The 46450-nt window shown below is 66.1% G+C and carries 38 protein-coding genes; 27 read left to right on the forward strand and 11 right to left on the reverse strand.

What is annotated here, in order from left to right; translation table 11 throughout:
- Nucleotides 1-193 precede the first annotated feature (193 nt).
- The 17 genes from BRW65_RS27305 to BRW65_RS27385 all read left to right on the forward strand — a co-directional run bounded on the left by BRW65_RS27305 (nt 194) and on the right by BRW65_RS27385 (nt 20750).
- Nucleotides 194-1330, forward strand: a complete 1137-nt coding sequence (locus BRW65_RS27305; protein ID WP_065500817.1) for a C40 family peptidase — start codon at nt 194-196, stop codon at nt 1328-1330.
- A gap of 22 nt (nt 1331-1352) precedes the next feature.
- Nucleotides 1353-2000 (forward strand): hypothetical protein, encoded by a 648-nt coding sequence (locus tag BRW65_RS27310; RefSeq protein ID WP_139273264.1) that lies wholly within the window; start codon nt 1353-1355, stop codon nt 1998-2000.
- The gene (locus BRW65_RS27315; protein ID WP_073880072.1) at nt 2000-4750 is read left to right on the forward strand and encodes an FtsK/SpoIIIE domain-containing protein; all 2751 of its coding nucleotides are present in this window, start codon (nt 2000-2002) and stop codon (nt 4748-4750) included. Before BRW65_RS27310 ends, BRW65_RS27315 begins: the two co-directional genes overlap by 1 nt.
- Before the next feature lie 17 nt (nt 4751-4767).
- Nucleotides 4768-5178, forward strand: a complete 411-nt coding sequence (locus tag BRW65_RS27320) for a hypothetical protein (RefSeq protein ID WP_073880074.1) — start codon at nt 4768-4770, stop codon at nt 5176-5178.
- Nucleotides 5178-5372 carry a hypothetical protein gene (locus BRW65_RS27325; protein ID WP_036456404.1) on the forward strand — a complete coding sequence of 65 codons (195 nt, stop codon included), beginning with the start codon at nt 5178-5180 and terminating at the stop codon, nt 5370-5372. Before BRW65_RS27320 ends, BRW65_RS27325 begins: the two co-directional genes overlap by 1 nt.
- Nucleotides 5372-6256: a hypothetical protein gene (locus BRW65_RS27330; protein WP_065501445.1), complete on the forward strand. Its 885-nt coding sequence runs from the start codon at nt 5372-5374 to the stop codon at nt 6254-6256. The genes BRW65_RS27325 and BRW65_RS27330 overlap by 1 nt, the downstream gene beginning before the upstream one ends.
- A 21-nt stretch (nt 6257-6277) precedes the next feature.
- On the forward strand, nt 6278-8179 hold the full coding sequence (locus BRW65_RS27335) for a bacterial transcriptional activator domain-containing protein (protein ID WP_065501443.1): 1902 nt from the start codon (nt 6278-6280) through the stop codon (nt 8177-8179).
- 7 nt (nt 8180-8186) lie between these two features.
- On the forward strand, nt 8187-8420 hold the full coding sequence (locus tag BRW65_RS27340; protein WP_065501441.1) for a hypothetical protein: 234 nt from the start codon (nt 8187-8189) through the stop codon (nt 8418-8420).
- Between the two features lie 13 nt (nt 8421-8433).
- Nucleotides 8434-10044, forward strand: a complete 1611-nt coding sequence (locus BRW65_RS27345) for a PPE domain-containing protein (protein ID WP_065501439.1) — start codon at nt 8434-8436, stop codon at nt 10042-10044.
- Between the two features lie 171 nt (nt 10045-10215).
- The gene (locus BRW65_RS27350) at nt 10216-10524 is read left to right on the forward strand and encodes a YbaB/EbfC family nucleoid-associated protein (protein ID WP_065501437.1); all 309 of its coding nucleotides are present in this window, start codon (nt 10216-10218) and stop codon (nt 10522-10524) included.
- Nucleotides 10521-12452, forward strand: a complete 1932-nt coding sequence (eccA, locus tag BRW65_RS27355; protein ID WP_083212104.1) for a type VII secretion AAA-ATPase EccA — start codon at nt 10521-10523, stop codon at nt 12450-12452. The genes BRW65_RS27350 and eccA overlap by 4 nt, the downstream gene beginning before the upstream one ends.
- Nucleotides 12452-13975 (forward strand): type VII secretion protein EccB, encoded by a 1524-nt coding sequence (gene eccB / locus BRW65_RS27360; protein WP_073880100.1) that lies wholly within the window; start codon nt 12452-12454, stop codon nt 13973-13975. Before eccA ends, eccB begins: the two co-directional genes overlap by 1 nt.
- Nucleotides 13976-13990: 15 nt before the next feature.
- Complete coding sequence (gene eccCa, locus BRW65_RS27365; RefSeq protein WP_065501434.1) at nt 13991-18154, forward strand: type VII secretion protein EccCa; 4164 nt, start codon at nt 13991-13993, stop codon at nt 18152-18154.
- Between the two features lie 200 nt (nt 18155-18354).
- Nucleotides 18355-18672: a PE family protein gene (locus BRW65_RS27370; protein ID WP_036456391.1), complete on the forward strand. Its 318-nt coding sequence runs from the start codon at nt 18355-18357 to the stop codon at nt 18670-18672.
- Nucleotides 18673-18701: 29 nt separating this feature from the next.
- Nucleotides 18702-20021: a PPE family protein gene (locus tag BRW65_RS27375; protein WP_065501432.1), complete on the forward strand. Its 1320-nt coding sequence runs from the start codon at nt 18702-18704 to the stop codon at nt 20019-20021.
- Nucleotides 20022-20115: 94 nt separating this feature from the next.
- On the forward strand, nt 20116-20406 hold the full coding sequence (locus BRW65_RS27380; protein WP_036456387.1) for a WXG100 family type VII secretion target: 291 nt from the start codon (nt 20116-20118) through the stop codon (nt 20404-20406).
- Between the two features lie 56 nt (nt 20407-20462).
- The gene (locus BRW65_RS27385; RefSeq protein WP_036456385.1) at nt 20463-20750 is read left to right on the forward strand and encodes a WXG100 family type VII secretion target; all 288 of its coding nucleotides are present in this window, start codon (nt 20463-20465) and stop codon (nt 20748-20750) included.
- Between the two features lie 146 nt (nt 20751-20896).
- On the opposite strand, the gene BRW65_RS32535 is transcribed toward BRW65_RS27385, so the two are convergent.
- The 10 genes from BRW65_RS32535 to BRW65_RS27430 all read right to left on the reverse strand — a co-directional run bounded on the left by BRW65_RS32535 (nt 20897) and on the right by BRW65_RS27430 (nt 31112).
- Entirely contained in the window at nt 20897-21175 is a 279-nt protein-coding gene (locus BRW65_RS32535) for an alpha/beta hydrolase (RefSeq protein ID WP_242657608.1), read from the reverse strand.
- Nucleotides 21176-21272: 97 nt separating this feature from the next.
- Nucleotides 21273-21800: an alpha/beta fold hydrolase gene (locus BRW65_RS32540; protein WP_242657607.1), complete on the reverse strand. Its 528-nt coding sequence runs from the start codon at nt 21798-21800 to the stop codon at nt 21273-21275.
- 96 nt (nt 21801-21896) lie between these two features.
- Nucleotides 21897-23384 (reverse strand): hypothetical protein, encoded by a 1488-nt coding sequence (locus BRW65_RS31925; protein ID WP_073880076.1) that lies wholly within the window; start codon nt 23382-23384, stop codon nt 21897-21899.
- Complete coding sequence (locus BRW65_RS27400; protein WP_244168239.1) at nt 23381-24046, reverse strand: hypothetical protein; 666 nt, start codon at nt 24044-24046, stop codon at nt 23381-23383. Before BRW65_RS27400 ends, BRW65_RS31925 begins: the two co-directional genes overlap by 4 nt.
- A gap of 12 nt (nt 24047-24058) precedes the next feature.
- Nucleotides 24059-25669, reverse strand: coding sequence for a hypothetical protein (locus tag BRW65_RS27405; RefSeq protein WP_242657605.1), 1611 nt, complete (start codon nt 25667-25669; stop codon nt 24059-24061).
- A complete protein-coding gene (gene mycP, locus BRW65_RS27410; RefSeq protein WP_065501479.1) occupies nt 25650-27029 on the reverse strand; it encodes a type VII secretion-associated serine protease mycosin in 1380 nt (459 codons plus the stop codon). Before mycP ends, BRW65_RS27405 begins: the two co-directional genes overlap by 20 nt.
- Nucleotides 27029-28444: a type VII secretion integral membrane protein EccD gene (gene eccD / locus BRW65_RS27415; protein WP_065501426.1), complete on the reverse strand. Its 1416-nt coding sequence runs from the start codon at nt 28442-28444 to the stop codon at nt 27029-27031. Before eccD ends, mycP begins: the two co-directional genes overlap by 1 nt.
- A 3-nt stretch (nt 28445-28447) precedes the next feature.
- Nucleotides 28448-30025 (reverse strand): MinD/ParA family ATP-binding protein, encoded by a 1578-nt coding sequence (locus BRW65_RS32545; protein ID WP_073880078.1) that lies wholly within the window; start codon nt 30023-30025, stop codon nt 28448-28450.
- Nucleotides 30026-30058: 33 nt separating this feature from the next.
- On the reverse strand, nt 30059-30907 hold the full coding sequence (locus BRW65_RS27425) for an ESX secretion-associated protein EspG (RefSeq protein ID WP_242657604.1): 849 nt from the start codon (nt 30905-30907) through the stop codon (nt 30059-30061).
- Nucleotides 30882-31112, reverse strand: coding sequence for a hypothetical protein (locus BRW65_RS27430; RefSeq protein WP_065501424.1), 231 nt, complete (start codon nt 31110-31112; stop codon nt 30882-30884). The genes BRW65_RS27425 and BRW65_RS27430 overlap by 26 nt, the downstream gene beginning before the upstream one ends.
- A gap of 577 nt (nt 31113-31689) precedes the next feature.
- On the opposite strand from BRW65_RS27430, the gene BRW65_RS27435 reads away from it, so the two are divergent.
- From BRW65_RS27435 to BRW65_RS27450, 4 genes are all read left to right on the forward strand, one after another.
- Nucleotides 31690-33330: a ParB/RepB/Spo0J family partition protein gene (locus BRW65_RS27435; RefSeq protein ID WP_073880104.1), complete on the forward strand. Its 1641-nt coding sequence runs from the start codon at nt 31690-31692 to the stop codon at nt 33328-33330.
- Between the two features lie 78 nt (nt 33331-33408).
- Complete coding sequence (locus BRW65_RS27440; protein WP_065501420.1) at nt 33409-34287, forward strand: ParA family protein; 879 nt, start codon at nt 33409-33411, stop codon at nt 34285-34287.
- 4 nt (nt 34288-34291) lie between these two features.
- Entirely contained in the window at nt 34292-34525 is a 234-nt protein-coding gene (locus BRW65_RS27445) for a hypothetical protein (RefSeq protein ID WP_242657603.1), read from the forward strand.
- 759 nt (nt 34526-35284) lie between these two features.
- Complete coding sequence (locus BRW65_RS27450; RefSeq protein ID WP_073880080.1) at nt 35285-36217, forward strand: ParA family protein; 933 nt, start codon at nt 35285-35287, stop codon at nt 36215-36217.
- A gap of 769 nt (nt 36218-36986) precedes the next feature.
- On the opposite strand, the gene BRW65_RS32060 is transcribed toward BRW65_RS27450, so the two are convergent.
- Complete coding sequence (locus BRW65_RS32060) at nt 36987-37640, reverse strand: hypothetical protein (protein WP_208611938.1); 654 nt, start codon at nt 37638-37640, stop codon at nt 36987-36989.
- Between the two features lie 769 nt (nt 37641-38409).
- Between BRW65_RS32060 and BRW65_RS27475 the strand changes: the two genes are divergently transcribed.
- From BRW65_RS27475 to BRW65_RS27500, 6 genes are all read left to right on the forward strand, one after another.
- Nucleotides 38410-38799 carry a hypothetical protein gene (locus BRW65_RS27475; RefSeq protein WP_244168240.1) on the forward strand — a complete coding sequence of 130 codons (390 nt, stop codon included), beginning with the start codon at nt 38410-38412 and terminating at the stop codon, nt 38797-38799.
- Between the two features lie 737 nt (nt 38800-39536).
- On the forward strand, nt 39537-39929 hold the full coding sequence (locus BRW65_RS27480; protein ID WP_073880088.1) for a Fis family transcriptional regulator: 393 nt from the start codon (nt 39537-39539) through the stop codon (nt 39927-39929).
- Nucleotides 39930-40318: 389 nt separating this feature from the next.
- Nucleotides 40319-43138: a hypothetical protein gene (locus BRW65_RS27485; RefSeq protein WP_432206461.1), complete on the forward strand. Its 2820-nt coding sequence runs from the start codon at nt 40319-40321 to the stop codon at nt 43136-43138.
- The gene (locus BRW65_RS27490) at nt 43138-43857 is read left to right on the forward strand and encodes a hypothetical protein (protein WP_073880092.1); all 720 of its coding nucleotides are present in this window, start codon (nt 43138-43140) and stop codon (nt 43855-43857) included. The genes BRW65_RS27485 and BRW65_RS27490 overlap by 1 nt, the downstream gene beginning before the upstream one ends.
- Before the next feature lie 65 nt (nt 43858-43922).
- Nucleotides 43923-44534 (forward strand): hypothetical protein, encoded by a 612-nt coding sequence (locus BRW65_RS27495; protein WP_244168241.1) that lies wholly within the window; start codon nt 43923-43925, stop codon nt 44532-44534.
- A 1004-nt stretch (nt 44535-45538) separates the two neighbouring features.
- On the forward strand, nt 45539-46348 hold the full coding sequence (locus BRW65_RS27500; RefSeq protein ID WP_244168242.1) for a hypothetical protein: 810 nt from the start codon (nt 45539-45541) through the stop codon (nt 46346-46348).
- Nucleotides 46349-46450: the final 102 nt, after the last annotated feature.

Below are 46450 nucleotides of genomic sequence, written 5' to 3' on the forward strand. Positions count from 1 at the left end.
CCCCGGACCCGCCGGCGATCACCACCGCGCGCCGCAGCCGGCCGAACCGGCGGTCGTGGTCAGCGACGCCAGTCGAGTCCAGGACCGGCTGGCCGAAGCGGTCCGGATCTACCGCGCCAGCCGCGGCGGGGGCATGGGCGGCCGCGAGGGCCGACACGCGTTGTCTGAGGCTGCCTGACTAGGGCGGGCGCTGATGGAGCCGATGGAATGGGTGGCGATCGCCCGCACGGTATGGGCGCATCGCCGCAAGGTGTACGCCGCGCTGGCGTTGCTGGCCCCGTTCGCGTTGACCGCGCTGCTGGTGATATTCGTGGTGTTCCTCGGCGGCGGGGCGCCGCCGGCCACTGCGGGGCTGACCCCGCAGTGCCAGCACCAGCTGCAGTCCCAGGGCATCAGCCCCGACACCGGGGTGTCCTTTGGGCCCGGGCCGATCAACAACGGCAAAGCTGTCATCGCCGCCGGCCTACAGATGAAGGTGCCCGAGAAGGGCATCATCATCGGCTTGGCCGTGGGCATGGAGGAATCCGGGCTGCGCAACCTGGCCAACTCCAATGTGCCTGAATCCCTGGGGATTCCCCACGAGGGCGTGGGACACGACCACAAGTCGGTCGGCATCATGCAGCAACAGCCATGGTGGGGCAGCCTGCGAGACCTGATGACCCCCGGCGTCGCGGCGCAAAAGTTCTTCGCCAAGCTGCTCAAAGTCGGGGGCTGGCAGAACATGGCCCCCACCGTGGCCGCCCAAACAGTCCAAGGATCGGCCTATCCCGACGCCTACGCCGCATTCGTTACCCAGGCAACGGCGTTCTACCGCCAGCACTTACACGAGGTGATGGCCAGCTCTGGTCATCCCACCCCACCAGAATCCACCAAAGACGACAGCGGCCGCGACATCTGCGGTGTGGTGCGCGATCCGCACGCCGGCGCTCCGAGCAACCTTGGGCCCGGCACCGCGGCCGGGGTGGCCGCCGCGCGCGCCGCAGAAGCCCAGATCGGACTGCCCTATGTGTGGGGCGGCGGGAACATCAACGGCCCCACCGGAGGCGGATTCGACTGCTCAGGTCTGGTGCTCTACGCCATCTACCAAGCCTCTGGGCATCGAATTGTGTTGCCCCACTTGACCTACGACATGGTCCACTACGGCAGCATCGTCCCGCGTACCGCCGTGCAGCCAGGGGATCTGGTGTTTTTGAACCCCGACTCCCGCGGGCCCGGCCACGTGGCCATGGTGGTCAACCCCACCACGATCGTGGAAGCCCAAGACTTCGGGATCCCGGTGAAGCTCTCCCCGTTTCCCTCCCGCTTCGTCGTCATCAAACGCGTCCTGTGACCAAGAAAGAAGGCAGGCTGACATGAGCATGAGCACACAGCAGCGATCACTGCGAGCCCGATGGTGGCGCCTGCGGTGGCGGGTGCGCCGTGTCCCGCTGCGTATCCGCCTGGGCGTGATCGCTGGCATCGTGGCCGTGGCGGGACTGTGCTGGCAGTACAGCACCCACCACGGTGACGCCGACGCCAGCGAGCGCCACCAGCAGCGGCCAGCCGCCAGCGCCACACCCGCGCCGGCGCCGGCGGCCCCGCCTCCTGATTACGGCGACAATCCTGAGGTGGGCCAGCTACCGGCACCCACCGTGGCGCCCCAGCTGGCCTCCATCGACGCCGCGCGGGCCCTCGCCGCTCGGTTCGCCACCAATTTCGCCTCCCCCAACGACAATCACGACGACTGGTTGGCCCGCATCAGCCCCGATGTGTCCCAGCAGCTGATCGAGCAATACCGGCTCACCGACATCCGCAACGTCCCCCAGGCCGCAGTGAGCTCGCTGGACGGGCCCCTCGACGAGCTGCCCGGCGCCGTGGCGTTTCGCGCCACCTACAACGACGGGACCCAGATCGAGATCCGTCTGGCCCTGGCAGCAGACGGCTGGAAGGTCGCCAACGTCGTACCGGTCAACTCCGACACCGCGCCGGCGCCGGCCTCCCCCTCCCCGGGGGTGCGGTGATGGCGGCGAACAAGACAGCCGGCGCCAAGGCCGACACCAGGACGGCGCCGCCGCGGCCCTACGCCATCAATAACGCCGAGCTCAAACGCCCCCACATCGCCGGCGAATCCGCAGCCGAGCAGAAGCAGGCCGCCCAGGGGTGGAGATGGATCATCCTGTCCGGGCTGGGTGTGGTCGCGCTCCTGACCTACACCAAGGTGTGGCCAGCAGCCCACCACCTGCTCTATTCACCCTCACCGGTACGCGACTACCTGCTGCCCCCCTCGGCCAACCCGATCTATGTCGTCGCCGGAGTGGGCGTGGGCTGGTTTTGGATCCTGTTCATCGCCGCCCCGGCGATCGCCGCCGGCGCGGCCGCACTGTGGTGGGCCATGCTGGCGTGGTCCAACCACCGCGCCCGCACCGGCCATCTGGGCCACCTGCGTGCCGGACAGGCCTGGACCGGTGAGCAGTACCCCACCGTGCCGCTGATTCTGGGAGGAGCTGGTGTCACGCTGGCCCTGGCCGGGGCCCTGTTGCGCTGGGCCGGAATCGCGGCGAGCACCCTGCCTGGTCGGCTGTTGGTCGTTGCGCTGCTGGCCGCGACCGGCTACGGGTTCACCCAATTCGCCTGGTGGGCTTACCTGCGCGGCACCATCACCCGCCAAATCAACAAGATCACCTACCTGGCGTCGTTCACGCTGGGCTGGACCGATGACCTGCGCGCCGGCCGCGTCAAAGTCATCCGCTGCGCCTACCCGCGCCGGCAAAAGGCGTTCCCCAAGGTGATCAAGCTGCTCTACAGTCAGCATCCCCGGGCGGTCGGCGACGACCTCCTCGCCGAAGTCGCCGCGGTGCTGCGCGAGGTCACCGGCCACACCTACACCATCGAGCATGAGGCGTTGACCCGCACACTGACCGCCACCCACACCGTCACCGTCGATGACCACGACGCCGTCGACGACGCCGAAACGGTGCTCGCTCCGCTGGTCGCCTCCTGGTTTGACGCGGCAGCCCACATCGCCTCGGTGACCGTGGACACCCCAGCGCCGGCGATCGACGAGGCCGGTAACCCCGTCGACGGGCAGGCCGCACCCAACCCGCCCGACGATGTCGATGAGGAGCTCGCGCGGCGGGCGGCCGCCACCGGCAACGACGCCATCGCCGCGCGGATCCGCGAGTTCACCGTTGGCTTCGCCTACAACCTCAAGGTCAGCTCGGCATATCGGCGCGGAGTCATCGAAGGCATGGTCTCTGATGCGCTCGGAGGATCCTGGGAAGCCGAATGGAGCATGGCCTCGCGGCGGGTGCGATTCGTGCGCAGCCCCGGTTTGCCCACCCTGGTCGACCCGCCGCTGGCCTTCCCCACGGTCACCCGCGCAACGATCCGCGCTCTGTACAAGCACACGGTCATCCCGTTCGGCGTCGACGCCTACGGCAACACCATCAGCTGGGACTTCAAACAGTCCCCGCACATGCTCATCGCCGGCCAGACCTCCTCGGGCAAGACGTCGGCGCTGATGACCGTGGCCACCCAGTGCGCGCGGCGAGGTTTCAACGTGGTCGAAATCGACCCGAAGGGCTTCGACTCACCCGGGATGCGGGATTGGCCGAACGTGTCGCTGGTGACCGCCGGTACCGACGAAGACGGCTTGGTCGGACACACCGCCGCGCTGCGGTTCATCGCCGACACCATGCGCGATCGGCTCTCGCAGGTCAAGATCAATCCCAACCGCGCTGATGACTTCGACCCCATCATCGTGATCACCGACGAGTTCTCCAACCTGGTGGTGGCGTTGGCGGAGTTCTACGCGACGTATAAGACCAGCAAGGAAAAAGGGGCGCCGCCGACCACCAAAGACGTCGGGATCCTGCTGCGGACCGCGCGGGCAGTGGCCATCCATATGGCGATCGGCATCCAGCGTCCCGACACGATGTTCATCTCCGGTGAGGCGCGCGACAACACCGCATTGCGGGTGGCGATGGGCCGCCTGCGGTCCAAGGATGCGGCGATCATGATGTTCAACGACGCGGTCGCTGGCACCCGCATCCAACCGGGCATCAAAGGCCGCGGGACCGTGCAGCTACCCGACGGCCGGTTCCGGGAGATGCAAGCGTTCTACACGCCGAAAATCCCCGCCACCGAGGAGCAGTGGGCGGCGTTGTCCGACCACGAACGCTCGATCCTCACCGAGTTGCGCAACGTCGACAGCTTTTGGCCGCGCCGGGTTGTCGACAGTGCGCTGCGCGGCTATGACCCCGAGGACGACGACCAGTCGCTGTCGTTCGCCGACATCCGCCAATCACCGATCGTGCTCGCCTCTGATCGCCCCGATCTGGACCCCCTCAGTGACCAATACGTGCGACCGTTGACCGCGGTCCGGCAGGCCACCATGGACGACGAGCATCCCGAGCTCGCGGAGGTGCACCACGGCCACGATGGGCAGGGCGCCACCGCGGCGGCGGCCGCGTCATTCGGTGCGCCCGTTGACGGTTTTGACGACGACTATTTGCCGACCATCGAGGACGAATACGACGCCGCGATCCCGGTCGCGGCCAACGAGGTGGCCCACGGTGATCTGGTGGACGTTTCCGTTGACGGTGTCGCAGACTGGAAGTACGTTCACGCCGAGCCTTACCTCACCGAAGATGCTGATGGTCTTGACCGGCTCGTGATCCCCTTTCGGGACCTCGAAGACGGTCACAACGCCGCCGACATCGAGGTCGATCCCTACGAGGTGATGCAGGCTCGCAAACTCCATATGCATTAGCGACAACGGAGGTGGGAATGGCGCCCAGGAAAAAGACCGGCAGGGCCGCCGCGGAGGCCGCGTATGCCAACCTGCTCAAAGACAACACCGCCTTAGTCGGTGATGTCGGAGAAACCTGGGATGCCTACGTGGCCCAGCTCCATGACGCCGCCGCGGCACGGGAGCGCTATGAAGACGCGCGCACCGCAGCGGTTAAAGGTGGTGCGGTCACCAACGATCAGCTCGACCAGATGGGCTACAAGAAGACCGCCAAGCTGCCCACCCCGCCGCCCAGAACCCCCGCCACACCCGCCTCGGAGATCTCGGCGGCGTCCAAGCCCGACGCCACCGCGGGGCGGCCCGAGCCACTTTCTGATCCACAGACCAACGGTGTATCAGCCGAGCCGGCTTTGGCCTCGGTGGGCGCCGCCAACCGAGGGGAGTACTGATGAGTGCGATCGACGCGCTGGTCCAAGAGTCTCAGGACCAGCACCGCCGCTACTACGAGCTGTTCGGCCACAACCCGGTGCGTGGAGATGGGCTGCGTGAGGTCGGTGAACTGAGCCGGCAATGCGCCGAGCAGGCCCGCGAAATCCGTCAACAGGTGTTGGATTCGAACTTCTCCACGGCGGTCCTCGGCTAATGGGACACCCGCACGGTGGGCCGTTTGCCCAGACAACGGGTCGTGATCACGTACCCCTGGACGGGTTCAACGGCACCGCTACCGGCGCCGGTGGTGCTGCGGATGGCAGCGCCGACGTCAACGTCAACGGCGGCAACGCGATCGCGGGTAACTCCGCTGCCGAGGCCGCCGAGATCGCGGCAGTCCCCAATCCGCAATCGCCCGAAGGCCAACGCCAGATCTTGGCGATCATCGAGAAATACCAGTCCAAAAGCGCTGGCACAGTAGAAGAATCCGCGGCCACACAGCAGGCCAACGGAGAGGACGCCGCCAACGGTGGTCACCACCACCATGGAGACGACGACGATAAGGACGACTCCAAAGGCGGCAGCGGCCTGATGGACATCTTGAGCCAATTGCTCGGCTCAGGCGGTTCCGGGCTGCAGGGGATGAACCCGCTCGGACAGGGCATGAGCCCATTCGGGCAAGGAATGGGCGGTGCTGGCGCCAACCCCTTCGGCGACCCTTACGGTGCCCAGCAGGCCGGCGCGGCCAGCCCGGCCGCCAACCCCTTCGCCGACCCGCTGGCCTCGCCGGGCGCGCCGGCGGCCACCACCGTGGGAGCCACCTCAGACCCCTTCGCCAGCTCCCCCTCCGGCGCCACCAACGCGACCCCGGCGGGCAGCAACCCCAACGCGGCCACCAACCCGTTCACCAACGCAGACAACCCCGGCGGCCAAGGCGGTGGAGCCGGCGGTGCGGGGGCTGTTCCGGCGACCGGCGGCGCAACCAAGCCCGGCGCGAGCGCGACGAACACCTCGGGTGTTGATCTGGACGCATTCTCCGGCGGTGACGGCGGCGCGGTTCCCGCTGACCCAGCCGCCAGCGGTACGGGCAGCAAGTAGGCCGGGCAGAACACACAGGTCATGGTGTCCACCGCCGTCAGCAGCGTCCCGGTCACCTCATGGTGGTACGGGCAAAGCCGAGCGCGTGACGTGGCGCGGCGCCTGGAATCGCTGGCGGGGCTCTCCCCGGCGCCGGGGCCCGCCGGGGTGATCACCGCCCGCCGCGACGAACTGACGGTGACGTTCGTCGAAGGGCTCAAGGCCCCCCTGCCCCAGCCGTGGCAGCCCGCCGGACGAGAAGCCCGAATCGGTTGGGAAGCCATCGATCCCGGGCTTCCGCCCGACCCCGACCATCCGGTCTACCTGGTGGTGTTCGGCACCACCGATGACGGTGGGCTGGTGGGGTTGAACCTGGCCGCATTTCCCCGCATTCGCGTCGAAGGCGATCCCAACACCGCTGCTGGCCTGATCCGACGTTGGGTGCTCGAACTGGTGGCCACCCATCCCGCCATCAGCGTCGGGGTCACCGACGATGTGTGGAAAGGACCATGGACCACCCGGGTGCAACCGGTGGCGCCCGGGCGTGTTCCCGGCGTCGACGTGCTGGTGTGTGGACCCGGGCTGACCTATGCCGAACGCGCCCAGATCGTGGCCGCCTCGACCAGCCCGATCCTGATTGACCTCGGTCAAGACGCGGCGATGGCGAGCACATGGGTGATCAGCTGTGGTCCCGATCGGCTCGGGCAGATCAGTCGCGGCCCCTCATCGCGGCCGATGGCGGCCACGCTGATCGTTCCCAGCGCCGAAGTCGTTGACCGCTGCGCCGAACTGCTCACCGACCAGCCTGAGCAGCCGATCGCCACCCCCGAGGCGCTGGAAGCCGAGCACAGCCTCGACGCCGGCGCAGCGCACTGGGATGACGCGGCCGTCGACGTCCCCGGCCCTGGATCCACTTTCCTCGATCACGACAGCTTGGCCGCGGAGGCTGCAGGCCTCGAGGACAGCGAGCCCGGGCCCGCGCCCGGTGCCAAGGACCCGATCGACTTCTTCGCACCCATGAGCGCACCCTCGGCGCCGGCGGCCTCTCTCGGCGCCGAGCACCCTGATGACAGCGACGCGGCGCAGGCCACCGCGTGGGCGACACCGGCAGACGAGCACCCCTCCCCCAGCCCGCCCCTACGCGCCGCACAGGCCGCTGGGGCGGCTCCGGCCCGCCCGGTCGCCGAGACCGCGGAAACCCGGCCACAGACCGATAGGCCAACGCCGGTCATCGCGCCGATATGGAACCGCATCCTGGGCCAGGTCGTTCTCCAACCGCCGCACAGCACCCAAGACCCCGGGCCCCGTGAAAAGCGGCTCAACGAACTCACCGTGTTCCTCCAGCACCGCCCCTGGGCCAGCGCCACTGACATCATCGGCTGCGTCTACGGTGGGGCCGCCTCAGAAAAGACGGTCACCCAACAGCTCTCTCTGCTGCGCGCACGTCTGGGTGTCGTGCGCCCCGGCGGACCCAAAGCGTTGCCGCCCATGAGCGATGGTGGCTACCACCTCGACAACGCGGTGCGCTCAGACTGGATGGAATTCGAGCGACTGGTCGAAATCCTCGTCGAGACCACCCCCACCGCGAACCTGATCGCAGCAATGGATCTGGTCACCGGGCCGCCGCTGAGCAGGATCCCGCCCAAAGAATGGGCCTGGACCTCAGACTTGCGCGAAGAGTTACGGGACCGAGTGCCCGCGGCTGCGGTGGCCTTGGCGCGCCGGCACCACGAAGCCAAGCGGTTCGGCGCCGCGGTGGAAATCGCGCGCAAAGGCTTGTGGTATGACAACGTTCGACAGGACCTGTGGCAAGTCGCGCTGTCGGCGGCCCTTGACGGCCACGAAAAGGACGCATTCCGCGCGCTGCGTGGACAGTTCCTCGCCACCGTCACCGGCCCCGATAGGGATCCGGCGGTCTACGACCTCACTCGACAGGCAGGATAGGGACCCCATGCATTCCATCACTGTGACGCAATTCCAGGACGACGACGACGAGGTCATCACCACCGCCGAGACCGACCCGGCCGCCTTGTCGGTGTCGGTGTGCACCACCGGCGCGATCGTCGACGTCGACGCCGCCGTCACTACGCTGCGTCCACTGGGCATCGAGGGATTCACCGAATTGTTCCTCACCTGCGCGCAGGCGGCGTTCGCCCACCGCTACGACCCGCTGTTGCCCGAGTAGCGGAAGGGCCATCATGGGCTTGGATATCGACACCAGCGGACTGCGCCACGCCGGCGAACTGGTTCACGCCGCCGGTGAGGCCTTGCACCAGCAGTTGGATGCCGACGTGCCGCCCTGCGGGGACGATGAAGTGTCCAAGGCGCTGATGGACAACCTCAACGCCTGGCAACGCTGGCTGGTGCAGCACATCAAAGCCGGTGCCCAGCAAGCGTTTGGCGCCGCAGCCGGTATTCACAGCACAGCCAGCGGGTTCGACACCCAAGACACTGCGGCCGCGGCGGCCTACGGCGGGGCAGGCGGTCACGCACCAGCGGCCACGCCCGCCGCCGCCCACAGCGGGCCAGGCGCCGCGGGCGCAGCGCCTGCCGGGCCGCCGGTCACCTCGCCCGTGCCTGACATCAGCGGCCGCGACGGTGAGAAGCTCGCCTTGGCGCTGCACTCCGGCGCCGGCCCCACACCGGCGCTGGCCAAGGCCGCGCAGTGGGAAGGCGTGGCTACCCAAGCAGTGACCGCCCATACCGCGCTCACCGGGGCCCGAACCCAACTTCTCGCCTCAGGTCACGCCGCGATGAGCGCACCGCTGTTGACCCGGCTGGACCGGGCCATCGGCTGGACGCAACAGGTCGCCACGCACGCCAGCGCACTAGCCAACGGCTACAGCACCGCCGCCGGCGCTCACACCACCGCGACCACAGCAGTCGGCCACCCCACCGTGTGGCGCACGACCAAAACGAACTTGGCCGAGGCGCGCGCGGACCCGTTCGGGGCGCCTCGAGCGCAGGCCTACCAAACCCAGTTGACCGGGATGCAGCACACCGCCCGAGTCACCTTGACCGGCTATACCACCACAGGCAAAGCGGCCGGCACACCGCCGAGCACACTTCCCCCCGGTCCTGGATTGGCCCCCAACACGCCAACCGCTCCCGGCTCACCCACGCCGAACACCGGTGACAAACCCGGCGAAACCGATCAGCAAGACGATCCCCCAGCGCCGAAGTCGGGTGATGGCAGCCCGCAGACGTCCAAATCGTCGGCGTCCGGGGAAGGATCGGGTTTCCAAGACATGCTGGGCTCCCTAATGGGCGCGCTCGGCCCGCTGATGCAGTCGTTTGGCCAAGGCAACCCCTTACAGTCGCTGGGCCAACTCGGTCAGCAACTCAGCCAGCAGGCCGGCAATCTGGCCAAGGCCACCAAACCACCGATCAAGCCCGCCGCGCTGACGCATGCGCACCCGGCAGGAGGCGGAGCCCACAAGGGTGGAGGCGGTGGCAGCCCGATCAAACCTGCCGCCCTCGGCGGAGTCCACTCGGCCGGGCTGACCGGAACCCCGGCCTCCTCGCCGCCTACCGGGCCGAGCAAGCCGGCGGCCAGCCCCGCCGCCGCGAGCTCGAGCGGGTCAGGCGGCATGGGCATGATGCCGATGGGACGCCACGGTGAGGGCACGGAGTCCAAGAAGGTGCACAGCTACGAGCAGCCGATACCCGAGGTCGACTCCGAAGGGCGGCCCGGAGTTGTCGGCGCTGCCGAAAAGGCCGAGCCCGTGGTCAAACCCGACGCGCACAACGCCGTCAGGGCGCGTATCGCTGCCCGCAAGAAGGAAACCTCGACCCGCGACGACGCCTAGCGGTGGCTGACCTTGCGCCCCGGCTGTCGCACTTTTGTGCCACGCTGATGGCATGACCGATCGGCCGGTGCGCCCCCCGCACACCACAGCGCGACCCCCTCAGGGACAGCACCCGCGCCGGCACACCCGCTGCGATCCCACCAGCCCACCAGTGTTAGGCGACATCGTCTGATGGACATTCCCCTGCACCCCGCCGTGTCCGCCGAAATGGCGCGCGGCCGGCAATTCCTCGAACGAATCCGAGCGGCACGCCGAAACCTCGAACAACTACGGGTCACGGTGAGCTGCCCCGACGGCGACAACACGCTTGTCTTCGACGGCGACGGCATGATCGTCGAGGCGTCGTTCGCCGAGGACCTGTTTGACCGCTACCCCGGCGACAAGCTCAGTGAACTGCTGCTGGCCATGTCAGAGGAAGGATTTTCCCAAGTGTCACAACACGTCAGCGCCCAAGTCGCCGCGGTCGTGGAGCAGCGATGACAAGCAGCGACGCGCTGGACCTCTTCCTGAGCAGCTGTGCAGCACTGGGCGCCGAAGTATACGGACGCCGGCAGGTGCCCGATAAGCGCGCCGCGCGCAGCGGATTCGAGCGCCTGACCGTGCAGTACCCCGATCAGTGCGACGGATGGCTGGGCCTAGCGGCCAGCGGCGACGTCAGCCGCGCGGTCCTGGAAAACGCCTACCGCGCCCTAGACACCTGCGGTGAGTTGATCACCGCCGGTGACGTGGCTGCTGACGCAATCGATTTCGCCTTCGATACCGGCCTGTACATCCAGCTGCACGCGCGCGGCGCCGACGGCGTCATCATGGCGTGTGCGGCCGCGCGTGCCGCCGCCGGCGACTACGCCGGCGCCCGCGATCTGCTGGACGACCGGTTGCTTGCGGCTGTGCCCGGGCCTGCCGGCTGGGTGTTGGCGGTGGTGTACTTCCGGGCCAAACGCTGGCATGACGTACGCCGGGTCCTGGCGCCGCTGGCCGCGCAGGTACGCAACGATCCGTTCCTGCACCAAGCAGTACAGGTGGCCCTCGGCTTGTCCGGCGCCTATCTGGGCCTGTGGGAGCAGGGATTTGACCAATTGAGCAGCCAAGGGCAGGGGCCGATCGAGGCTGCCAGCGCTGAAGCGCTGCTCGGGGCCGGATTGTGCGCTCGAGCGCTGGGCCGCGCTGAGGCTGCCACCGCGCTGCTCAACGAGGCCTACGCCGTGGTGGGGATCTCCGAACATGTGCGATCGACGATCGCCACGGCGCTTAGCGATCCCGCTTTCGGCATCCACCCGACCACCGCCGCGCGCATCGACGCCCGCAACGACTACTGGGATCCCGACACCGAGCCCGGCGAACGCGACTTCGCTCGCCAGCTCGGAGCGGCTCGCCGCGAGGAGCTCAAGGGCGAAGCCGCCGCTGAACTCGCCGACTTCGTCGGCATGGTCGACGTCAAAGAGCAAATCGCGCGGCTGGAATCGAGCGTGCGCGCTGACAAGCAACGCGAAACCCTCGGGCTGCCGGTGCGCAACAAGTCGCTGCACTTGGTGCTCAAAGGGCCGCCCGGCACCGGGAAGACGACGATCGCCCGGGTGATCGCCAAGCTGCTGTGTGCCGCCGATGTGCTGCCGTCTGACACCTTCGTCGAAGCCAGCCGCTCGGACCTGGTCGACCGGGTCATCGGCGGCTCGGAAGCCAAGATCAAAGCGATCATCGACCGCATCGTCGACGACGGCGGCGGGGTGCTGTTCATCGACGAGGCCTATGCGCTCACCGAATCAGATTCCGAGCGGGACTACGGCCGGGTGGTGATCGCAGAACTGTTGCGCGCCATGACCAACCACGCCGGCAAGCTGATGGTGATCGCTGCCGGCTACGCCGACAAGATGCAGGAATTCCTCGACTCCAACGAGGGGCTGCGGTCACGATTCACCCGCGCCATCACGTTGCCGTCCTACACCGTCGATGAGCTAGTGGAGATCACGGTGCGCAAAGCCGCCAAAGGCGGCAGCATCATCTCCGATACCGAGCCGCTGCGGGCCGCCTACGCCGAGCTCGCTGGTGCCACCGCCGTGGACACCAGCGGGCGGCGCCGTCCGGCGATGGACGTGTTGGGCAACGCCCGCTTCAGCGAGAACCTGATCCAATTCGCTGAAGAGCAGCGTGACCACCGCCTCGACGTCACCGGCAAACTCGGCCCCGGTGCCACCGCCGAGGAGTTGCAGACCATCACCGCCGAGGACGTGCGCACCGCTGTGGCGCGCGAACTCGATCGAGCCGACAAAGAACAGAACATCAAGCTATCGCGGCACGACCGCGATCAAGGACCGCTCGTGGGGGCGGCACCGCAGCACGGCGAGCCGGTGAGTTCAGCTGAACCCGACTTGTGGCGCCGCGGCAGCACACCGGCCGGCGGAGGTGCGTGATGACCGCACCGGTTACCCCACGTCCACGGCGGGGGTTTAAGTCCCGCAGCGTCGAGTTAGGACCCACCTCGGCGCGCAAGCGGCCATGGGGATTCGTTACCCGACACCAGGTTTCGGGCTGGCGATTCCTGATTCGACGGATCAGCAACGGCGTCGCGCTGCGCGACACCCGGATGCTCACCGATCCGCTACGCCGGCAGGGCCGCGCCCTGAGCGTGGGCACCCTGATCGCGGCCGTGCTGGTGGCAGGGGCGTTGGTGCTGTCGATCCTCAAACCTGCCGGCGTCACCGGCACCAAGCACGTGCTGGCTGAACGGTCCACCAACGCGCTGTACGTGGTGGTCAACGACGAACTACATCCGGTGCTCAACCTGGCCAGCGCCCGCCTGATCTCGGGCCATCCAGATAACCCGACCGTGGTGAAATCCAGCGAAATCGACAAGTTCCCCTTGGGCAACACGTTGGGCATTCCCAATGCGCCCTCACGCATGGTGCAGTCCGATGCCCGCGACGCGCGCTGGATGGTCTGCGACGCTATCGGCGGCGCGCAAAGTGGCACAACGGTGATCTTCGGCGATCCGGTTGCCGGTTCAGGCCACGCGTCTGCACTGCCGGCGTCCTCGGCGGTGTTGGCCACCACCGACGGCGGCCAGACCGCCTGGCTGATCTGGGGCGGCAAACGCAGTCAAATCGATCTGCACAACGCCGCGGTCACCGCGGCGGTAGGAATCAATGCCGACACGCCCGCACCGCGGACCATCAACCGTTCACTGCTGAATCTAATTCCCGAATCGGCTCCGCTGGTGGTGCCGTTCGTGGCCAACGCCGGGGATCCGCCCCGATTTGTGTGGCCGGTCGCCGGCCAGACGCCGCCGCCGGTGGCCTCGGTGGTGATCGACCACGACACCAACAACCAGATTCGCTACTACGTCGTGACCGCAGAAGGGCTACAGTCCATCTCCCCGGTGGTGGCGGCGATCCTGCGAGCCAACGACGCCTATGGCCTTGTCGAGCCGCCCGCCCTGACACCAGACCAGGTCGCCAAAGCGCCCAAAGCTACACCGATTTCGGTCGACGATTACCCGGCGGCGGCGCTGCGGATCATGGATCCTGAGACCGACCCGGTGACCTGCGGACAGTGGGTGAAACTGGCCGGCGCGCCCACGTCCAGCCTGACGCTGTTGTCCGGACAGAGCCTTCCCGTTGCCGCCGACGCCAAGCCAGTGGAGCTCACTGGGGCCGGGCCCACCACCGCCGCGCGGGTCGTGTTACCCCGGGGCAATGGCTACTACGTGCAGGTCACCGGGCAGCAACCACAAGCGAAGACCAAAGAGTCGCTGTTTTGGGTCTCTGATCTCGGTGTGCGCTACGGGTTAGAAGACCCACCAGCTGGCCGGTCAACGACGTCCACGGCAGAAGTGCTGGGCTTGAGTTCGCCGCCGCTGCCGGTCCCCTGGTCGGTGCTGAGTCTATTTGCCCCCGGCCCCACCCTGTCCAAAGCCGATGCGCTGGTTGCGCACTGATAAGGGAGATCCCTGATGCGAGAACGATTCCCCCATCGGCGCCGCGTGGCCGGTCCCCAGCACAAGGCTAAGGATTTCACCCTCAACCCCCCGCCGGAGCTGCCCCGCACCGTCGAGGTCGGCGCACTGAAAAAGGCGCTGCCATGGGTTTTCGGCGCGTCGATGGTCGTCATGGTGGTCTTCATGTTCATGACCGGGTACCGGCAGATGCAGCCGATGTACCTGTTCTTTGTGGCCATGATGGTGATCGCGCTGTTTCAGTCCATGCAGGCCCAAGGCGGCAACAGCGAACTGTCTACTCCCGAAGTCAATTCCGAACGGGCGGAATATTTGCGCTGGCTGTCGGGCAAGGGCGAAGAAATCCGGGACGTCGCTGCTGCGCAGAAAGCTAGCGCCGAGTGGTCACATCCAGACCCGGAGGTGCTTGAAGCGGTTCTTGGATCACCTCGAATGTGGGAACGTGGCGCTACTGACCCAGATTATCTGCATGTGCGCGTCGGCCGTGACGAGGTGCGGTTACAGAGCAAAATCAAGGTCAAACCCGTTGAGTCCGAACTGGATTTAGAACCGGTCACGTACACGGCGTTGCAGCACCTTAGGGCTGTGCAGCAATCAATCCCGCACTGCCCTAAGGCGATTGACCTGGCTGGATTCGGCATGATCGCCATCTACGGCGACCAGGTGCTCTTTCGGGCGATCCTGCGGGCCTGGATCGCGCAACTGGTGTGCTGGCACACCCCCAACGACATCGCTTTGGCGGTGGCCTCACCGCAACTGGAATCGCAGTGGAACTGGGCGAAGTGGTTGCCGCACACCGAAAGCCAGGACATCGATGGCGCCGGGCCAGCACGGTTGCTGGGTATCTCGTTGCGTGAGGTCGAGACCATGCTGGCCCCGCTGATCAAGGATCGCGACAAAGTGGTCGACGACAAAGGAAATACCGACTCCGCGGCGGTGAGCAAATCGCACAAACACGTGGTGGTCGTGGTCGATGACCCCAGCGCCGGCCACGATGGGGTGCGGCGCATCGCCGCACGCGACGGCGTCACGGTGATCACCTATCGCGCGGCCGCTGGCCCTGACCGCGATTACGCGCCCCACTCACGCGAGCTGCTGCTGCGGGTGGCCCGTGACGCCCACACCCCCGACGCCGCCGTGCGAATGGACACGTGGCAGAGCTTTCGCTGGCAGACCTTTTGCGCTGAACCAGACGTGCTCGATGCGCACGTCTCGCGGCATGTGGCGCGGCAAATGTCGAAGTGGGACGCCGCGCCCACGAGTCGGCAAAATGCCGAATCAGCTGCCGCGCAGAATCTTCTGGCGTTACTGGGTATCTCCAATGCCGCCAAACTGGACGTCGAGGCCCTGTGGGCGCCGCGGATGCTGCCCGTGGGAACCGGAGAGCCGGTGGATCTGTCACCGATGTTGCGGGTGCCGCTGGGATTGCAGCCCAGCGGGGCACCGCAGATGCTCGACCTCAAAGATGAAGCCGACGGCGGCAATGGGCCGCACGGGCTGATGATCGGCATGACCGGTTCAGGCAAGTCCACGCTGCTGAAAACGTTGGTGTTCACGCTTTTTGCCCACCACTCCCCCGATGTCGTGCAGGCGATCCTCGTCGACTTCAAAGACGGTGCTGGATTCGACGGCTTCGCCGGTTATCCGCATGCGGTCGCGGTCATCACCAACCTCGAGGAAAAGAGATCCCACGTCGAGCGGTTCGGCGAGACGTGCCTGGGGTTGCTCGACCAGCGGGGTGTGGCGTTTGCTCACGCCGGTCGCCAGATCAGGGGCGCTGCGTTTGAGTCGCTGCGCGAATACAACGAGGCACGGGCCACTGCCGCCGGCAAAGATCTCCCACCGATCCCGTTCCTGTTCGTGATCATCGACGAATTCTCGTTGCTGCTGCGGGACCATCCGGAGATGGCCAAGGTGTTCGACACTGTGTGCCGCAAAGGCCGCTCGCAAGGGATCTTCTTTCTGTTCGCCAGCCAGACCCTCGACCAGGGCCACATTAAGGACATCGACAAGAACACCAATTACCGCATCGGGTTGAAGGTCGCCAGCGAATCCATCTCGAGGCAAGTGATCGGCAACGGCGACGCCTACCACATCCCCGACGGCAAAAACGTCAAAGGCACAGGCTATTTCGTGCGCGCGCCCGGTGCTGAGCCGATGAAGTACCGCGGATTCATGCTGCCTGCCCGCTACGAGCCGCCGACCACGATCAGCCGCAAGGTCATCAACGCCAAGCCCCGCGCGCGGGTGTTCACCGCCGGTCGTGTCGAGCCTGACCCCGACACAGTGATCGAAGAGGAAATCGCCGGCGAATCAGTCATCGAGGGCCCGCCGCGGTCGCTGGTATTGACCGTCGGGCCGCAGTTGGCTGCCGCCTATGGCAAGCCCTCACCGCAGCTGTGGTCGCCGCCGCTGGATGAGCCGATCCCGCTCGATGCCATGCTCACCCAGGCCGGCGCCGCGGACACGGCGGCACCCGCAGCGGCCCCATGGTGGCCGCTGGGCAAAATCGATCGACCGCGCCAATTGAGCCACAGCCTACTTAGTTACAGCGTCGATGACGGCAATGTGTCGATCCTGGGCATGCGCAAAGAGGAAGCGTCGATGGCGGTGCAGACCTTCATTCTGGCCGCGGCCGCCCGCTATTCCCCGCGTGACGTGGGCTTCTACGTCATGAGTTATGGCGGGCCGGCGGTGGGGACGCTCAACGGCCTGCCCCACATCGGCGCGATCGGCGGCAACGAGCGCGATGAACTGAACTTGCGGATCTTCGGAGACCTCGAGGCGGTGATCGCGCGCCGGCGCCGTATCTTCGATCAGTTCAACATCGGCTCGCTCGCTGAGTTCCGGCGGCGGCGAAGCCAAGGCGATGAGCCAGGACTCGAGGACGGCTACCCCACTGACTTGTTCTTGGTGGTCGACGGCTGGGACAACTTCCTCGACGACAACACCTCGCTTCTGAATCCCAAGAACCCGCACGTCAAGAGTGTGGAACGGCTGGCCACCGCCGGCCGGGGTATGCATGTGCTGATTTCGGCGGCCAGTTGGTTGAAGTTCGGCAACGAGGTGCAAAACCACATCAACACCCGGTTCGAGCTGAAACTCTCGCAAGCTTCCGACTCCCAAATCAAGCCGCAGAAGACGGACGAGATGATCCGCCCGCAAGACCGCATCCCCAAGCACGATCTGGGTCGCGGCATCAACGGTGTCGGCGATGTCATCCGCTTCGCGGTCGGTCGCCTCGACGGTCAGCCCAGCATGGACAACTTGGACGAGAAGGTGCGCGAAACGGTGGCCACCGTGGCACAGCACTACGCGGGAGACACCCCGGTGCCGAGCCCGCAATTGCTGCCGGCGATGGTCAGAGCTGCCGGGTTGAGTCAAGATCGGCTCGACGGAGAGCGGTTCGCCTTGGGCCTGCGTGGCCGCGACCTGCAGCCGTTGGTGCATGACTTCGCCCGAAACCCCCTCGTGGGCGTCTATGGCGACGACGAGAAGGGTAAGACGACGTTCCTCACCCACTTGCTGCGCAGCGTGGTCGCGCGCCGCTCGGGTCCCGAGCAAGCGATTGTGTGCGTGTTCGACAGAGGTCTTGGGCTCAGCGCCGAGACGGCACGGCTCATCGAGGGCGAGGACTACTACGAGACCGACTTCGCTTCCATGGCGCAACGTCTTGAGCAGATGGCGCACGTCCTTGACGGCAGAACACCGCCGAAGGATCTGCCCTGGGAAGAAAAGCGGACCTGGAAATTGCAAGGGGCGCTGATCTACTTGTTCGTCGACGACCTCGATGCCATTCCCGCCCAGCAGCAGATCTATGACCACGTCCCTGCCGGCGGTGTCCCGGCGAGCGGATCGGGTCGGATGGTGCAGACGTGGCAGCCGATGCTGCGCCATTTCGCCTCTGCCAGCGAGGTGGGCTTGCGGGTGATCATGACCCACCGGGCGCAAGGAGCTGCTGCTGCGGAAATGTCGCCCAATACCGTGTCGGGTCAGCTGGCCAACCAAAACGCCGTCCGCATCATGCTGGGCTCCACGGCGAGTAATGACAAGGTCGGTGGAATGAAATTCCAGGACCTCGATCCCGGCCGCGGTTATGTGTTGGCCAGTGGCGGTCAGAACGAGGGATACGCCCAGTTGGCGGTCCCTGACCAAATGTAACCGGAATGTTAAATGTGCACGATAGCGGTGTTAGCGTGTTAGTGCGCCTGCTGCAATTACAGCAGGTGTCATGTGTCGGCGGTACCGGGCATCTAACCGGGCCGTCACGGGGGCCGAATTGTCGGTGGCCGCAGCGAGGCGGGGCAGCGACAATTACTACAAAACATCGCGAATAGTGAAACCAGAGGGGATGTTGTTTCATGCAAGTTGATGTCACACCCGAAGCGTTAGCAGCCGCTTCAGCTCAGGTAGCTGCATTGACCGCTCGTCTCTTGGGTACCAACGCCGCGCACGCCGTGGCCACGGGTGCCATCCTGCCGCCTGGCGCAGACGCGGTGTCGGTGAAGACGGCCGCCTCCCTGGTCGCTGAGGGCGTGTCGCACCAGGCGATGGCCGGCATGGGCAACACCCAGCTCGCCGCCTCTTCGGAAGGCGTCGGCGAATCCGGTATCGGCTACACCCTGGTCGACGGCATTCAGGCCGGCGCATACGGGGCCAGCGCCGGCATCAGCGTCTAGCTGTCGATCATCTGGCAGAACGTGCACCCATGTCCTTCGACACAGTATTAGCCCAGATTTGGGTGGCGGCGCCGCCCGAAGTCCACTCGGCGCTGCTCAACGCTGGCGCCACCGCGGCGGGAATCACTGCCGCGGGAACGTCGTGGACGCATCTGAGTGCCGAATACATGGCGGCGCTGGCCGAACTCGAAGGGATCATCGCGGCTGTCGAATCCCAGTATCAAGGCGAGGCAGCCACCCAGTTCGTGGCCGCTCATCAGCCGATGCTGTTGTGGCTGGCCGACGTCGCCGCCAAGGCGGCGTTCACGGCCGGATCCCACGGTGAGATCGCGGCGGCCTACGAAGGCGCTGTCGGCGCGATGCCGACCATGGGGGAGCTGTTCGAAAACCATTTCGTTCACGGCGTGCTGATCGGTACCAACTTCATGGGCGTCAATACCATCCCCATCGGGCTTAACGAAGCCGATTACCAGCGCATGTGGCAGCTGGCCGCCGATGTCATGAGCACCTGGGATGGCGCTTCCAGCGCCGCCGCGACCTCCATCCCTCCCACCCCGATGTCACCGGTCACCCTGAGCGTCGGTACGGGGGAAGCGGGTTTGGCGACCGCGGTCTCAGCGGGATTCCATACTGCCGGGTACGGCACCATTGGTGGCGGTGCGGCAACCGGTTCCGATATCTCGAGTGACAAGCTGCTCGCGGGCAAAGCCGCGAGCAGTCCGGCTTCAGTCACTGACAAACTGCCGCCGGCGCAGAACCAAGCGCAAGCGGCCGGCAACCAAGACGGCACCGCCGAGCAAGGGCTGACCCAGAACATGGCGGGCAGCTTCTTGCAGCAAGCCGCATCCATCGGCCCGCAGGCCGCCCAGGGGCTCACTCAGGGCCCCGGCCAGCTGCTGACCTCAGCGCCCCAGCAACTCTTGTCGGCGCCCCAGCAGCTCAGCAGCATGCTGGGCCAACTCACCGGAGGGGGCAGCTCCCTGGGACAGCAGGGGGTGCCGGTCGGCTTCGCCGGCACCGGGGCCATCGGCGGATTCAACCCCGCCGGCATGACCAGCCTGGCCGGCGGTGCATTCGGCAGCGGGCCCAGCAAGCCTTTGATGCCCTCCACCTGGGGTGCGGCGCCGAGCACCACCTCGTCGCTGGCCAACAGCGCGCGTGCCATCACCCCCGTCGCTACCGGACTTCCCGGCGCCGCCGGCTCCAGTGGGAGCGGCGCTGGCGGCGGCATGATGGGCGGCGGCGCCCACAACACCCGGGCCCGCGGTCAACGGGTCAACACCTACGCCGACGACGCTGTCGACGAGGACGCCGACAGCGAAAAGGAGGCGTACGCAATGACCCGCTAGGACGCCTTCACCCACACTGCGGATCGCATCGACTAATCCACAAGCCAATCCAGCACCGAAAATCACCATCGGTCCCCAAGAAAGGACACCGACAATGGGACTTCTTGACACCAACGTTCCAGCCATGGTCTCGGCCGGCCACAGCTTCGGTCAGAACGTGGCCATCTACAAGAGCACCCTCGCCGCCGCTGAGCAATCCGCCCAGGCCGCCCAGGCCTTCCACAAGGGCGACTCGGCGATGGCCTTCCAGGCGGCTCACGCCCGCTTCGTCGAAACCGCCAACAAGGTCAACGCGCTGCTGGCCATCGCCGAGCAGAACGTGCACGAAGGCGCGACGACCTACACCACCGCCGACACCAACGCGGCCGGCGAATACGTCATGTAGCAGCCCGGGGGCAACCCCGGCTACACACCCACTAGACGAAGCGAAAGGTACAGCTCATGAGCCAAATCACTTACCAGTACCCGGCGATGCTCGCGCACGTCGGCGAGATGCGGGGCCACAACGCCGCGCTGCGCTCGATCGGTTCCACCATCGGCACCGAGCAGGCCGCCTTGGCCGCCAACTGGCAAGGCGACACCGGTCAGACCGCCAACCAGTGGCTGAGCCAGTGGAACCAGGCGCAAGAGGAGCTCGCTCAGCGCCACAACAACCTGGTCGAGATCCACGAGCAGAACACCATGAACATGATGAACTACGACCAGAACGAAGCCGCCAAGTGGGTTTAACCCGGCGCAACTAGCTCCAACACAGACAGGTGGGGCGGTCACCCGAGACGGTGACCGCCCCACCTGCGCATTGGGCGACAGGGTCTTTCGACGCTGTCTGAGCTTCCGCCCCGTCCTGTCTCGCTTTGCGAGAGAAACGACGTCGATCAGATCTTGTCCCAGGCGGTGGTGAGGGCCGCCAGGCGGTCGAGGGCGGCAACCACGTAATCAGAAATCGCACCTCCCGAGGAGTGACCGGCGCCCGGCACGATGTGCAGTTGCGCGCCCGGCCATTTCTGTGCCAGTTTCCAGGCGACGTCGGGTGGGCAGCTCAGGTCGAGGCGGCCGTGGATCAGAACTGCCGGAAGGTGCTTGATTCGGCTGACACCGGCAAGAAGCTCTCCCTCGGCTCGCCACGCCGTGTGTCGCCAATAGTGAGTGACCAAGCGCGCGAAGCACATTCGGAACCGCTGATCGTCATATCGCGGTATTGGCCGAGGCTCGGGTCCAAGGTTGACGTGGCTTTCCTCCCAGTCACACCAGTCACGGGCAGCCTTGTTCCGCACCTGCGCGTCGGGGCTGGCCAGCAGCCGGGGCGTATTGGTCCACCAGGGAACCGTTGCGCTCGTTGTCGGGTACGCCGTCACGGAACCGCATCCATTCAGCGGGAAACAGCCGACCCACGTCGTGAGTAATCCATGCGACATCACTCGGGCTGGTCGTCGTGACCGCAGTGAGGACCAGTCCAGTGATGCTGCCCGGGAACGCTTGGGCGTAGGCCAAGGCCAAGGTGGTGCCCCACGACCAGCCAACCAGCAACCACTGGGGCACGTCGAGATGTAAGCGCAGCAGCTCCATGTCGGCGATGAGGTGGTCGGTGGTATTGGCGCTGAGCTCCACGGCCGGATCGCCGGCGTGCGGTGTACTTCTGCCGCAGCCACGTTGATCGAACGCCACAATGCGGTAGCGCTCAGGGTCGAAAGGCCGGCGCATCCCGGGCACACAGCCCGACCCGGGTCCGCCGTGGATGGTCAGTGCAGTGACGCCCTCGGGGTTCCGCAGGACTCCCAATAGATTTGGTTACCGTCTCCCACGTCGAGCATGCCCGACTCATACGGCTCGATCGGCGGGTACAACGCGCCCATCGCCTCACCGTATCCACAACGGTTAGCCGGCGTCTCGCCACGGGTGCTCATCCAACATGGCAGCGACCACCTCAACGATCTCGGCATCCCGACTGTCCCCACGGCCGGCCAACCGCTCAACAGCGGCGGCGATGCGCTGCAGGAAGGCGCCGTAGACGCTGGCGGCAGCGGTGGCGTAGCTATCGGCGGCCTGCACCTGCGGTGAGCCCGTGTACCGCCCCGGCAGACCACGCAATTGCTGAGCCAAATCCCAGGCTTGCTGCTGGACTGTGTGCACCAAGATGCGCACCCGCTCGATGTCCCACGGCTGACGCGTTTGCTGTTCGACCACACCGGCTTCGAGCAGATAGTCGATCTCGCGGACCGCGGCCAACGCGTCTTCGATCGTGCCCGTGTGCGCCCGCAGCTCCGCTGTCGGGATGGGGACGCTCAAGGCAATCCCCAGCTGGCCCGGTTCTGCGAGGACAGCGGCCTGGGCGTCGGCTCGTGCCCTCCCGACTCGTTCGTCGGCGTCGAGATGGGCTGCCGCGATCTGTCGCTCGGCATGCTCGTGTGCGGCGGCCACCCGCGCCGCCGCCTCCGCGCCGATGCGCTCAACTTCTGCCTGGGCCTGAGTAGTCGCAGCCTCGGCGTCGGCGAGTGCCTTCGCGATCCGTTCGTCGGCGGTCTGGCGGGCCGCGGCGACCTGTCCCTTGGCCTGGCCGTGTGCTGCGGCCAGCTCGGCGGCGTGGTCGGCGTGGGCGCGTTCGAGTTGGCCGCGTAGTTCCTCGAGGGCTTGTTGGGCGGCCGCGCGTTCCTCGGCGCGTTCGGTGGCGCGTTGTTGGGCGCGTGCTTCTGCGGCGCGGGTGCGTTCGTGTGCTGCGGCCAATTCGCTGGCGTGGTCGGCGTGTGCTTGTTCGAGTTGGCCGCGTAGTTCCTCGAGGGCTTGTTGGGCGGCCGCGCGTTCCTCGGCGCGTTCGGTGGCGCGTTGTTGGGCGCGTGCTTCTGCGGCGCGGGTGCGTTCGTGTGCTGCGGCCAATTCGCTGGCGTGGTCGGCGTGTGCTTGTTCGAGGTCAGTGCGCAACTGCTGCAAGACCTTCTGTTCGGCCAGCCGTTGATCGGTGCGCTCTGCGTCTTTGCGCGCGGCCTCAGCCTGGATTGCGCGCACGCGTTGGCGGGAATCCTCAGCCACACGTGCGGACTGCTCGGCCTCGTCTCGAGCCATCTGCGCGGCCGCGTCAGCGTCCTGCTTGTCTTGCTCAGCTTGGCGGGCCTGGCGCTCGGCCGCGACGCGCAGCTGGTCTGCCTGGACGAGCCGCATCAGCGGGGAGAGGCGCTTTGGGCCGGAGCCGAATCTGTTGCGGTGGTCGACGAGCTCCCGTTCGCTCATCGCCGCGACCCTGGCGACCTCTTCAGACGCGGGTATCCCGAGCTGGTCAGCGGCGGCCACTGCAGCCATCGCAGCACGCTTGGTTAATGCGGCCCACTCCTCGATATCGAGGTCCTCGATGTGCTGCTGCAACGTGGTCATCGGCGGCGCCTCCTGCCGCCGGTGGGGACTTGTTGGCGTGCAGTGCTGGGCTTGTCAGCTACTGCAACCCCGGCTACGGGATGATCCGGCTCCGAGCCGGGTGGTTCATCAGCGTCAGCGACGACTGCGGGGGTCGCAGCCGGCGCCGACGCTGCTGCGGGTGACGCTGCCTCGGTGGTTGCTGCCAGTGTGCTGCCCTGTTGGGCCAGCACCCGGGAGAACTGCTTGAGCTGTACCGCCGCGGCTGCCGCCAAGGTGGCGTCGTCGAGCTGGCGCGCCTCCTCGAGCAGGCCCTGCAGAACCGTCAGCGCCAGCTCCGGCCCGAACCCCACTGTGGCATCCGCGGCGGCGGCCGGTTCCATGCTGCCTTTGTCCACCACCCACGCCAAGCGTTCGCGGCACTCCTTGACCGCCGCTGCGTGCCGCTCGGCGTCGCGGAGCTCCTTGTGGTGACGTTCCCGTTGTTCGGTCCGCAGGCGGAACCTCTTACCGGCCTGGAGCAGCGCCACCACCGCGATCAGGGCCACGATGAGGGCGGCCAATACTGCTGCCGCACCGCCGAACCCACCCGAGACCAGAAAGTCGCGCGCCGGCGGTAACGCCGGCATCCGCTCGGGCAGCCCGACCCCATCGGCGATGAAAGTCCCTGGCGTACACGACATGACAAACCTCGCTTACTCGTTGGACGCGGGAACAAGGCGCGTGCTCAGCCACTGACGGCCATGCGCGGTAGTGATGTAGAACAGGTCCGGGTGCCGGCCGTCCTGGGTAATGACGATCGTCGTCGCTGGGGCCTGAGCAGACTGAGGTCGGCGCAGTGTCACCGTGATCGCACCGGTGGGCGCATCGCTGCTGGCGTCGCTGACGACAATCGCCTCAGGTGGTGGTGTGGTAGGGCGTATCGAGAATTGTTGCGGTGCAGCGTGATTGGCCAGGGCAGTCCACTGGCGAGGATCGGAGGTGTACAGGGCAACCGGCTGGCCTGATAACGCCAGGCGGGCGATGATACCGATGTGGAACTGTCGGGTGCCGGTCACCGTGATCCGCACCGGCTCCGGTGAGGCCAGCCCCAGATATACCGGCTGGCGTGCGCGGTTGTAGCCGATCGGAACACCGATCGCCGCCGTCGGCCACCGCAGCGCCGCCAGTGTCGAGGGCACCACCTCGGTCGCGGGCAGCTCGACGTCGGCGCCCGCATCGATGCCGGTGGCTGCCAAGGCCGGCCCGATGTGTCGATGCAATCCGTGAAACCCCGCAAGGCCGGGCAGCTGCCGGGGCGGCCGCGTCGCGGTCAGCGTGCCGACTACGGCTTCGGCGGTGGCTGGTTGGCGGCCACGCGAACGTATGGTGACCGCCACCCAGGTGGCCTTGGTGTGCAGGTTAGTGAGGGTTTCCAAGACGTCGGGCAGCGCTGAGGGATCCACCGCGTACACGGCGCGGAAGCCATCGGAATACTCCGTCCCAGTCCATGTTTCCCTGCGCACACTTGCCGACGGCGGCACGAACCGAGGAAGTTCTTCCTCGTCGCTGAGGCTGGCCAGCCAGCCCCGTTCCCGCAGTTCGGCGATGAGCCGGCGCGCCACGGTATCGGCCAGGGCAGCACGATGCGGTTGTGACGGTGAGGCGTCGTCGTCGGAGTTGGCGCCGGTAGGACTTCCCAGGGTGGTGCGGCGGGCGGTCAACGCGCCCACATTGTCCTCGGCACGCAACGTGTAGCTCAGCCAGGTGTCGCGATGCTGGCTGTTGCGCCCGCCGACCAGCGGCGCCGAGTCGCTGCGCAGTCCACTGGCCGGTGGGGTGCGAGTGACCGAGCAGACAGTCAGCGTGTCGGCGCGCACCCCATAGCGATCGAGCCAAGCGGTGATGAACTCCCAGGGAAGCTGGTCGCTGTGGTCGCCAGGGGCGGTCAGTGTGTGCGGATGAGTGCGCAGGTGGATGACGATACGGGCCTGCAGCGCGGCCTCGCGCGTCGACGATGGCCGCGGCGCCTCGGGCGCGCTGCGCCTGCGGTGGCCGCTGCGCTGGGCGCGTTGACGGCGGTTATGCCACGCCATCGGAGTCCAGCGGGCCACCGTCGTCGACACGTGCTGGCCGTGCCAGGACCCCACAAATGCGACGATCACCAGCGCCGCCGCGGCGTAATGCCACCACTGGGGCGGTCGCCCTGCCGGCAGCAGCGTTGCCCACCCGAGCAGCAGCAGCGAGGCCAGCGTTGTCAGGCGCCGCCAGCTGGGCCACGCTGGGGAGAAACGGGACGATTCGCGGCTAGCGGGTACTGCGACCACGGCGCATTCCAATCACGGTTACAGCGATGGCGGCGGCGGCGATCGCCGCGAGGCCCGCACCGAAGGCGATCAGGCGGGGCAGTCGATTGTCCGGTGGTGGTGGTGCCGGCGGAGCGACCCGCACGATCGGCATTTGCGCCGGCAGGGCTTCACCTTGAGGGATGTCCCACGTGAGCGCGGCTACCGGGTCGATAACCCCCGCACCCACGAGGTTGGACGGTGCACGAGCGGCGTTGTGCGCCGAGGAGACCAGGCGGTTGACCACCTGACGGGAGGTGAGGTTGGGGAATTTGGAGCGGACCAGGGCTGCGGCGCCGGAAACATATGCTGCCGCGAAACTAGTCCCGTTGATGGCGACCAACGGCTCTTTGTTGGATGGCAGACCGTTGATGATGCCCGAGTTAGGGCCGTTGCCGAGCGAGACGACCTGCTCACCGGGGGCAGCGACACCCACCCATGGGCCGGCCATGGTGAAGTTCGACGGTTGCCCTTCAGGGGTCAGAGAAGCCACCGATAAGACGTAGGGCTGCCAGAACGATGGGGTGGAGATAGTGGTGGCGCCGGCCCAGTTTCGGGGATCGTCGGGGCGATTGGGATCGGTGAGCGGATTGCTGGTGCAGCTGCTCTCACCGGTGTTTCCGGCTGCGGCCACCACGACGATGTCCTTATCGATCGCGGCGTAGCGCAGGGCCGCGCCCAGCGCCGCTTGGTCGACCTGCTTGTAGACGGGGAAGCAGTCGATCAGTGAGAGGTTGATGACTCGCACGCCGGGGATATCGGCGGCGTGGCGTACCGCCCGGGCCAAGGTGGCGACGTCCCCGGCGGTCTTTGCTTGCTGGGCGTCTTGTCCCGAAGGCGTCTTGGGTGCCCACTGTGCCGAGGTTTGGCGGATGGAGACGATCGCGGCCTCGGGTGCCACGCCGGCGAATCCGTCGGGGCCTTGCTGGGCTGCGATCAGCCCAGCGACCGCGGTCCCGTGACCATCGCAGTCGAACAATCCGCCGGCCGGTGGGTCGATGTAATCGCCGCCCGGGGCGAGGTTGGGCAGGCGCGGCTGTGGCGTAACACCGGAATCGATCACGGCGACCACCACTCCCCTGCCGCGTGAGGTTTTCCACGCTTCGGGCAGATTCAGCATGGCCTGGCTGGGAGGCACAGCGGCCGGGTCGAACCCCGGCATTGCCCCATAGACCTGGCATTGCCCGTTCTGGCGCATTTCTTGACCCGGAGCGGGCGGACCATCAGGGGGCAGCGCAGCTGGGTCGACGACGGGATATGCCAGCGCGGAGGCCTGGGGCACGGGGCTGCACACCACCAGCAGTGTGACGGTCGCGGCGATCGAGGCCAGTCGGCGGATCATCACAGGATTCCTCGGTTGCGGATGAGGCTGATCAGACCGATGAGCCACAACATGGCCGGCGGAATCGTGATCAGCAGGGCGTTTTCGAACAGGTCCAACCATCGGCGCTGCGGGATGGAAAGCTCGCGCGGTTTGACGGCTGCAGCGCCGAGCAGCACGAGCGTCAAAGCCACCACGGCGCCGGCCGCGTACAGGCCAGAGACCAGGTGACCGGCTGCGGTGAACGACACCGCCAACGCGACGACGGTTAGAAACGGGGCTGCCAGGAACCACAATGCGGGGATAGCTGAATCCCAGATCCGCATACGCAGCACGGTGACGGTGGTGGTGACCACCACCAGCCACCACGCCAACAGCGGCGGCGCGTCCGGCAACCACACCACCAACACCGAGCCGACCACCGACAGAATCACCGAGGCCGCGATCAGACCGCTCTGGTAGGAGTTGCACGTCGCCGTCTTACGGGGCAGATCTTCCAGTTCGGCCAGCGATGACGCCGCGGGCGTGGGCTCGCCTGGTGCCGGCACATTCGGAAGCGGGAAGCGCGCCCACATCGCTGACACCGTCGGGGCATTGCTGGCCAACAACAACGACACCGCCAGCACTCCGCACCCCAGGGACAAATACGGCAAATGCCACAGGATGCGGGCGCCGGCGGCGGCCGCGATCGTTGCCGCCACGGCGACGACCGCGGTGTGAGTGGCCACCCAACTATTGGTGACGGCCAGCAGCAGCAACGACCATGCGACCAGGAAAGCCGCTGCGAGGAAGACCCGCGGCGCCGCAGCATCCCCAGGCACTACCGCGGCGCCGGCCAGCGCCAGCGGCGCAGTGGCCACTAGACCCAGGCGTGCAGCGGCGGCTTGCAGGCCGCGCCGATACAGCCAGAATGTGGCGGCGATGAAGACGACGGCGAGCGCACCCAACACTGCGGCCGACCACACCCGGTAGCCGCGGTGCCAGCCATAAATCGCCAGGCCGCACGCTAGGGTCGCCGCGATGACCACTACCACCTGGGCGGCGGTGCGCAACATGGCGTGCTCGAAGGGCTTGAACTGGCTGGCCGAATGGATCGCCGAGGCGTCAGCTATGTCTTCGACCACTGGTGGCGCCGTCGGGCCAGGCGGCAGCTTGCACAAGATGAGCTGTTCGCCGTCGTCGATGTTCAGCGTGGCCAGGGTGGCGTCCAAACTGAACGGTGTTCCCCCGAGTGGGGCCAGCGAGTACGGGCGCAACCCGTCGTCGTTGACGGCATCGGCTGGCACGTCGTCGTCATCGCGACCCGTGGCCAGTGTTGCGCGGATCCGCGGAATCAGTTCCCTAATGGCCAGTGTGGTCGGCAGGGCCAAGTCCACCGCGGCGTCTTCACCGATGATGGCGACGCGGACTTGGCCGGTCGCAGCGGCCGGATCCATCGGTCAGAAACCCCCAGTTTCAGTCGTGCGGTGCTGATGCGGCCCACGGGCGGGATAGTGCTGAGCGATCGCGCCGGCCAACGCCATTAGGGCCTTTCGGGCTCGCGATTTGAGTTCAACGAAGGTGACATCGCGCCCCTCGGCGAGGTGGACATCGTAGGGGATCCTGACCACGCTCACACCCGGGATCTTGGCGGTGAACTCCTGTTCGGCGTCATCGAGGTCCACCAGCGGCTTGTTCTTGAACGTCGAGTTCAACGCGATCACCGTGCGGGGCAACAGGCGCGCGAAACCGTGCGCCTGCAGCCACTGGATGGTGGTCCAGGCGCCGTTAAGGCCGTCTGGGGCTTGAGAGGACACCACGACCAGGCTGTCGACGTGATTGGCGATGGTGGAAAACAGCGGTGATGTGATCGCCGTGCCGCAATCGAGCAGGATGACGTTGTAGTGCTTCTTCAGGATCTTCATCGTCGCTTCGAAGTCCTGCGTGTTCAACGTGTAGGAGGAGCGCGGATTATTCTGGGCGCCAAGCATTTCGAGGCGGTCTTTGTTCTGCACGGTGAAGGTTGCGACTGTTGGATAACTGCTGGCGTCCTGCAGCGACGACAACGCCTCGATGTTGGCGTCGGCGCCGCCTTTTTGCTCGAACCGCGACGAGAGGTTGCCGAGGTCGGTGTCGACGTCCACGGCGATCACCCGGTCCCCACGCTCGCGGGCGATCGCGCTGCCCGCGGCGACGGTCATGGTCGTCTTGCCCACGCCACCCTTGGCGCTGACAAACGCCACCACGTAGACGTCGAGCAGCGGTGCGGTGATACTGCGGATGAGCTTGTCGTGCTCTTCTTGCTTGGCGCTGGGCCCGGGCGTGATGAGCCCGAAGGTCATTTGCGACACCAGCTTTCGCCAGCCCTTGCCTACCGGTCGGCGCCGCGAGGTGACGAACTGTTGGCCTTCGTCAAGCGCGCCGTAGCCGCTGGGCGCGAACGCTCCCGGTGAGATTGGCTGGTCGCCGAACAGGGGCTGGTGCGGGTCAGCGGCCGGCGGCTGCGAGGGCGGGGTCGAAGGCCAGCCCGCCGGCAGGTGCTGCTCATGCGGCTGCGGCGTGTCACTGAAAAAGCCGTCGAGGCCTTGCTCGTGCTGCGGGGGCTGGCCGCGGTGCGCGGCGATTTGGTCGAGTGAGATCTCGGCGGTCTTGTCGCTGGATGCCTCGTCGCCGGGCTGCCAAGCTGGATCCGGCTGGCGCGGTTCGGTATTGGGGCGCGCCGGGTCAGGCAGCTTGAACGTTGGCGCCCCGTGCGGGGCTGCATGTTGTGGCCGCGACGGCGGCGGGGCTGGCGCGCGGGTCGGTGGAGGTGGCAGTGGCTGATGCGGCGCCTCGGCGCCCGGAGTAGACCCCTGGTGAGGGGGCGGTGCCGCCGGCCACCGCACACGCTGGCCTGGCCCGGTGTCCGGTCCGTTGCTGGGCTGCCTGCCGTCCTCCTGGGGGGCGGCCCCAGAAGGATAGGGGTAGCGCTGGTCTGAGGTGGGCTGCTCGTGGTGGGGTGTGTCGTCTTGGGGGAAGGAATCAGAAGGTGTGCTCATCGCTTCGGTTTCTACTTTCGGGTTGGTAGAGGGTCAGATACTGAAGTTTTCGTCGGGGAACCACGATCCCGAGGGGAGGCGCTCGGTCAGGTCGCGCACCGCCATGGCGATCGAAAACGGTTCAGCGGGAGCGAAAATGGACACCCCGCCGGCACGTGGCTGCCCAGGCGTGGGGCTGACGAGGATCTGCCCGACCTCAGTGCTGATGATGTTGACACTGACATCGGTGTGATGGTGAGCGCCGTTGGTGGCCTCATGGGCGGTCAGTTCGACGGTGATGCGATCGCCAGCACGGGCCACTTCCATGATCTCGGCTTCTCGTTCGGGGATGCCCAGCTCGATGAGGGCTTCCATCAAGTCAGCGCCACGGGCGACGCGGTCGTCGAGCGCTTTGCCGGTGTCCATCGGCAGTGAGAACTCCTCGAAGCGAGCCGGCGGCTGATCGGGGGGCAATCCCGCGGTGATGATCGGCACGATCGCTTCGCTGTGGGTCACCTGCATCGGCGTGAGCGTCACCATCTGCGCGTAGCGCAGCGCGACCACGGCATCTGGCGGTGAGGTGCGCGCCAGCACCCCCCGCAGAATCTGTTCGGGGTCGATCATGGTGCGCCATTCCAGCCACTGGCGCGGCTGACATACGGTCTTAACCGACTGCGCGACAGAGGGTTTGATGTCCCCGTCTGCGTCAATGACGCCGGCCTCAGCCAGCTCCGCAAGGCAGCGCTGGTTGAATGGTTCCCGCTCCCCTGGATCGACATAGGGGGCGGTGATCGCCAGCATCCACGGATAGGCCCCCACGCGCAGGTGGTCGGCGAGAAACCAGGCCTGGTGCGCGTCGACCTCGACCGCGTCGTACCTAGTCGTCATCAGCACCGTCTCCATCGGTGGGTAGCTTGGCTTGCTCCAATTCGGTTAGCACAGGTTCCAGGGCGCGCTCGACGATGAACGACATCGATGTCGTCCAGCGTTTTTCTTGAGCCCGAAGGCGTTTGAGGGTCCGCCGGTTGATCCGGATCGTGGTCGGGACCTTGTCGTCCTGGGCGAGAACGCGGGCGCTCAACTCCCGTACCAGGTCTGATTCAGCCATCGGCTACCCCTTTCGCAATGGGTCTTTTGCCCGCGCGCTCGCAGTAGAGCACATAAAGCGGACACGGCAAATAGATTGCCTATCTCGCTCGCCAATCATGCCCTCGCGCAGTCATCGCAAAATGTCGCACCCCGCAGAATGTGGGAAGCGAAGTGGGCATCGCGACCGTCGCGCGCAATACGGCACAAGGCGCTATGCACAGATGCGGGTATGCAGTCCGCGAGTATGCGCGCTGCGCATCGTCAGGTATGCGCGGCGTATGCGCATATGTGCGTTTCCGCTGAAAGCGGGCGGGCGCGGCGGTCCACGTCTCGCCAGTGTCGCGAGGAGCTGTCATGATGGGGACCACGCGAGTGGACCCTTCAGAGCTTCCAAGTCCGTATCTCGTGCCTATCCAATCCCCCGCTCCCTAATCGTCACGTGACACGAAGGATCTGTTCGCGGTGGTCTCGAGGATTGGGTGATGCAGGCTGCATCACTGCGGAGCCCTGGTGACCAGGAGCGCGTTGGCACCAAATGGCTTGCCGACCGTCGCGCGATTTATTACCCTAATACCGGTATTTAGAAAGGAGTGCTCGTGGCCCAGACGACAGCCCGCCCCGCCCGCCGAGCCAAGCCAGCCGGACGCAAAACCGCCAACCGATTCGCGATGCTGGCCGGCGGAGACACCGCACCAAGCACCGACCCCTCCCCCGCTACCGACTCCGCGGCCTCGGAGGAAGGCACCGGCCTTATCGCGGGCATGTCAGCCATAGTCGCTAACGAAGCGCACCGGGTGGTCCAGATCCACGTGGCCGAGATCGCGCCGCACCCGTTCAACGATCCCCGGCGGTCACAGCCGCAGCCCGGCGATCCCAAATGGGAAGAACTCCTCAACGGCGTACGTGCCAGCGGCGTACGGCTGCCCGTGCTGGTGGTCACCCGCGAGGCGTTCATGGCGGCGCGGCCATCGACCGCCGACAGCGCAACCGATGCGCGCTACGTACTGGTCTACGGTCACCGCCGACGCATCGCGGCGATCGAAGCCGGCCGAGACACCGTCCCGGCCGTCGTCGACGACGCCATCATGGTCGACGACGGCGATCTGGACGCGATGGCTACCGAAAACCTTGGCCGCCAAGACCTCTCCGACCTTGCCGAGGGCGAGTTGTATGCGCGCTACTCAGAGATCGGACTGTCCCAACGCGCGATTGCCGAGCGGCTGGGCGTCGATCAAGCCACCGTGTCCCGCAAGCTCGCACTCAAGCTGCTGGCTCCCGAAGTCCGCGACGCCGTCGACGACGGCCGGCTGCCCAGCGCCGAGGCCGCGGCCTTGGCGGGCAAGCTGCCCTACGGCCCGCCTCGGCGCTGGCAGAAGACCAAGGACCCCGATCAGCTCAGCGACCTGCGCCACAAGGAACAAATGCAGGCCCTGCACCTGATCCTCACCCGTGGGATGATCGCCACCCGCGCCGCCGAGCGGGTCATCGCCGAGCGCACTGCCCGCGCCAAGGCCGACGAGTTAAGGATCCCCCTCGTCGAGGACCCTCGCGCCGAACTTGGCGAGAACTACCAACTCCACCGCGTCGCCGACTACGAGCCCGATGCAGAGGTCATCGGCGCCATCAACCCAGCCTCAGGCGCCCTAGATCTCTACGCACGGCACCTCGCCGGTGAAGAGTTGACGTCGACGACGTCGAGCATCGGCGACGCGGCCGCCGCAGACCCACCCGATCAGCCGGGCGCTCCTGAAGTCCTCGACCCGCCAACCGAATCGGATGCACCCCCTCCCCGAGAAGAAACAGACCAGGATCCAGGCCAAAGTGACGAACCGACTCCGGACGCCGCCCAGCGACAGGCAGACGCCCAGGCCGCGGCCCAGGCCCAACGCGCAAGGCGGGAATTCTGTGCGGTACTGATCAATCAGCAGCCATCCAACGCCGAGCTCCTCAAGATTCTGGTGGCTCAATACCTGTCCGGTGTGGCCGCGCGCAGCGCAACATCAGCGGTAAGCGCGCTGCTACGGGACTGGGACGCCACCGCTGACGGCCCAGCGGAGAAGGCGCGAAACGCCCGGGCCTGGCACCGGGCGGTGGCCGCGGCTGAACTCCACACGGCGGAACTCAAAGACAAGGCCTGGGACGACGACGCCGCCGCCCACGTCAACCTGCTCATCAACCGAGCCGGCTACCAACCGACCCCATGGGAACGCCGCCAGCTCGAGGCCGCCGGCGCCTAAGCCACCCCGCATCGACCGTCACAATCGCCTCGGGTGATGCATGCTGCATCACCCGCCCCACGCCAAAGGAGATTATCGATGTCCACTTATACCGTCGCCAACATGTCTGGCAGCGTCGGGAAAACGACGACCGTCGTGACCACCGCCATCCAGCTCGCAGGCTCTGGCCTGCGGGTGCGCGTCATCGATCTCGACCCCCAAGCAAACGCCAGCACCTGGCTGGGCTACCCCGACATCAGCGGTGTGACCATCGCCGACGTACTGCGCCAGCAAGCCACAATCGACGACATCGAACGGCCCGCTCGCATCATCCAGGGTTTCACCGACGCCGGCGAACCCGAATACGCCACCGACGAGGCCACCGAAATGCACATCGGCAACCTGACGGTCGTGCCCGCCGCCCGCTCGACGCTGGACAAACTGATGGTCGAACTACCGGCCGTGACCGGAGGCGTACTACGCCTGCGGGATGCCCTCGAAGCCGCCACTGCCGTTGACGTCACCCTCATCGACTCCCCCGGCTCCAACAGCGCACTAGTCACCACGGCACTGATCGCATCCTCAGTCGACGAGGACGGCCCTTCCGGCGGATGGGGACTGATCACCTGCACCAAGCCAGCAGGCAAGGAATCCGAAGGCATCCAGGCACTGCTGCAAGAACTCGCGATCATCAAAAAGACCTTCAGGATCGACATCCCGCTCCTGGCCATCGTGCCGTGCGCCGTGCCAGGTACCGGCGGCGTGTACCGCGAACAGATGGAGTACTTACAGGAAGGTTTCGGTGACAAGGTCACACCGGCGGTCCGACGCAGCTCGATCGTGGATGAGGCCTACACCAACTACCTTCCCGTCCCGTTGTACGGATACCGAGCCAAAGACGTCAGCAAAGACTACGAGAACGTCATTAACCACATGAAGCGCCAAGGAATGTTCCGCCCAGCAGCCATCAAAGCCTAGCTCCGTGGACAGCCCCACCAAACCCAGCGACGTCAGCAAGCTCAACATCCCCACCGAGCTACACCAGAGGGCCCGCGCGGCGGTGCGCATCGTCGAGCGCGTCACAGGCCGCCGCTACACCATCGCCCAATTCACTCGGGAGGCCTTCGTCGCCCAGCTGCGCGTCATCGAGCACGACTACAACGACGGCCGCGAGATCCTCCCCGACCCACAACCCCTCGACCCGGGTCGCCGCTAAGGCGCGCTGACAGCCCCGCCGCCCCGCCCTGAGCGGTCGGGCTCATGCGGCGACGCCGCGCGCGACGCGACACTGGCGTCACGTTGCTAGCCTGACTGCGCACCGCTACCGCATTCAAGAACCCGGGCTGATCTCGTGTTACCTCATGAGAATCCGAAGCCGCGACTCTTTGCTCCGCGCCGCATCGGGAAACGAGGGACGGTGAAGGTCTCTCGCCCCGCGACCGGCTCCCCCACCGCCGCACCCCAAATAGCCCATGTGAACTGCGATATCCGGGCGATGACCGGACAACAAGACGTGTGAATCGCGGGCGTTACACCGGATAACGCGCGGGCCATCAACGGGTGACTGCCGGCCCTATGTGCGGATCTGCGTACGTGGCAGTGACGCCTGTGGTGCCGGGTCTAGCACCGCATCATTGTCGGCTGACCGACGCGTTGCCGCACGCACGGACAACGCACGTATGCCCGTACGGCGCAACGCCCAACTACCCGTACGGCCCACCGCGTGATCACTCGCGTGAACACACGGCGGTCGCAACGCTCTAGCGACCACCCGCGCACCCGTGACATGGCCCGGGCGCGCAGACGTCCGAATTGACGGCAGCAGAGTGCCGCGACCACACGGGCCGGTCGCCGCCCGTGCCAACGGGCGAAGGATCGTCGGTCGAAACGTCCAAATAGTGGGCTAGGTAACGGTTCGACTTCACGTCCGTGCGCCTACATGACATCTCGCGGGTGGGTACGTACGTTGCGACGCATGACAATGACTGGGCCCGATGCGCGGGCCATCCTCGTAGCGAATCAGAAAGGCGGAGTTGGAAAGTCAACGACCGTCGCCGCGGTGGCGGAAATGATCGCCGCCGCGGGGAAAAGGGGCCGTCGCGTGCTCGTGGTCGACGGCGACCCACAGGCCAACGTCACCGTCGAAGATCTCGGCGTCGACGGAGACCGCGGGCAATCGCTGGCCCAGACCCTGCAATTCGGTGCGCCCCTTGTCCCGGTTCGCAACGTACGGGCCAATCTCGACGTAGTCGCCGGCGGTCCACAACTTGCCGTCGTCGGCGCCGGCGCCCACCTGATGGCCGAGAACGGCATTGACATGGCCGCCAACCTGGAAAACCAGCTCGCCAAACTATGCGAAGACGAGGGCTATGACCTGGTCCTCATTGATTCGGGTCCAGGTGACGTACCGCTGCTCGACACCTATCTCACCGTCGCGAACTATCTGTTGATCCCCACCCGCGACGACCAAGCCAGCCTGGGCGGTGTCGAACGGCTGGCGCGCCGCTTCTGGCGCGCACGCAAACTTGGTGCCTCCATCCAGCTTCTGGGTGTGCTGCTGTTCGATGTCAACCCACGCGCGAAGAAGCGTAACCAGGACGTGTTCGATCAAGTGAGCGAAATGCTCGAAGGCAGTGGGACAACGCCGTTCGACATCACGATCCGATCCGCGCCCGCGGCTGCCGTCGACATGCGAACGCTGCACAAAACCGCCGGCGAACTCGTTGCCCTGGCCAATGACGACCGCCGAGCTCGATTGTCGAAGCTGCGCGACAACCAAAGTCCCGAGCGCGCCATGTGGACAAGTGACCCCACCGGTCTTGCCGCCGACTACCAGGAGCTCGTCCGCCAAATCGTCACACGACTCGGCCGATACGAATCTGCCACGGCGGGGGAGCGCGTCGGATGAGCCCTTCACGCACCCGCGGCAAGCCGCTGTTCGACCCCCAGGCGCTAGACCAGGATCTCGACGAGATGTGGCCTGTGCGCAAACCCGGATCCGCCACGCCAGCTCCGCCGCCGGTTACGCCACAACCGGCAGAAACTTCTGTCAACGCGAAACCGGCCCACTCTGACGCGCCACCAGCAAGCACCCCCGCCGTCGAACCGGCCTACGCGAACACGCCAATACCGACCATCCCAGAACAGTCCACGCCGCCGAGGCCGATAACCACTGGACGGCCGACAGGGAGAACCCGTCCACCTGAGGTCTTGTTGTCGGCGGAGGTCTACGACGAGCTCTACCGAACTCAGATCGCCGAGAAAAAAGTCCGCCGCGGACTCGCCCGCACGATGGGTGCCATCGTTTTAGACGCCATCGAAACCCACGCGGCGAAACTGGCGACGACTTGGACTACCCAGCGATACGCCGTAGGGGAGGGCCAGCTTTTCGAACGCCCTTCATCGCACGCCGTCCCGCGGCGGCGACGCCACGCAACCGCTCCACGCACCGTTGTTCTATCAGGAGTGACAGCCGCAAACGGTCAGCGGCTCGACAACCTAGTCGAAGCGTGGGCCGCCGGCACACGAAGCGCACTCGTGGAGCAAGCACTCAGATACGAGTTCGGTTTAATCCCGGACTGATTCAGGCGAAGCTGGCTGCGTTTATCTGTGAGGAGTAGCCCACCCACCTCGACGACGAATTATCGTGGTGGAGAGCGTATCTCTAGATTCGGCGGTCAGATCGACGTGTGGCCGGGTGGGGTGGCGTCCTCATCGATGCGCACGCGCCGGGCGCGGGCCCGCAGATCGGGGTGATTGAGGAAACCGTCTAGGAGCGCAACCGGTCCTCCGACACAGGTCCAATCGTCGTCCCACAGTGTGGACACTAGCCAGGACCGATCCACTGGGAAGATCAGGTCCGGTAGGCGAGTTGACCTTGACGACCAGAAGTCACCAGAGCGCCAGTCGGCGGCCTGCGCTGGTCCGGCCTGCACCAGTACATAGGGCCAGTTTGCATATAAGTTCAGCCTCGGCGCGTCGGGGAAAACGACGTCGGCGCAGCCGGTGTCAAGGTAACCAATCCACCACCGCTGATCCGGAGACTGCCTACGTAGCAACGCGACAACGGCCCGATCGTGCCCCTGCAGTTCCTCTTGGGTGTCGGGCAATACGACGGTGCCGTAGTTGTCAAATGTGGGTGGGATCGCCGAAGTGATTCCGACGCCGATCGGTGTAGCCGCGTTGATCCACGCGACATCTGCGGCCGTGCCGACTATCCAACTCCGACCGTCTCGGAAGACCCGACTCACCGCAGAGACCAACGCCGACGGCGTGCACGCATCGATCATTATCGTCGCGGTGGTGAAGGTTTTCGAGTCGACCCGAGACAAGGCCTGATTCCAGCGCCAACTATCCGAGCGCACCTTCACACCAGTTCGGCGCAAGGGGTGACCCCGACAGTCGTCCCTTGCGTCGAACCTAAAAAGATGAAGCGTTATCCGGACAGGTTGATGGTTCGGCACGGGCCGCCTGGCACGCACGCGATTCCTCCGCCCGTCCCCGCTTTAGCCCACGGGCCGTCGGGGATACCGGCCCACACCTGGCCATCGGAGCGCGCCAAGGCCCCTGGGCCACCTGGAATCTCGGCACCGGCTCCCTGCGGGCCCGCCGACGGCGTGCAGGGCGTGCCGTCCGGGTTGTAGCAACCAGGAGCCGGAGGGGCCGGCGGCGGTGGTGCCGGATCGGCGAAAGCGGAGGGTGCAACTGCGATTCCTGCGGCAGCGACACCGGCGAACAGAACTGGTGTGAGCTTCGAAAGTTTCGCGTTCATACCAACTCATCTACCCCCACGCACGAAATGCTTACACCAGCTAACTATGTCTCGTGCGTCACAGAGGCCAAGCAACTCTTAGCCGAACTGTATTGCCCCACCGCGACACTGCAGTGATTCGTCGTGTCCCGGTTACGAGGGGAACGAGACCGTTGAGTGGGTGATGTCGCTCGGAGCGCCGATAGTAGAGCAGTGCAACGAGAGGATTCGCAATTGGCCGGCGGACAGTCCGCGGTGCCCACGTCAGGTAACCACTGGGCGAACAACTCAGACGACAAACCCCGGCAGCCTCGTTTTGACGCCGGTGTGCGCACGCCCGCGGCGCACTGATGCGGCGCACCGAGGAGCAACCCAATATGGTCCCCACCATCATCACGTTCAGCACCTCCCAAGGGGTCGTCTCGTGGAGTGCGCTCGAGCGGCGCTCATCAGGGCCGCCCGGCGGGATCGCCGGCGGCCTGCTTGGTGGTGAACCCGCCCTCGTCGCTATCGTGCGGGAGGTCCTTGCCGGCAACTTGCCCAGAAGTGTGCGCGTGGCAGAACCCAACCTCGATTACATGTTCACCAGCCATCGCGATACTGCGGCCGACGTGGCCGCAGCGATGCTCGTGGCGGGCAATGGCAGAGGCCGGCTGTCCGACACAGGGTGGGCGGCCTTGGACGCCGCGATGGAAAGCGACACGAGTGCGGACGACTCCGATGGGCCGATCACTTCCTGACGATGCTGAACTAAATGGGGGAGCGGTGCCGATGGGCCGAGTGCATGCAGAGGAATGCCGGCGCGTTCTATGCACCGTTGGTTGCACTGGCGCGCCCGTCGAAATTGCTGAACCGGCACCGCGGACCCGGCGTCGGCCTGTACACCGTGGTCGAGCATTCGCGGCAGTGAAAACTGCGATGAATAGTCCCGCAGGAACACTGCTGACTGCCCACCAGGACACGGCCGCCACCGCGCATCCCGTGGCCGTTGGGACACTGCTGTGGAGGCGGGGGTTCTTCCCAGCCCCGGCGAGTCCGGCGCAGGCCACTCATCAGGTCATCATATGACTAATCCGCCGCCAGAAGCGGTACGTCAAGGGCTGCTGACCGTCCTGGCCCAGGCGGCTGGGGCAATGAGTACAGCCGACCTACGGCGTTGTCTCTCAACAGGTTTAGGTGCTGATGTTATTCACGAGCGCATCTATCACCATCTGCAGATTCTAGAGAAGCGCGGTGACATCATCCGGGCGGGCACGGTTGGTCGGCACATGATGTGGCGCCACCGCACGGGGTGAAGGCATGTGTAGAGGGGAAGGGCCATCGCATCGCCTATGCTTGGGCACGGCTTTATGTCAGGGGCCTCAAGTGCTGCGTCACAAGGTGTGCTTGTGGAGCGGCACAACGATTGCTTGTAGGTGTCGCGGTTGGTCGATAGCATCGCACACGTGTTGACCGTAGCTGCTGAGCGCAGGCGTCCATGACTGCCACCGATCCGACTGTCGCGTTGATTCAGGCTGCTGCACAACGGGAATCAGGAAGTTTTGCCTCAAAGATGGCTGATTCATCCTTGGCGGCCGCAGTGGACGTGTGGCTGCGGCGCGTAGCCCGGCGCAAAGCTACACCCGCGCAGCGTGCACGGCTGGTCAAAGCTGTAGAGCGGGCCAGCTCGGCCGAGACCAAGGCGGTGCAACTGACCCGCGCTGCGCTTTTGCGGGCCGCTGGCCTGGATGAGCGGCCGGCCGCGGCAGCGGCGATCGCGGCCGGCGCCACATACACCGAAGTCGGCGCGGTCCTCGGCATGACCCAGCAGGGGGCCAGCGCGCGCATCCGTCCCTACCTGGCCGCGCGTGCGTCCGAAGGCCGCTTATGACGGATTCAAGCACCGCGTCGCTAGTAGTTGAGCGTCACGTCGTGATTGTGACCGGCGCGGGTGCGTTCACGGTCAGTGGCGACGTACTTACCGGACCGGTTGACTCCATCGACAAGCTCGCGAAATTGATCGAGTGGGCACACGACAGCCGTGGCCTACTGCAATCGATGCCCACAGGTGATGCCGATGTTGACCCTGCCCGGATATGGGTAGTTGGTGCGGGTTGTCGTCAATTGATTACCCCCAACCCCGACGTGGGGGATTCCCCCGGACTATTCGAGCAACTAGGGCAGTCGTTGGCGCCGCTGGTAGGGCGCGGCTGGGAGCTGCGTCAAGGTAAGGGACATACGGTCGTGCTGGCTCGGGGAGTTGGGGCGCACCGTGTTTCGGTGGAAATCGTGGCCGAGATGCATCCCTGGTTGGTCGGTGAGCGCGACGATCTGGTCGAGGACGCGGTCGAGCTGGGGCGCCGCCTGCAGCGGTGGTCGTCCGTGCTGGGAGCACTGCCCGCAGGCAGTGGAGCGGCCTCGGCGGCGGCGATCAACGACCGCATCATGCGGGCGCGCGCCGGGCGCCGGGGGGCCATCGTGTCCAGACCCGGAGTGCTGCCGGCGCACGTTATGGCCGAGATTCGCATTCAGCCGCTGTGGTGCGCGCCTGCGTCAGAGGTCGAAGAGGAGTTCGAGCACAGCGATCAGCTGGTGTGGCTGGCCCAGGAATGCCCACAGCTGGCGGCCGCGGGAACCTTAACGTTCGGATACGGTCAACCTCAGGTCCTCGACGGCATAACTGCAGCTGCGGCCGGCGCCGCACAGAAGCGGCCATTCGGCTTGTGGCGCGTCACGCTCCCAGCGGCTGGTGACTTGCAATTGCCCCAGATGCTGCCGCCGCCTCACCCACAGATGCGCCTGGATGCGCCAACCCAGGCCTGGGTGACCACCGAGGATCTCGACGGGCTAGCCAAAGACGTCCGGGACGGCGGCGCCGCGCTGCCCGCAACTGGGCTCGGCATCGAGCAGGCGATCGTGTGGCCCCAGCACAGTCGTCTGCTGGAAGCGTGGTCGACGCGGCTGCGCGAAGCCCGGGAAGAGTTCGCCAACGATGCGCCACTGCGGGCGCTCGTCGATTCGGCCGCCGCGGAATATCTGCAGGCCCTGGCCAACCCCGAACCGTGGGCTCATCCAGCCTGGCGACAGCACTTCCAGCCCGCGTGGGCCGCGGCGATCGCCGCGCGTGTCCGATTCCGTGGCCGCCGAGCAGCGATGCGGATCTCGCGCGAATACCGGCTGTGGCCGCTATATGCGCGCGATGCCGCGATGATCTATGCGACTGGCCCCGACGAAGCGACTGGTGAGCCAATTGATCTGTCCGACACCCATTCCCGACTGGGACGCATGAGGGTGACCCACCGGGCGCCGGTGACCGACGAGCTCATCCTCGAGGTCCTGACCGCGGAGAACACCGCCGAGGTCGCCGCTGCGCTGAGCGCTGCGCTCGAGGGCCACGACCAACGAGCGCCTGCCGCCGTCGCGCCCGAAGTGGAAGCCAGCGATACAAGGGGTGTGGAGAGCCCGGCATCGGAAACCCCTGCTGTGGATGCTGACCAGAGGCCCCTCGACGAAGCGTGGCCGACATCCGAAGGATCACCAGCCAACAAAGATTCGACGCCGGCGCCGGCGACCGCCGGGACTCAATCTGGCCGCACCTCGAACAGAACCGTATCTGTCGGCGCGCCGGCCGCGGTCCTACACACCGATGGGCTCTGGCTCGCCGATGGCACCCGGATCGAACTCGCCACACCGATCGTGCACGTCGGCCAGGTCGCCGAGCTTGCCTACACGCACCATCTCGGTTACCACCTGACTGCGAAATATGCTGAGCCAGGCCAAATCTGGATCACCGAAGCGGCGTGCCAGGAATTCGGTATCGACGTCGAGGCCATTAGTCGCCGAGATCGCGCCAAGTCGCTGCGCCAACTCACCGAAAACATCGACTTCGTCACCGGCGCGGTCAACGAAGGATGGAGCCTGGGCGGGGCGGGGGAGGACCCTAATGCTCACCGGCTGGGCACCTGGACCCGCGTCTACCGAGACGATAAGCGCGGTGTAATGATCGCACTGATCCCCGGGATGGGCACCGGCGCGGATGAGATGCCGATCCTGTCTGACGAACCCACACCAGGCCAGATCGCTAAGCGGCTGCAGCTGCTGGCTGACGCGTTGCGGTTCCCGTGGAAAATCAACGCCGGTGTCACCGCGGTGGACTTGATGTTGCAGACCAGAACCAAGACGTGGTCCCCGCAGGAGTGGCGCGACGTTGTCTTCGCGCCGTCGACCACCGCGCCGCCGTTCGGTATCGGAGATGTGGAATCGGACTTCGATTGGTCACGCCCACCCACTAGCGACGAACGCCAACGTCGCTACATCCACGCCTATGACCGTGGCGGCTCCTATGTGGCCGGCATCGCCGGTCTGGAACTGCCCATCGGCGACCCAGTCCATCACCCCGACGGGGCGCCGTTTAACGCCAAGACACCGGGCTACTGGCTAGCCGAGATCCCCGAAACCAGCGACTGGCGGCTGCCCTACGTTCTCAATCCGAGAGGACTGCAATTCACCGGCCCCAAGTGGGTGTGCACCCCGACGTTGGAGCGCGCTATCGAACTCGGCTACCAGCCCCAAATTCTGGAGGCATGGCTGTGGCCGCGCCACGGCCGGGTATTGCTCGGCTGGTATGAACGGTTCCGCGACGCCAGTGCGATGCTGGACATCGACGATCCCGATGCTCAAGCCGCGCGTGATCAAGCCAAAATCATCCGCACCCACGGCATCGGCATCATCGGCTCCGATGAGCACCTCAAAGGCAAACCCGCCTACAGCCCCGAACGGCGGCTGCACGTACTCGCCAAAGCCAAGGCCAACATCGTCTACCGGCTGCACCAAATCGGTGAGAAGACGGGGCAGTGGCCCTTGGCGGTGGCCACCGACACGGTCCTCTACGCCTCCGATGACCCGGATCCGGTGACAGCCTGGCCCGGTGGACCAGAGTCGTTTGGCCGCGGCTTCGGGCAATACAAGCCGGAAGGCTCTGGGCTGCTCGACGAGCACCTCGAGCACCTCAACGGACGTGACTACCGCGGCAAACGAGACTTGATCCCCGCCCGTCAGTGGCGCGCCAATCCGCTCACCGACGCTGAGGGCAGCCGCTGATGGCGCGCCGAGGCAGACGACGCAGCCAAATCAGTGCCAGCGACCTGGCGGGGTACGGCTCGGTCGCTAACGGAACGGTCGACATCGACCGCGCCGCACGGGGCTTGGGCGCATCCAAACGCGATGTCCGCCAGGCGATCCGGCAAGCACAAGCAGCGCAAAGCAACACGTTCTTGCGGCGGATTTCAGGCCGGCGTGAGGCTGACTCCGCAGAGGGCAACAGCATGCGAGGCATGTTGCAGGCAGTGTTCGGCCGGGGCCCGCGTGGTGGGGCAGTCAACGCCAGAGCCGCCGCGCAATCACTCGGAGTTTCCCAGGGCACCGTACGACGCTGGGCCGCCGGCACCCAACAACCGTCGAAGGGCAGACTGGCGTCGATCCGGGCAGCAGCGCGGCGCATCACGACGACCAAACGGGGTCGACGAGGGACCACGGCGGACTTCCGCAGCAGCACACAAGGCAGGCAGGCGCTTCGCACTGGCAGCAAAATCTGGGTCAGCGGTGAGCAAGGCGTGGGCGGCTACGACCAAGGGTATGCGCGCGATCGCCGCGTGGCCAACGACATCAGTCCCGAAGAGATCGAAGCCCTGTTGCGCGCTTATGAGGACGGCGGCGATGAGGGCCTTCGAAAGTGGATGAAAGAGTTCTTCGACGACAAGTACGTCGCTGGGTGGGACTTCGTCACTATCGACGATTTCGGTATCGGTACCCCTGAATGAGCCTGCCAGCCAAAGCAATACGGCCCACCGCTGGCCCCCGGTGGAGCCGCAAAAGACTCATCGGCATGCTGCTGGACTGTTACGGCGCCACCGCGCGGAACACCGTCGACGCGGCGGCGGTCGCCGCGTATGCCGGTGTCACACCGTCCACCGTTCGGCGCTGGATCTCCAAGCGACACCCGCCATCTCGGCGTGTGGCGATCCCCAAACATCGGATCGCGCAACTGCAACGCGGTCCCGCCGATGTCGAGCGGCGCAACGACCAGCAGTATCGATACGCGCTCAATGCGCTCGCATCGATCGAGGATGAGAGCGCAATCCTGCCGGCCTGGCGCGAACAAGGCTGGCTCGACCCGCACACCGTGGCCATCATCGCCATTCACGCCAAGCCCTGGCTGCAAGTCGCCGTCACCAACGCCAGCACACGGGCATTAGGGGAACTGCGACGCCGGGGAACGCTAGTTGCCAGCCGGACGGTGCCGACACGATTTCACGCCCAAGTCCTGGCCCACGCCGTGATGGTCCGTCAACAAGCATGGCGAGTCCACCCCATACCGCGCTATCTTGCTGCCGGCCGTACACAAGCCTGGATGGCAGACGCGCCCCCGGTCGACCTCGCCGCGCTGGCGGCTGAACTGGGAATTGCGCACCCGGCCTCCGACCAGAACCCCGGTTAGGCTCAACAAGTGGCCCTGTTCAGGCTCATCGCCGCACGGACTCGAATCAAGCGCGCCTCCGCCCAAGCCCTGAGCCAGCCGCTCTTCGGCGTCCGGCGTCAGAGCTTGATCGACTCACCGTCGATCGACTTGCCACCATGGACGGCGCCCCCCGTCACAGCGACACACGCCGGATGCCCCGCGCCGCGCTCAACGGCGGTGACGGTGGCCACTGAGCCACTCAGTAGCCAGCATCACGCCGGTGCCGACGTCACTCCCGACGCATACGGGCTGGCAGAGCCCTATCGACCCGAGCCCGATGCTCAGTGGCTTCCTGACTGCCCCAACTGGCGTTTGACCCGCCGTGCATACAGGCGACAACGACGCCGTCGACGACGAGTGGGCGCAGCCTGAACCAATTCCGGACAATCAAGCCAGCGTCGCTGTGAGCTAGCTGACGCCGCCCAAGACTATGGCGATTCCCCGCGATAAGGACCGCACGCGACACCATGAGTATTCTCCGGGCACTGGCAGTCACGACACGTTCGCACGCACGACTCGCTGCGCGTAGCGATCCCGCAAGTTCCAGGCGTTGAACAAGAACGAGACGCCACTCAGAATGAACGCCGCCGAACTGATGAAATCAGTAGTCATATCTGACATTTGTTACCTTCCGCGAACCTTCACCTGACGCTTAAAGCGGGGCCCATCATGCGGCCTCGGCCAGGGCGCTCACCGATCTTGTCGGCGCTGCGAGTTGGGACCAAACCGCCAGTGCCGAGATCGCTTTCACGGATCGGACCGCCGCAGTTAGGGCAGACCGATCGGCATCGGCAGCAACTCGGTGTGGCTGGGATCAGGGTTCTCGTTCACTGCCTGACACCTTCTGCTACTCGATGCTCAGTACGCATTTGGACGTAGCGCTTGATGCTGCAGCTATCCCATCAGACGCCGACATTTGACGTGCCCCTTGTCCACTGCAGCAGCACAACGAAGTGTCACCGCGGCCGTCTAGATTCCACTGCATGCAACCTGTGCGCGACCTGATCACCAGAATCCGAACTCGCTTGCCCCGCCGCGCCGCCACCGGCAGGCTCGCCGATGTTCACATGTGGATGATCCGGGACGGGTGGACCTCACGGGCCCAGGCTTTCCGTGATGAGGCCGGCCGAACCTTCGCGGTGATCACCCGCCGCGCTGGTGACATCGGGCCCGGACACATCAATGGCGCTGAGCTGTTCCGCGCCGACGCCTGGGCCCAGTTTTTCCCCGATGAATCGGCACCGCCGATCCTGATCGCCAACGTCCTCGATCCACGCTTCAAGTTCGAGGAGTCCCCGCAGATCGTGACGCTGGACTTCAACGTTGACGGGATATTCGACCGCCACCACGCCACCGACCCGGCCGACATCCAGACTTTGAACCGGCTCGGCGCCGAATGGGACGAAGGAGCCGACTTCGTCCCCTATACACCGCCGCCGCCCAAGTACGCCGTTGTGTGGCGACGATTCCCGGTTAAAGACCTCCCGCCACGACGCCTCTTTCGCGATATGCACCCCTTCATGGCTGCGGACTGGGGCAAGGCTGTGCAAGTCGCCATCCAGGCCATCCGCAACGGCGGTGACATCACCGACGAGGTCACACCCAACGTGGCCTCCGCTGCGAAAACCTTGCTATACGAATCGATCGAACTCGGCCGCAACGCAGACCACGTCTGGTACGTCAACGGCCAGCACCGCACCGAAGCAATGTTGCGCCAAGGCGTCGAAGAAACCGTCCTACGAGAGACGAGGCTCATCGCCGAACCGCCGGTCACGTCCCGTGGAGTGGTGTAAGAGCATTCGCGTGTTCGCGTGAGGCTCTGCGGTTGTTCACTATGCCGTGAGAGCTGCTGTGGGGGCAATCGTTTCGGCGTTCTTGTCGCTGGCGTTGAGGAG

It is taken from the genome of Mycobacterium paraffinicum (assembly GCF_001907675.1).
Taxonomy (GTDB): Bacteria; Actinomycetota; Actinomycetes; order Mycobacteriales; family Mycobacteriaceae; genus Mycobacterium; species Mycobacterium paraffinicum_A.

Excerpts from the sequence above, each read along its gene's own strand:
- BRW65_RS27425 (WP_242657604.1), bottom strand. The coding sequence starts at position 30,907 with ATGGAGACGGTGCTGATGACGACTAGGTACGACGCGGTCGAGGTCGAC.
- mycP (WP_065501479.1), bottom strand. The coding sequence starts at position 27,029 with ATGATCCGCCGACTGGCCTCGATCGCCGCGACCGTCACACTGCTGGTG.
- BRW65_RS27325 (WP_036456404.1), top strand. The coding sequence starts at position 5,178 with ATGAGTGCGATCGACGCGCTGGTCCAAGAGTCTCAGGACCAGCACCGC.
- BRW65_RS31925 (WP_073880076.1), bottom strand. The coding sequence starts at position 23,384 with ATGACCACGTTGCAGCAGCACATCGAGGACCTCGATATCGAGGAGTGG.
- BRW65_RS27330 (WP_065501445.1), top strand. The coding sequence starts at position 5,372 with ATGGGACACCCGCACGGTGGGCCGTTTGCCCAGACAACGGGTCGTGAT.
- BRW65_RS27315 (WP_073880072.1), top strand. The coding sequence starts at position 2,000 with ATGGCGGCGAACAAGACAGCCGGCGCCAAGGCCGACACCAGGACGGCG.
- BRW65_RS27450 (WP_073880080.1), top strand. The coding sequence starts at position 35,285 with ATGACAATGACTGGGCCCGATGCGCGGGCCATCCTCGTAGCGAATCAG.
- BRW65_RS27475 (WP_244168240.1), top strand. The coding sequence starts at position 38,410 with ATGCGGCGCACCGAGGAGCAACCCAATATGGTCCCCACCATCATCACG.
- BRW65_RS32545 (WP_073880078.1), bottom strand. The coding sequence starts at position 30,025 with ATGAGCACACCTTCTGATTCCTTCCCCCAAGACGACACACCCCACCAC.
- BRW65_RS27335 (WP_065501443.1), top strand. The coding sequence starts at position 6,278 with ATGGTGTCCACCGCCGTCAGCAGCGTCCCGGTCACCTCATGGTGGTAC.
- BRW65_RS27400 (WP_244168239.1), bottom strand. The coding sequence starts at position 24,046 with ATGTCGTGTACGCCAGGGACTTTCATCGCCGATGGGGTCGGGCTGCCC.
- eccA (WP_083212104.1), top strand. The coding sequence starts at position 10,521 with ATGACAAGCAGCGACGCGCTGGACCTCTTCCTGAGCAGCTGTGCAGCA.
- BRW65_RS27345 (WP_065501439.1), top strand. The coding sequence starts at position 8,434 with ATGGGCTTGGATATCGACACCAGCGGACTGCGCCACGCCGGCGAACTG.
- BRW65_RS27340 (WP_065501441.1), top strand. The coding sequence starts at position 8,187 with ATGCATTCCATCACTGTGACGCAATTCCAGGACGACGACGACGAGGTC.
- eccD (WP_065501426.1), bottom strand. The coding sequence starts at position 28,444 with ATGGATCCGGCCGCTGCGACCGGCCAAGTCCGCGTCGCCATCATCGGT.
- BRW65_RS27500 (WP_244168242.1), top strand. The coding sequence starts at position 45,539 with ATGCAACCTGTGCGCGACCTGATCACCAGAATCCGAACTCGCTTGCCC.
- BRW65_RS27490 (WP_073880092.1), top strand. The coding sequence starts at position 43,138 with ATGGCGCGCCGAGGCAGACGACGCAGCCAAATCAGTGCCAGCGACCTG.
- BRW65_RS27350 (WP_065501437.1), top strand. The coding sequence starts at position 10,216 with ATGGACATTCCCCTGCACCCCGCCGTGTCCGCCGAAATGGCGCGCGGC.
- BRW65_RS27305 (WP_065500817.1), top strand. The coding sequence starts at position 194 with ATGGAGCCGATGGAATGGGTGGCGATCGCCCGCACGGTATGGGCGCAT.
- BRW65_RS27320 (WP_073880074.1), top strand. The coding sequence starts at position 4,768 with ATGGCGCCCAGGAAAAAGACCGGCAGGGCCGCCGCGGAGGCCGCGTAT.
- BRW65_RS27440 (WP_065501420.1), top strand. The coding sequence starts at position 33,409 with ATGTCCACTTATACCGTCGCCAACATGTCTGGCAGCGTCGGGAAAACG.
- BRW65_RS27310 (WP_139273264.1), top strand. The coding sequence starts at position 1,353 with ATGAGCATGAGCACACAGCAGCGATCACTGCGAGCCCGATGGTGGCGC.
- BRW65_RS27385 (WP_036456385.1), top strand. The coding sequence starts at position 20,463 with ATGAGCCAAATCACTTACCAGTACCCGGCGATGCTCGCGCACGTCGGC.
- BRW65_RS27480 (WP_073880088.1), top strand. The coding sequence starts at position 39,537 with ATGACTGCCACCGATCCGACTGTCGCGTTGATTCAGGCTGCTGCACAA.
- BRW65_RS27380 (WP_036456387.1), top strand. The coding sequence starts at position 20,116 with ATGGGACTTCTTGACACCAACGTTCCAGCCATGGTCTCGGCCGGCCAC.
- BRW65_RS27375 (WP_065501432.1), top strand. The coding sequence starts at position 18,702 with ATGTCCTTCGACACAGTATTAGCCCAGATTTGGGTGGCGGCGCCGCCC.
- eccCa (WP_065501434.1), top strand. The coding sequence starts at position 13,991 with ATGCGAGAACGATTCCCCCATCGGCGCCGCGTGGCCGGTCCCCAGCAC.
- BRW65_RS27495 (WP_244168241.1), top strand. The coding sequence starts at position 43,923 with ATGCTGCTGGACTGTTACGGCGCCACCGCGCGGAACACCGTCGACGCG.
- BRW65_RS27430 (WP_065501424.1), bottom strand. The coding sequence starts at position 31,112 with ATGGCTGAATCAGACCTGGTACGGGAGTTGAGCGCCCGCGTTCTCGCC.
- eccB (WP_073880100.1), top strand. The coding sequence starts at position 12,452 with ATGACCGCACCGGTTACCCCACGTCCACGGCGGGGGTTTAAGTCCCGC.
- BRW65_RS27370 (WP_036456391.1), top strand. The coding sequence starts at position 18,355 with ATGCAAGTTGATGTCACACCCGAAGCGTTAGCAGCCGCTTCAGCTCAG.